Below are 57,671 nucleotides of genomic sequence, written 5' to 3' on the forward strand. Positions count from 1 at the left end.
AGCAGCACCCGCAGCCGCATAACCTCAATCACCAGCCACAAGCTGAAAGGGACACCACCACACCACGATCCACAACCACACATCGAACCGCCACCACCATCGGCGCGCAGCACGCGCCGATGGCGGTAGGCGTGAACCTTCACCGGCCCTCACACCTCGCACCGGCGATCCCCCCGCCATTGATCTGCCGCGAGCCGGCTGCTGGTGTCAAGACTGGACCCTGCGAGCGAGCGCACACGCTGGTATGCGGTCGGTGGGTGTGTTTGCCGGCCACTCCGATGTCCACCTCACCGCACAACCCCAAACCACACTTGACAAACAACATAGAAGCGTCGAAACCTCTCAGCCACAACGACTTTCGATGATGCGCGCCAACATCGGCGATGACACCCGGCAAGTGAGGCGTGTGCACCCTACGGGTGCGCACGCCTCGATGTTCGATAGCATCACAGTTCGGCAAGTGCGCTACCATCAAATGCATTGTGGTACCGGGGTTTCGACACCCTCGTCACTTCGACTCGGCTAGCGCCTCGCTCAGTACGGCGCGCTAGCGCTCCTCGCGGCTCAACCAGCGGATAGGGCCCGTCGTCGGTGGATCCAGGTTGAGCCGGCTCAACCAGCGGGGCGCTCCGCGCGGCGAGTCGAAACAGTGAATCCTCAACCAGCGGGGATGTCGTACCTCGGTGCCATTCTGTACACATGAACGAACAGCCTGGAGCGCGGCCGTGACTACGGCAGCCGGTGGGCCGCGCGGTGTGGCGTCGGCGATTTGGTCATTCGCCGCGCACGCGGTGCCGATCGCGTTGTGCGTGGCGATCCCGTTTCGCGTGGCGTACTGGTTTGGCCTTCTCACCGCAGTGGGCACAGCGGCCCAGGTGGTGGTCTTCCTGTGCTGGGTCGCGTACGTCGCGCATGAGCGTCTCGCACCGTTGTGCGTACGCTGCATCGATGCCGTGCCGGCGGATGCCCCAACTCAGGCGCGACGTCGTCGAAGAACTCTGCGACTGTTTCACTTCACCGTGAGTCCGCCCGGAATAGTGACGTTCGCCGTACTCCTGGTCGGGATGTGGACCTTGTCCGCGTTCCATCCGTCGAACTGGCTGTCGGCGCCGACCGACGTCTGGATGTTCGCGACAGTCTGGTCGGGCTGGGTGCACCACCGCTTGCGGCCGTGGTGTCCGTACTGCGACTGGGAAGACGGCGGGTATGTCGAGGAGTCGCCCGACCCTATCCCGCGCGACTCCACGAGACGCTGACGCTGATGCTCGCGGCCGACGCCGCCGCGGTTACCGCCAGCACCGACGGCCAGGCGCCGATCTTCTTGACGCTGATCAGAACGGCGCCGCGCCTACCCGAGCGCCTCGAACGCCGCCGACAGGTAGGCCGCGGCGCGGTCGGATCCGATGATGCCGGGTGCCATCTTGTTCATCACGTACGAGATGGTGGTCTTCTTCTCGGGGATCATCACGGTCAGCGAACCGCCCCAGCCGCCCCAGAAACAGATCCGTTCGTCGGGGATGTAGGGGAGGGTCTGCGGTTCGGGCAGACCGAAGCCGATGCCCCAGCGCAGTGGCACGGCCAGCACGAGGTCGACGCCGCGGTACTGCTCGTCGAAGATGCGGTCGATGGTCGCCGACGAGAGGGTCAGCGGTCCGACCGAACCCCGCGAGATCAGGGACAGGGTGCCGACCAGCCCGCGTGCGTTGGTGTGACCGTTGAGGGCGCCCATGTCGGCACGGCGCCACGCGACGGTGTTGGCGGCCTCGGCGGTTGCCGCCGGCCCGGTGAACGTCTTCATCATCGGTGAGGCCGGATCGAGACTCTCGAAGTCGATCGGCAGCGGTGGCGGCGGGATGATCTCGGCGATCCGCGCGTCGTCGTCGGGTCCGGCGCCGATCTGCAGGTCGGTCCCCAGCGGACCGGAGATCTCTTCGGCCACAAACGCTTTCAAGTGTTTGCCGGTCACCCGCCGGATGACCTCGCCGAGTAGGTGACCCTGATTCTGTGCGTGATAGCCCGACGCCGTGCCCGGCTCCCACCACGGTGCTTGAGCGGCGAGCCGTGACGTCGAGAGGTCCCAGTCGTACATGTCCTCGACGGCGAACGGCTGATCCCATCCGGATACACCGGATGTGTGCGACATGAGCTGTGCGACGGTGATGTCCTGCTTGCCGTTGGCGGCGAACTCGGGCCAGTAGCGAGCGACGGGGGCGTCGAGGTCGACGAGCCCGCGGTCGACGCAGAGCAGTATCGCGAGTGCGGTGATCTCCTTCGTCGTCGACCAGACGTTGACGATGGTGTCCGATTCCCACGGCAACGTTCTCGCGGCATCACGGTGACCGCCCCAGAGGTCGACTACGGTCTCACCGTCGACATCGATCGCGAGGGCCGCACCGAGCTCCTCGCCGGAGTCGATGGTGGCGGCGAACGTGTCGCGCAGGGCGTCGAAGCGGGCGTCGTTGTGTCCGTTGACAGTCATGGGTCTCCTCATCTGTTCACCATCGACTGCGATGAGATCGCCGACTCAGACTAAGACGCCCGCCCTTCCACCATCGGCGAATCGGGAGCTTGCGTCACGCTGCGCCGACCGGCGCACCAACCACGTCGCGCCGTCAAGGAATGTCACGACTGAAGGGGCGTGGGCAACCCCGCTGTACGGGAGTGCAGTCGGGGTGAGTGGAAGGTGAGTGGAAACTGTCTGCTCACCGCCGCCGGGGTGAATGTTCCCCCGCCGGTGGTGACGGGGCAGAGTGCAATCGGCCACTCGTGACCGGTGCGCCCTCGCGTTCAGCGCAGGTGGGTCCCCAGGATCGACGCCAGCTGGGCGTCGAAGACCAGACGCGGCGCCCCGAAGGTGTCGGCGCCGAATCCGCCGAACACCTCCTGCCCGACCGCGCCGACCAGCCAAGTCCACACGCATAACGCGTAGGCGAACTGCGAGTCGGACAGGTCGAGGTCGAGCTCGTTGCGAATGCGACCGAAGTCGTCGGTCAAGTCGGCGTCGACGTCGTCGTCCGCGGTGAATGCGCCCGCGGCGTTCGCGTCGGCCAGGATGGTGATCAGGGCGATCATCACCCTCGTTCCGGGTTCGCCGGTGCGTTCGGGCGGTGCATCGTACCCGGGCACCGGCGAACCGTAGAGCAGCGCGTACTGCGACGGATGCACCACGGACCACGCTCTGAACGCGTGCGCCAGCACCTCGAGGCGGCGGCGATGGGTGCCGTCCGCGGCGTCGCACAGCGCGGCGTTGACCGCGTCGGCGAGTTCGCCGAAGGCCTCGACGACGAGGCGGGTGAGCAATTCGTCGCGGCTTTCGACGTACCGGTAGACCGCCGACGACACCATGTTCAATTCCCGGGCGATGGCACGCAGGGACAATGCGGCCGCGCCGACGGTGGCGAGCTGTTCGCGGCCCAGGGTCAGGATCTGCGCTTCGATCGCCAGGCGTTTGCGCGCACGGGGAGTCGTCATGTCGATCAGTATCGCACGATTGAGAGCACTGCTCTTGCATTCGCGCGACCAGACGTGCATACTTTAACGAGAGCAGTGCTCACAGTTTGTCCGATGCTTCGACGAAAGGGCCTACCGATGACTACCGGCCACTACCACTCCGCTTCCAGTCCCGTAGAGCGAGGCTTCAATTCGGCCGTTCGCTGGCTCGCCGACCACGGCGTCAACCTCGCGGGGGCGCAGGCACTCACCGTCTACGGCCGCAAGACCGGCAACCCGCAGCGGATTCCGGTCAATCCGATCAGCTTCGACGGCCGGGAATACCTGGTCTCGCCGCGCGGGAACACGCAGTGGGCGCGCAATGCGCGAGTCAATACCACCGCCGAGCTCAAGCGTGGACGCAAGCAGCGCCAGGTGGCGCTGACCGAGGTCTCCGACGCCGACGTGAAGACCGCGGTCATCTCCGACTATCTGCGTCGGTGGGGATGGGAGGTGGGGCGCCTGCTGCCCGACGGCCTCGCGCCAGACTCCGACGAGGCGACGCTGCGGGCGCATCTCGATGACCTTCCGGTCTTCACGGTCACTACCATGGCGGGGTGAGTTTCGACGCCGCCGAGTCCAGCGCGCGGTGGGTGCTGCACCTGGACATGGACGCGTTCTTCGCTTCGGTGGAGGAGTTGACCCGCCCGACGCTCGCCGGCCGTCCGGTCCTCGTCGGCGGCCTCGGTGGTCGCGGCGTGGTCGCGGGGGCGAGCTACGCTGCGCGCGAATTCGGTGCCCGGTCGGCGATGCCGATGCATCAGGCGCGGCGCCTGGTGGGGGCCGGTGCGGTGGTGCTACCACCGCGGGGATCGGTGTACCGGGTGGCCTCCCAGCGGGTGTTCGCCATTGTGCGCGAAGCGATTCCGACCATCGAGATGCTGTCGTTCGACGAGGCGTTCGGTGAACCGGCCGAGTTGGCCGGGGCCGCCGCGGGGGAGGTCGTCGCTTTCGCGGAGCGACTGCGCGCCCAGATCTACCGGCAGACGGGACTGACCGCTTCGGTCGGCTTGGGCAGCGGCAAACAGATCGCGAAGATCGCCTCCGGGATGGCCAAACCCGATGGGGTGATGGCGATCACACCGTCGCAGCAGTTGTCCTTCCTGCACGAACTGCCGGTGCGCAAGCTCTGGGGAATCGGACCGGTGTCGGGAGATCGGTTGGCGCGGTTGGGAATCGACACCATCGGCGACTTCGCGGCGATGTCGCCGGTCGAGGTGTCCTCGGTGCTGGGTGCGACGATCGGGCCCGCCCTGCACGCGTTGGCGCAGGGCGTCGACGACCGGCCCGTCGCCGAGCGGGCGTCGGCCAAGCAGATCAGCTCGGAGACCACACTGGCGCGCGACATCGTCGACCTGCCGTCGCTTCGACGCGAGGTCACCAAGATCGCGGCCGACGCACATCGTCGGCTGCTGTCCGACGGGCGCGGCGCGCGCACCATCGTCGTCAAGCTCAAGCGCTCGGACATGTCGATCCTGACCAGGTCGGCAACCCTGCCCGGAGCGTCGGTCGACGCGGACGTTCTCACCGCCGCGGCGCAGCGCCTCGTCCTCGATCCGATGCAGATCGGACCGATCCGCCTCGTCGGTGTCGGCTTCTCCGGGTTGACCGCGGTGGAACAGTTCTCCCTGGAGTTCGGACTCGGTGATCTCAGCGCGCCGGAAGAGCTGATCGACACCGCGCCGTCGCCCGACGATGCGCCCGACGATGTGGTCGGCGAGCTACTCGCCGACGACGTGGCGCCCGACGATTGGCCGACCGGACTCGATGTGGTCCACCCCGACTACGGGCACGGCTGGGTTCAGGGCAGTGGGCACAGCGTCGTCACGGTGCGGTTCGAGACCCGGGCGACCGGGCCCGGCCGCGCGGTGACCTTCCGTCTGCCGGTCGACGAGTTGAGGCGTGCGGATCCCTTGGACAGTCTGGGCTGGACGTAGTCGGCTCCGACTGCGACGAGTCGGCCTGGCGGACGCGGTTGCCGCCGTCGCGCTTGGCCCGATACATCTGCCGGTCGGCCGAATTCATCAAGGCGTGCACGACGACGACCAGGTCGGACTCGATGCTCGGACCGCCCACGCGTGTCGACGCGCACGCGGCGCCGATGCTCGCGGTGATGCCCCACCGGTTGTCCGCGATCCCGCTGCGGTGGCGTTCGGCGAGGTCGAGGGCGGCGTCGGGGGTGCCGACGAGCACGACCACGAATTCCTCGCCGCCTATTCGGCCGCGCAGTTGCCCCTCGCTGCCGAGCAGCGTCGCGCCCACGTGCCGCAGGACGTCGTCGCCCACCGCATGACCCTCGGTGTCGTTGAGATGTTTGAAATCGTCGAGATCGATCAGCATCACGTTCACGGTGACCACGGCGTCGGTGTCGAACGTGCGGACCAGGCGGTCGAGCGCCTTGTCGAACCCGCGGCGGTTGAGCAGTTGAGTCAGTGAGTCGACGTCGGAGTTCTGCGCGTCGAGCTGCATCACCGGAATCAAGGTGATGAGCAGCAGCGGCAGCAACACCGTGTTGCCGATCAGGCTGACCGTGAGCATGGTCGCGACGATGGGGTCGGTCGCCGCGCCCAGCCGCACGCCCGCCACGACGATCACGACGATGGCTACCGCGACTACCGCGACCAGCGCCCGGGCGCCGTGCAGCGTCGCCACGTAGCCGGCCAGAAATGCGAAGGCACCCGCCCCCGACAGGGCCACCCACGGATTGGACACCGCGAAGGATTGCAGCGTGATCGCGCATCCGATTCCGGCGACGATCCAATACGACTGTCGTTGCGTCGGCCACCGGAGAAGCCAGAACACGCCGATCAGCAGGGTGACGCCATTGCCGATCAGCGACACGGTCCGCGTGACGTCGGAAGCGGGCCCGGAATAGCTGGCCAGCATCGCCAAACCGATGACGGTGAACCCGATCACGGCTACGCCCATCGAGATGCGGGCGAAAGAGTGCAACCGGCGCGCGGCGATGTAGTCGGTCATCGACGCGAATCGGTCGGGTTGGTGCCACAGATGAGCCAGCTGAGTCAGCAGTGACATCGGCACTTCCTCGGGTGGACGGCGCGGTCACCGTGCGCGGCCGAGCACATTCTCGAAAGCAAAGTTTATCGCACGGCGGTGTGCAGTCGCCGGTTGTCGTGCACCGGTCCCGACCTCGCGAAGAACTCGCCGACGGCCCCGCGACCGGCGCCGGAGGACAGCAAACCGAGCAGTGCCATCCGCGCTTGCGGGGCGCGCAACCACGTGGAGAGTATTGCTCCGGCGTCGAGGAGGTCGACGGCGCCGCCGCCCCCGCCGTACACCGCGGTCACCTCGCCGTAGGGCACCCGCGAAGTGACCACGACGGTCACCCCGCGCTGCACCGCCCGTGCGACGGCGGCGGTCACGTCGGGGTGGGTGTTGCCAGAACCGGTGGCGGACAACACGATTGCGGCCGCGTCGAGTGCCGCGGCGTCGACGATGCGGGGATTCACGCCGGGATACAGACTCAGTGACTCCACCCTGGGGACGACGGTGCGGGTCGTCCGCGGCAGCGTCGGTCGGCCCAACTCGGGGTGCACGACGTCGAACGCCGGTACCTCGGAGGTGCTGATCTTGAGCAGTCCGCGCGCGGGCAGCAGCGCCCCGCCCATCGCGACGACGACGCCCCGCCCGCGCGAGTCGGGGTCGGCGGCGCAGGCGAGGGCGCCGGCGAGATTCGCGGGCCCGTCGGCGGTGGGGGAGTCGTCGGTGAATTGGGCACCGGTGAACACCACCGGCCGCGGATCGTCGGCGTACAGGTCGACGAGGAACGCGCTCTCCTCCATGGTGTCGGTGCCGTGCGTCACGACCACGCCGAGCACGGCGTCGTCGGTCAGGGCGCCGGTCACGGCGTCGACGATGCGGAACTGGTCGTCGACGCACATCGCCGAGGAGTCGAGGGACATCAGGTCGACGATGCGCACCGGTGCGGAGCCGATGCCGGCTCGCCCCAGCAGATCGTCGCCGGTCAGGGCGGGTATCGCGCCCGTGGCGCCGCGTCGCGAGGCGACCGTCCCGCCGGTGGTGATCACGACGATGTGCGGCTCCCCGCCGACTGCTGGCATTGCACTAGGTTGGCTGTGGCAATGCTTAACGTCAAGCGTTGGTGCTCTCAGGATCGTTTGGCATAGTGGTAGCTCGTGTTCGCACCGACGGTGGTGCGTCCGGCTTTAGTTCACGACAGTAAGGGACGAGATCTTGAGGTTTGCGAAGTTTGTCGCGGCTGCGGCGGTACTCGGTGCGGTCACCGCGGTGTCCGCGTGCGGTTCCAGTGACTCCAATGACGCCCCACTTCCGTCGACCACGGCATCGAGCGCGACCACGACGTCGTCGACCGCCGCGGCGAGCACCGACGGCATCACCGGAATCAACGACCCCAACAAGCGGCCCACGGTAGCGGTGCTCAACACCATGCTGGAGACGGCGCTGAACCCCAAGGTTCCGGCCAGTGAGCGTCAGCAGCTGGTCCAGGGCTCGGAGAAGGACCCGCAGGCCTTCGCCAAACTGGACAAGGCGGTGGCCGAGAACAAGGGCGTCACCTACAAGATCATTCCGCCGGTGATCCCGGCCGGCCCGAAGAAGGCCACCGTCAAGGTGCGCGTCAAGCTGCCCGACAACCCGGTCACCAACGTCGAGGCCGGCATCGTGTTCGACGGCGGCCGCTGGAAGCTGTCCAATGGCACCGTGTGCGCCCTGATGAGCTCCGGCAACGTGAAGTCGGCGATGTGCCCGTCGACCGCGTCGACCTCGGCGAAGCCGACGAGTTAGTTCTGGCGAAGCCGACGAGCTAGTTCTGGCGAAGCCGACCAGTTAGTTCTGGCGAAGCCGACCGGTTAATTCTGACAGCAACGGCCCCACCCCCTCGGGTGGGGCCGTTGCTGTCTCGCCTGCGCTGATTCGTCCGCTGTGCCCGCGCGTGGCAGGAGATCGGGCAGGTCACCGAGATCATCGGCTCGCGTAGCTGACCGAGAAACCCATCTGCTGCAGCAGCGGCGCGCCGGCGCCGACCAATTCGCGGGCGCCGTTGGTGGTGATCGTCCCCGACGTCGGCAGCGCGCGGCGCAGATCCATCGTCAGCGTGCCGGTGCCGGTCATCGAATAGCGGTTGATGCGCAGCGTCTGGTTGGTGCCGGGGACCGCGAAGACGTCGTTGACGGGTGTCTCGTCGACGGTGACGTCGATGGTCACGGTGTCGCCGGTACGCGAGCGCAGGGTGGACGTGATCGTCTGCGTGGTGGTGGCGGCGCCGGTCAGCGTGCGCACCGAACGCCAGGTCGCGCCGGTGCCGACGGGCGTGATCGGGAATGCGACCGAATGCTGCAGGGTCTGCACCAGCGTCTGTTCGACGGCAGAGCGCGCCTGCGACGACGCGGCGTCGGGTGCGGAGATCCGCAGTGAGACCGGCATGGTGCCCGGCCCGAGGCTCATTCCGACGCGGGCATTGTGCTCGGCCTTGAGCGCGTCGGCCAGCACGACGTCGGGCGACGTCACCGCACCGAGAGACATCTCGACGTCGGTGGGGTCGGTGCATCCGATGCGCGCTGTCAGCGGCATCGTCACGCTCTGCGTCGTCTGACCGCCCGCCCGCGCCTCGCTGGAGGTGGTGGTGATCGTAACCTGTTGTGCCGCAGTGATATCAGGGGACGCGGCGAGGACTTTGCGGTCGGCTGCGCCGGGATCGGTGACCGTCACCGACGCCGGGGTGATCGGCAGCAGACTCACCCCGGCGGCGCCCGACGTCGACGTCGTGGCGCAGGGGCCGTCGTTCGATGCCGACGGAGTGGACGCGGGCTCGCCGCCGCATGCGGTGAGAACGGCGGCCAGAGCGGCCGCACAGCACAGGCCGCGCACGGCGATTCGACGGGTGGGCGGGGCAGACGACACGCCGACAGCCTAGTGCCCCGTGTCGGACGAGTGATTCCGGGCGGGCGTCGGGATCGTTACCCGAATCACTCGTCTGGCCGCGGCGCACACGGCGGAGTTCACCGCGCGGCCCACCGCGTGGCTCACAGTCGGCGGCCGTGGATGATGGAGGGGTGCCAGACTCCGCATCTCCCGACCCGACTCACTCGTCCCCGCAGCGCCGATGGCGGGTCACCGTGACCCTGTTGCTGATCGCCGCGGTGGTCGTCGCAGCCGACATCGCCACCAAAGCGCTGGCCGTGGCATACATCGAGGGTTCCGATCCGATCTACCTGATCGGCGACACCGTCCGGTTGACACTGCTGCGCAACAGCGGCGCGGCGTTCTCGATGGCCACCGGCTACACCTGGGTGCTGACCATCATCGCGCTCGTCGTGGTCGCGGTGATCATCCGATTCTCCTCGCGGCTTCGGTCGGGATGGTGGATGCTCGGGCTCGGGCTCGTCCTGGGCGGCGCGCTGGGCAATCTGATCGACCGGATCTTCCGCTCGCCCGGGCCGCTGCGCGGCTACGTCGTCGACTTCGTCGCGATCGGCTGGTGGCCGGTGTTCAACGTCGCCGACTCCGCGGTCGTATGCGGCGCGATACTGCTCGTGCTGCTGACCATCGTCGGCATCGAATTCGACGGCACGCGCACCGGGTGGGCGGCGCGCGGCGAGTCCGCCGCGGCGACCGACGATCACGTGGAAAAGTCAACTGCGGCAACAGAAGTCGACTCCGACGACGCGGTAGAGACGGACGCGGCAGAGACGGACGCGGCGGCGACGGACGCGGCGGCGACGGACGCGGCGGCGACGGACTCGGCGGCGACGGACTCGGCAGCGAGCGATGCGGCGGAACCGGCGAGCGAGGCGGACAAGGAGCGCAAGAATGCGTGATTCACGAGCCATGCCGGTACCCGACGGCGTCGCCGGAATGCGCGTCGACGCCGGGGTGGCGCGGATCCTGGGACTGTCACGGACGGTCACCGCGCAACTCGCCGAAGACGGCGACATCACCGTCGACGGCGCCGCGGTCGGGAAATCCCACAAACTGGCCGCCGGCGCGTGGCTCGACGTCGTGCTGCCCGCGCCCGAGGAACCGCTGCGCGTGGAGCCGACGCCGGTGGAAGACCTCGAAGTGATCTACCACGACTCCGACATCGTCGTCGTCGACAAACCCGTCGGCGTCGCCGCGCATCCGTCGGTCGGGTGGACCGGTCCGACCGTCATCGGCGCGCTGGCCGCGGCCGGTTTCCGGATCTCGACGTCGGGCGCGCACGAGCGGCAGGGGATCGTCCACCGGCTCGACGTCGGGACGTCGGGAGTGATGGTCGTCGCGGCGTCGGAGCGCGCGTACACGCTGCTCAAGCGGGCGTTCAAGCAGCGCACGGTCGACAAGCGCTACCACGCGCTGGTGCAGGGGCATCTCGACCCGCCGAGCGGAACGATCGACGCCGCGATCGGGCGCCATCCGGGCAACGACTGGCGGTTCGCGGTGATCGCGAACGGTAAACCGAGCGTCACCCACTACGACACCCTGGAGATGTTCGCCGCCGCGTCGCTGCTCGACGTCCACCTCGAGACCGGGCGAACGCACCAGATCCGGGTGCACTTCTCGGCACTGCACCACCCCTGCGCGGGCGACCCGACCTACGGCGCCGACCCGAAGCTGGCCGCCCGGCTCGGCCTCGACCGACAGTGGCTGCATGCCAAGTCGCTGTCGTTCGCCCATCCCGCCGACGGCCGCCAGGTCACCTTCGACAGCGACTACCCGCAGGACCTGCAGCATGCGCTGGACGTCCTGCGGGAGGGCTGAGCACCGACACGCCCGCACGACACGCCGACGCCGACACACTGCGTCCGCGCCACACCTGTCTCTTTCGTCACCGCTCGGCCGTGCGTCTCCGACGTTGTCGGTGGCGGCTACTAAAGTGGTGACGCTAGTGCAGGACCGCAATCGCCGGAGAGGTTAATACCGTGTCTGACTCGTCCGATACCGGAGCATTCGTACACCTGCACAATCACACCGAATACTCGATGCTCGACGGTGCGGCCAAGGTCAATCCGCTGTTCGCCGAGGCCAAACGGCTGGGCATGACGTCGATCGGCATGACCGACCACGGCAACATGTTCGGCGCGAGCGAGTTCTACAACGTCGCGAACAAGCACGACATCAAGCCGATCATCGGCATCGAGGCCTACATCGCGCCCGAGTCGCGATTCAACACCAAGCGCGTGTTGTGGGGCACCCGCGACCAGAAGTCCGACGACGTCTCCGGCAGCGGCGCGTACACCCACATGACGATGGTCGCGGAGAACGCGACCGGCCTGCGTAATCTGTTCAAATTGTCGTCGCGGGCGTCGATCGAGGGCCAGCTCGGCAAATGGTCGCGCATGGACGCCGACATCATCGCCGAACACGCCGAAGGCATCATCGCGACCACCGGCTGCCCCTCCGGCGAGGTGCAGACGCGCCTTCGCCTCGGCCACGATGAAGAAGCGCTCGCCGCCGCCGCGAAGTGGCAGGACATCTTCGGCAAAGAGAATTTCTACCTCGAGCTGATGGAACACGGCATCGAGATCGAGTCGCGGGTGCGCGAGGGTCTGCTGAACATCGGCCGCAAGCTCGGCATCAAACCGATCGTCACCAACGACTGTCACTACGTGACCCGCGAGCACGCGTCGAGCCACGAGGCTCTGCTGTGCGTGCAGACCGGCAAGACCCTCTCCGATCCGACCCGCTTCAAGTTCGACGGCGACGGCTACTACCTGAAGTCGGCCGTCGAGATGCGCGAACTGTGGGACGGCGAAGTGCCCGGCGCCTGCGACAACACCCTCGAAATCGGTGAGCGCGTCGAGTCCTACAAAGACGTGTTCACCCACCGCGATCGGATGCCGATCTTCCCGGTGCCCGAGCCGGAGACCCAGCAGACCTTCCTGCGCAAGGAGGTCCTCAAGGGGCTGGCCGGGCGATTCGCGCCCGAGCCGGTGCCCGCCGACTACACCGCGCGCGCCAACTACGAGCTCGACGTCATCATCCAGATGGGGTTTCCGGCGTACTTCCTCGTCGTCGCCGACCTGATCCGCCACGCGCACGACGTCGGGATCCGCGTCGGACCGGGCCGTGGATCGGCGGCGGGTTCGCTGGTCGCATGGTCGCTGGGCATCACCAACATCGACCCGATTCCGCACGGACTGCTGTTCGAGCGATTCCTCAACCCCGAGCGCGTGTCGATGCCCGACATCGACATCGACTTCGACGATCGTCGTCGCAGCGAGATGATCACTTACGCCAGCGACAAGTGGGGCACCGACAAGGTCGCCCAGGTGATCACCTTCGGAACGATTAAGACCAAGGCGGCGCTGAAGGATTCGGCCCGGGTGCAGTTCGGTCAGCCGGGTTTCGCGATCGCCGACCGGATCACCAAGGCGCTGCCGCCGCCCATCATGGCCAAGGACATCTCCGTGGTGGGCATCACCGATCCCAACCACGAGCGTTACGGCGAGGCGGCCGAGGTCCGCACCCTCATCGAGACCGACCCCGACGTCAAGCGGATCTACGACACCGCACTCGGTCTCGAAGGCCTGATCCGCAACGCCGGCGTGCACGCGTGCGCGGTGATCATGTCTTCCGAACCGCTCACCGACGCCATCCCGGTCTGGAAGCGCGCCCAGGACGGCGCGATCATCACCGGCTGGGACTATCCGTCGTGTGAGGCCATCGGCCTGCTCAAGATGGACTTCCTCGGCCTGCGCAACCTGACCGTCATCAACGACGCGCTCTACAACATCAAGCTCAACCGCGGCATCGAACTCAACATGGACACGTTGCCGATCGACGACGAGACCACCTACGAGCTGCTCGCCCGCGGACAGACGCTGGGCGTGTTCCAGCTCGACGGCGGGCCCATGCGGGAACTGCTCAAACGCATGCAGCCCACCAAATTCGAAGACATCGTCGCCGTCGGCGCGCTCTACCGGCCCGGCCCGATGGGTGTGAACGCCCACAACGACTACGCCGACCGTAAGAACGATCGGCAAGAGGTCCGGCCCATTCACCCCGAGCTGGAAGAACCGCTCGCCGAGATCCTGTCGGAGACCTTCGGTCTGATCGTCTATCAAGAGCAGATCATGCAGATCGCGCAGAAGGTCGCGGGTTACTCGCTCGGCCAGGCCGACCTGCTCCGTCGAGCGATGGGTAAGAAGAAGAAGGAGATCCTCGACGACGCCTACGAGGGTTTCCAGAAGGGAATGCTCGACAACGGCTACTCCCAGCCGGCGATCACCGCACTGTGGGACACCATCCTCCCGTTCGCAGGCTACGCATTCAACAAGTCGCACGCGGCCGCCTACGGACTCGTCTCGTACTGGACCGCCTACCTCAAGGCCAACTATCCGGCCGAGTACATGGCGGGTCTGTTGACCTCGGTCGGCGACGACAAAGACAAAGCTGCCATCTACCTGGCCGACTGCCGCAAGATGGGCATCACCGTGCTCCCGCCGGACGTCAACGAGTCGCAGAACGATTTCGCCGCCGTCGGCAGCGACATCCGATTCGGTCTCGCCGCGGTCCGCAACGTCGGCACCGGTGTCGTCGCCTCGATCATCGCCGCCCGTGAGGAGAAGGGAAAGTTCACCACCTTCTCCGACTACCTCGGCAAGATCGACGTCACCGCGTGCAACAAGAAGGTCACCGAATCGTTGGTCAAGGCGGGTGCCTTCGACTCGCTGTCCCATCCGCGCAAGGGCCTGTTCCTCATCCACGCCGAGGCCGTCGACTCCGTTCTCGGCACCAAGAAGGCCGAAGCGATGGGGCAGTTCGACCTCTTCGGCGACGTCGGGGGAGGCGCCGACGACTCGCTCGCCGAAGTCTTCGCCGTCAAGATCCCCGACGAGGAATGGGAGACTAAACACAAGCTCGCGCTCGAACGCGAGATGCTCGGCCTCTATGTGTCCGGTCACCCGCTCGGCGGGCTCGAGCAGGCCATCGCCACGCAAACCGACACCTCGATCACGTCGCTTCTGGAAGGCGACATCGCCGACGGCGCTCAGATCACCATCGGCGGCATCATCTCCGGCGTCGCCCGGCGCGTCAACAAGAAGGGCGAGCCGTACGCCGTCGTCACCCTCGAAGACCTCGTCGGTGGCGTCGAGGTGTACTTCTTCCCGCGTGCCTTCGCCACCTTCGGCATGGACATCGTCGCCGACAACATCGTGCTCGTGAAGGCGCGCGTCAACAAACGCGACGAAGACTCGATGATGATCAGCGCCAACGACCTCGCCGTCCCCGATCTCGCGCATGTGGGCAAAGACAAGCCGGTCAGTCTCACGCTGTCCGCGCGGCTGTGCACTCCCGATCGGGTCAGCGCGCTCAAGCAGGTGCTGATCCGCCACCCCGGGACCGCGGATGTACACGTGACCCTGGTCAGCGAGCGGAAGTCGACGGTGTTGCGGTTGACGGAGTCGCTGCGAGTGTCGCCCAGTTCGGCGCTGATGGGGGATTTGAAGGCTCTACTGGGCCCCACCTGTATCGGCGGTTGAGGGTGAACGTCGCGTTGTGTTCGTTCTCACCCGTCCCAAAGTTTCGGGTTGCCGAAAACTAGATCGTCGGCCTGCTAAACTCTTCTCACCAGATGGCCTGAGGAGAGTGTTCGACGTGATGACGACCATGGTTGAGATCAATGCACAGCGTCGTGTTTCCCGCGTCGTTCCAGTCGTCTCGGTCGCCGGCGTCGGATGGCCCGTCGACAAGATCGCGCTTGTTCTCGGCACCCTGCTCGCCGTCATGGGGGCGCTCGTCGTCAGCGGCTCCGCGGAGATCGCCAGCTGGGCCGGTATCGTCGTCGGGCTCGGTGCCCTCGTCGCCGTCCGCATCCATTACGCCCTGCGTCAACCGTAGGGCTGCTCGCGTACCCGTTGGGCGTCGTCGACGCCGGTCATGAAACGATTGATCGGTGAATGAAGTGCAAACGACGACGTCAGAACAGGCAATCGGACAAACCGGAGCAGCGATCTCGATCGATGAGATCACCGCAGCGGGAATTCGAATCGCTGACGCCGTCGTTCGCACTCCGCTGGAGTACTCGGCGCGGCTCTCCGGACGTGTTGGCGCGCAAGTCTATTTGAAGCGTGAAGATCTACAGTCGGTCCGTTCCTACAAGATCCGCGGTGCGTACAACGTGATGGCGCAACTGACCGACGACGAGCGTGCTCGCGGCGTCGTCGCGGCGAGCGCCGGAAACCACGCACAGGGCGTCGCCTACGCGTGCCGGGCGATGAACATCCGCGGCCGGATCTACGTACCGACCACCACGCCCAAGCAGAAATGCGACCGGATCCGTTGGCACGGTGGGGAATTCGTGGAACTGATTCGCGTCGGCGACACCTTCGACGCGGCTGCGGCCGCCGCGCAGAACGACGTCATCTCGACCGGCGCGGTCTGGATCCACGCCTTCGACGACCCGCGCACCATCGCCGGGCAGGGCACCATCGCCGCGGAGATCGTCGAGCAGCTCGGCCGCGTGCCCGATTTGATGATCAGCCCGGTCGGCGGTGGGGGATGCATCACCGGCACGACCGCGCTGCTGCGGGGCACCGACTCGGCGGTCCGCATACTCGGTGTGGAACCCACCGGTGCGGTGTCGCTGGCGGCGGCCCTCGTCGCCGGTCACCCGGTCACCCTCGACACCATCGACTCGTTCGTCGACGGCGCCGCGGTCAAACGCATCGGCGCCATCTGTGCCGCCGAGATGGCGGCGGCGGGCGCCACGGTCGCCGAACATCCGCTCTACGCCGGCGACCCGTCGCCGGCGACGGCGATCCTGCCCGCCGGGACGGTGCCGCCGGCCGGCGGCGTGCACATCACACACGTCGACGAGGGCGCTATCTGCTCGGCGATGCTGGAGCTCTACCAGAACGAGGGCATCATCGCCGAGCCGGCCGGCGCGCTCACCACCGCTGCGCTCGCTGAAATCGATGTCGCCGCAATGGATCTGGGGCCGGATGCGACGATCGTCTGCCTGGTTTCCGGCGGTAACAACGACGTTTCGCGCTACGGCGAGATCATCGAGCGTTCCCTCGTGCACCGGGGCCTCAAGCACTACTTCCTGGTGAACTTCCCGCAGGAGCCGGGCGCGCTACGACGCTTCCTCGACGAGGTGCTCGGCCCCGACGACGACGTGACCCTGTTCGAATACGTCAAACGGAACAACCGGGAGATCGGGGCCGCGCTCGTCGGCATCGAACTCGGCGCGCCGGACGGACTGGACCCGCTGCTCGATCGGATGGACCGCTCCCGGCTCAACTGCCAGCGCCTGCATCCGGGGACACCGGAGTACGAGTTCCTGACCTAGTGTCTCGGGCGGGATGCGCGGGGCTCACCCACACCCGCTGGTTGAGCTGGATCGGCGAACTTTACCTCTCCTTCAACACTGCCACGCTGTGCCGCGGCAGGCGCACCGAGTCGGCGCTCAATTCCGGTTCGCCCCAACACAATTCGACGGTGAGTCGACCCGCGTCGACGACGCCGAAGCGGCTCGCGGGAATCGTCACCGCCTCGCGCAATGCGGCCGCGATGCGGAATTGACCGCGGCGCAGGATGATCCAGCCGGTCTCGTCGTCGGAGTGGGTGACCTGTACCGAGCCGAAGCCCGACGCCGACAGATCCTCGTGTGATCGCCGCAATGTCAGCAGCGCGGTGTAGAAGTCCAGCATCCGGCGGTGCGCCGGATCGTCGAGCTCGGACCAGTCGAGTTTCGAGTCGGCGAAGGTCGACGGTGCCTGGGGGTCGGGGATGTCGTCGGAATTCCAGCCGTGCTCGGCGAACTCGGCCTTGCGGCCCGCCGCGGTGGCCGCGCCGAGTTCGGGTTCGGTGTGCGCGGTGAAGAACTGGAACGGCGTCGACGCCGCCCATTCCTCGCCCATGAACAGCATCGGCGTGAACGCCGACAATCCGATCAACGCCGCCTTGATGGCGAGTTGCCCGTCGTCGAGGTAGCTGGTGGGGCGGTCGCCGAGCGCGCGGTTGCCGATCTGATCGTGATTGCAGGTGAAGACGACCAACGCGCTCGCGGGCACGGCATCGACGGGCACCGGCCGGCCGTGGTGGCGGTGCCGGAACGACGAGTAGCTGCCGTCGTGAAAGAAGCCCTGCGTCAACACCTTTGCGAGTCCGCCCAGGGATCCGAAGTCGGCGTAGTAGCCCTGCCGCTCACCGGAGACCGCGGCATGCACCACGTGATGCATGTCGTCGTTCCACTGCGCGGTGAGGCCGTAGCCGCCGAGGTCGCGCGGGGAGATCAGTCGCGGATCATTCAGGTCGGACTCGGCGATCAACGACAACGGCCGCCCGACCTGCTGCTCCAATCGCGCTGTGCGGGTAGCCAGTTCCTCCAACAGATGCACGGCCCGATGATCGACGAGGGCGTGCACGGCGTCGAGACGGAGCGCGTCGATGTGGAATTCGTCGAACCAGCGCAGGGCGTTTCCGACGACGAACTCACGCACCGCATCGGAGTGCGGGCCGTCGAGATTCACCGAATCGCCCCAGGTGTTGCGGCCGCTCGACAGATACGGCCCGAACCGCGGCAGGTAATTGCCCGACGGCCCCAGGTGGTTGTATACGACGTCGAGGCACACCGCGAGCCCGCGACGATGACACTCGACGACGAACTCCACCAGGCCGTCCGGCCCACCGTAGGTCTCATCGACCGCGTACCACCCGACGCCGTCGTAGCCCCAGTTGTGTGCGCCGCCGAACGAATTGACCGGCATCACCTCCACCATGGTGACGCCCAGGCGCACCAGATGGTCGAGATGCTCGACGGCACCCGCGAAAGTGCCCGCCGCACTGAACGTCCCCACGTGCAGCTCGTAGAGCACACTGTCGCCGACGCTGCGACCCGTCCAGTCGGCATCGTCGTAGTCGTCGCGGATCCAGGCCGAGTCGGCGACGCGATGCGCCGAGCCAGGACGGTGCACGCCGTCGGGCAGTCGAGTGGCGCGCGGGTCGGGCAGCGGCGTCGGATCGCCGTCGACGCAGAAGCCGTAGCGTGCGGGCATGGTGTCGCGGTAGGGGGCCGGCACGGCGTCACGAACGGGGTACCACCAGCCGTGTTCGTTCACGCGAGCCATCGGCACCGATACGACGTTCGGCGAGTCGCTGTCGGTGAATGCCTGTACAGTGATCGCCGTCGCATGCGGGGCCCACAGGCGGACGTCGGCGAGAGTAACCGGAGCGCGGAATGTTCTCTCATGTTCGAGCATCCGCCAACGGTAGACCGAGGGGGAAGGGCGTGCGATTTGACGACACGTGTGACCAGAGTCAAAGATAGGCCGACGAGCGATGTATATTACCTAACCATCACGAGTCGCAGGTCCAAGGTGCCACGGCGTGCGCGCCGTCCTCGACCAGCCAGTCGGGGTCACACCGTGTTCGAGTTCTCAATTGCGAGGTAGGGGATTGACCACAGACACCGCGACCCAGGCCGGGGCGGCGCCGCGGGTGAAGACACGCTCCGCGGCGCGCAGATGGTTCGACGATCACATCGTCGCCTCCTTCGACACTTTCGGCCGGCAGCTCGGAATGTTCGTCGAAGTGTTCAAAGTGCTGATCGTCGACATCGTCAAGCGTCGTTTTCCCTATCGGGAGTTCATCCGGCAGTGCGCGTTCATGGCGTCGACGTCGGTGTTTCCGACGTTGCTGGTCGCCATTCCGATCGGCGTAATCGTCTCCATCCAGGTGTCGAACATCGCCGGGCAGATCGGCGCGACGTCGTTCTCCGGCGCCGCGACCGGTCTGGGCGTCATCCGCCAGGGAGCGCCGCTGGTCACCTCGCTGCTGCTGGCCGGCGCGGTGGGATCGGCGATCGCCGCCGACCTCGGCTCGCGAACCATCCGTGAGGAGATCGACGCCATGCGCGTCATGGGCGTCGACCCGATCCAGCGGGAGATCTCGCCCCGCCTGCTCGCGACGATGCTGGTGGCGTTCCTGCTCTGCGGTTTCGTCTGCTTCGTCGGCTTCATCACCGGCTACGTGTTCAACGTCTACTTTCAGGGCGGTACGCCCGGTAGTTATACGGGTACGTTCGCGTCCTTCGCCGGAACGTCGGACCTGATCTTCGCGATGGTCAAAGCGGTGATCTTCGGTGCCATCGTGGCGGTGGTCGCCTGCGACCGCGGCCTCAACACCAAGGGTGGCCCGGCGGGCGTCGCCAACTCGGTCAACGCGGCGGTCGTCAACTCGGTGCTGCTGCTGTTCACCGTCAACGTGATCCTCACTCAGGTGTTCGCACTCGTGATCCCGGCGAAGGTGGTCTAGCGGTCATGACAGCTTCCAGATATACCCCGCCGGCCCTCAAGCCGGTCCAGCTCGCCAAGGACGCGGCGCTGGTCCCGCGCGACGGCCTCGCGCGGATGGGCCATCAGGTCACCTTCCTGGGCAAATCGCTCGGCGCGGTGCCGCTGACGTTCACGCACTACCGCAAAGAGGTGTGGCGCCTGCTCTCCGACGTCGCCTGGGGCAACGGCGCGATCGTCGTCGGCGGCGGCACGGTCGGCGTCATGATCATCCTGGGCATCATGGGCGGCGCGACGGTCGGCATCGAGGGCTACACCGCACTCAACCTGCTCGGCATGGATCCGGTCACCGGTGGTCTGTCGGCGTTCGCGACGACCCGTGAGATCGCCCCGCTGCTCGCCGCGACCGCGTTCACGGCGCAATCGGGGTGCAGATTCACCGCCCAACTCGGGTCGATGCGGATCAACGAGGAGATCGACGCGCTGGAGTCCATCGCGATCCGGCCGATGCCCTACCTGGTCACCACGCGGATGTCGGCGGCCGTGCTCGCCATCATCCCGCTGTACTCGGTGTCGCTGGCCGCCAACTACATCGCCTGCCAGGTCATGTACCAGGTGCAGAGCGGCAAGGGGTCGGGCACCTACCTGCACTACTTCTACGGTTTCATGTCGTCGACCGACATGCTGTTCTCGTTCCTCAAGGTGATCGTCTTCGTGTTGTTGACGACCTTCATCCAGTGCTACTACGGCTTCTTCGCCTCGGGCGGCCCGGAAGGCGTCGGCATCGCGGCCGGCCACGCGATCCGATTGGCCATCATCGTCATCGTGTTCGCGAATCTGGTCATGACGCTGGTGTTCTGGGGCACCTCGCCGGGTATCAGGATCTCGGGTTAGGGGCCACGCGTGAACATCGACACCACGGGCCGCAACCCGTCCATGCTGCAGTACGTCCTGCGCGGCGCCGCATTCCTGGTCGCGCTGATTCTCATCGGCGTGCTCTTGGTGATGCGCTACGAAGGCGTGTTCACCACGGTCACCAAGGTGACCGCTCAACTCAACGACGTCGGCGACGGCCTCATCGCCGACGCCGACGTCCGCTACAACGGCCTCATCGTCGGCGCCGTCAAGTCGATCTCCACCAGCGACCAGACATCGTCGACGGGCACCCGGCTCAAGAACGTCGCGATGGAACTCAATCCCGATCAGGCCGCGGGCATCCCGAGCAACGTGACTGCCCGGACGGTGCCCAGCAACCTGTTCGGCGTGAACTCCGTCGAGCTGATCCAGCCGGCCAACCCGCAGTCGTCGCGGCTCGCCGACGGCGCCGTGGTGCCCGCCGATCAGACGCAGGAGACTCTCGCACTGCAGGATGTACAGAATCAGCTGCGCGACCTGTTCCGCGCCGTTCCGCCGGAGAAACTGGCGAGTGTCCTCGGCACCCTCGCCGACGCCCTACGCGGTGGCGGCACGACGTTCAAGACCTTCTCCGGGGTGCTCAACACCTACTTCGAGCAGATCAACGCGCAGTTCCCGGCCGGTGCACCGTCGGGCTTCGACAATTTCAACAATTCCGTCCTGGGCTTGACCCGCTCTACGCCGCAGCTGCTGAACGCGTTGGGGCGCAGCGTGATTCCCGCGATGACGGTCGCTGAAAAGCAGGCCGACCTCGCCGCGCTGCTGCAGGCGGCGCAAGGCACCCTCGACGAGACGCAGGCACTGTTCGCCGCCAACGGCGACTCGGGCAAGCGGCTGATCCACGACCTCAACCTCACCGTGGGATCGGCTGTCTACGAACCGAATTCGCTGCCCGACGCGCTGGTGGCGCTCAACCGGCTCGCGGCCCGGGTGCTCACCGTGTTCACCGGAACCAACGGCCACGTTCAGCTCAACCTCGGCATCAACTTCGGCGCCTACATGCGCTACACGCGCCAGAACTGCCCGGTCTACAACGGCGGTCCGTACGGCCAGCTGCGCGGCCCCGGCTGCGTCGGCCCGGGAACCGGAACCGGACCGACCAGTTCCGGCCCGCTGCAGATCTACCCGTCGGACGGACTGCAACGGCGCACCGTCGGCGCCGTCACCACCACCAATGACAACAAGACGCTGCAGTCGGCGCTGGGCCGCAAGCCCGGTGCCGCGGACACGCTGATGCTGGGACCGCTGGTGCAGTCGGTCAAGGTCAAGCCGAAGCAAGGAGGAGGCCGATGAGCGCCGAACGCGCCAAGATCCGCAAGGCGGGGATCGGCTTCACGATCTTCGGTGTGGTGGCCCTGCTGCTCACCTACACCATCTGGTCGACGCTGGAACGGTCGGTCTCCGGCTCCACCCGCAACTTCTCGACGCTGTTCCACGACGCTTCCGGGCTCGCCGTCGGCGACGACGTGCGCATGGCGGGGGTCCGGGTCGGCCGCGTCGACGACATCAAACTCGACGGCGGCAAGGCACGAGTCACCTTCGAGGTGGTCGACGACCAGCCGATGTACACCAGCACCGCGGCCGCCATCCGGTACCAGAACCTCATCGGCCAGCGGTATCTCGCGTTGTCGCTGGCGCAGGGCCAACCGTCGGATCCGCTGTCGGCGGGATCGCAGTTGCGCCAGCCCTCCGAAGACTCCTTCGACGTCACCAAGTTGCTCGCCGGTTTTCAGCCGGTCTTCGACACGCTGCAACCCGACCAGGTCAACGCGCTCTCGGAGGGGTTGATCCAGGCATTCCAGGGCAATTCGGTGTCGCTGAGCTACAGCGTCGCGCAGGTCGGCAAGCTCGCCAACGACATGGCCGACCGCGACCTCGTGCTCGGCGGCATCATCGACAATCTCAGCGCCGTGCTGCGCGACCTCGCGACGCAGGGCAACCAGATGGGCACCTTGCTGACCAGCACGGCAACCCTGATCCAGAACCTGAACACCAACTCGGCGACGTTCGGCAAGGCGGTCAGTCAGGTCGGGCAGACCGCCGCGGGATTCGCCGACGTGTTCGCGTCGTCGCGCACGTCGTTGCGCGATGTCGGGTCCGACGCGCGCAAAGCCACCGCGACGCTGATCAGTTCCGGCGCCAAGCTCGACCAGGCGGCCAAGGTGCTGCCGGTGTTCCTCGGACATTTCCCCTTCGTACTCGGTCAGGGAGCGTACTTGAGCATCTACTCGTGCGACCTCGACGTCTCCTTCGGCAATGTCCTGTTGCCGCCGGGACTGTTCAACAAAATCGGTGGTACCAGCCATTCGGTGGTGTGCCGATGAGCAGGCTGCGCAAGAATTTCGACAACAATCGCCGTGTCTGGTACGGGCTGATCGGCACCGTCGTCATCATTCTGCTGCTCGTCGGGGTCGTCGGCTTCTCGTCGCTCGGCATCGGCAAGCAGACCCTGTACGGCGATTTCGAGCAGGCGGGCGGCATCCGCCCGGGCGACAAGGTCCGTGTCGCGGGCATCAACGTCGGCGAGGTCCAGGCGACATCGCTGGAAGGCGACCACGTCAAGATCACCATGCAGGTCGACGACGACGTCGCGGTGACGGCCAACGGATCGGCGGAGATCAAACTGTCGACGCTGCTCGGTCAGCGCTACGTCGACATCTCCCTCGGCGACTCGAAGGATTCGCTCGACGGCGAGCGCATCGCGCACACCTCGGTGCCCTACGACCTGCAGAAGACGATCGAGCAGGGCACCCCGATCATCGCCGGAATCGACTCGACCGAATTCGCGAAGGGGTTGCGGACACTGAACTCGCAGCTCGCGGGCACGCCCGCGGTGATGACGTCGACGCTCGACGGACTCGCCCAGATGTCGCAGATCATCACCAACCGCCGCGACGAGGTGAACCAGCTGGTCAAGGACACCAAGACGGTGACCAGCATCGTCGACGACCGGCAGTTGCAGCTGGCCATCATCGTCGGGCAGGGCCAGCAGCTGGCGGGCAAGATCGTCGCTCGTGAGGCGCTGGTCACCAGACTCCTCGACGGCATCGCCGCGCTGGCCACCCAGGCGAAAGCGGTGGCGGCGGAGAACGCGGATCAGTTCGCGCCGATCCTCGCCAACCTCAACACCATCTCCCAGGGCCTGGAGAAGAACCGCGACAACTTGCGCAAACTACTGGAAATCCTGCCGATCACCGCGCGCGTCACGACCAACGCGATTGGCGACGGTCCGTACGCGAACGGATACCTGCCGTGGGGGCTGTTTCCCGACAACTGGCTGTGCACGGCCCGGGTGGTGGACGGATGCTGATGAAACGTCGAAAGAACTCCCTGCTGCTCGCGGTGGCGTCGCTCGCCGCCGTCGCCGGACTCTCGGGTTGCTCGATGGTGCCCGCGAGCTGGAAGGCCGCCTTCGGGCAGGCCAATGTGATGACCACGTACTTCGAGAGCGTGTCCGGTCTCTACGACGGCAACGACGTCGCCGTGCTCGGTATGCCGGTCGGGCAGGTGACTTCCGTTGAACCGCAAGGTAATCGGGTCAAAGTCACGTTCACCGTCGACAAGAACGTCAAGATCCCCGCCGACGCCACCGCGGCGATCGTGAACACCTCGATCGTCACGACCCGCCACATCGAGTTGTCGCCGACGTACAGCTCGGGGCCGACCCTGGGCGACGGCGGCGTGGTCAAGAACGCCAAGGATCCGGTGGAGATCGGCGAGTTGCTCGATTCGATCGACAAACTCACCTCCGCACTCGGCGGCGACAAGCCGGGCAGCGGACCGGTTGCCGATCTGCTCGACATCCAATACGGCATCACCAAAGACAACGGCGTCCGACTGCGCAAAGCGATCGATCAGCTGGCCAAGACCGGGAAGATCGGAGCCGACAACGGCGACGCCCTCGTCGACATCCTCAAATCGGTGAATGAGCTGACGACGAAGCTCGTCGCCGGTTATCCCAAGATGAAGGCCTTCTCCGACACGATGACCAGCGTCTCGTCGATGCTGCAGGCGCAGTCGCCGGGTCTGCTGGCGACGCTGGCCAACCTCAACCAGATGCTGAAGAACACCACCGAATTCCTGTCGTCGAATGTCGGGACCATCAGCGCCGAGTCGACGCGGATGGCGGCGCTGGCGGCCAACCTGAGCGACTACTCGCGCCAGGTCGTCGAGACGGTCGACCTCGGTCCGCTGCTGTTCCAGAACCTGAGCAACTCGATCTCCGCCGAGCAGGGCGCCTGGCGGGCCCAGGTGCTGCTGGACAAGTCCCTACTCGACAATGAGATGCTGTCGCGCTTCTGCGAGGCGATCAACCTGCAGAAAGACGGATGCCGGACCGGTCAGCTGAAGGATTTCGGCCCCGACCTCGGTGTCTTCTCCGCACTGCTGGAGATGAGCAAATGAGCGTGAAACGCAACGGCCGGCGCGCCGGATTCCTGACCGCGTGCATGACCGCGCTCGCCCTGACGATGTCGGGCTGCAGCCTGCTGCCCAGCCTGACCGTCGAAGACATTCCGCTGCCCGCCCCGGGCGGCATCGGCGATGCGATCACCGTGAACGCCGTCTTCGACAATGCGCTGAACCTTCCGACGCGCGCCAAGGTGAAGCTCAACGGAACCGACGTCGGGCAGGTCTCCGACATCGTCGCCAAGGACTACAAAGCCCACGTGCGCATGGAGGTGTCCAAGTCGATTCAGCTGCCTAACGGCACCGGCGCCGAACTTCGTCAGGCGACGCCGCTCGGCGACGTCTTCGTCGCGCTGCTGGTTCCGAAGGGGACGGCGTCGTCGTACATCGGCGACGGCGGGACGCTCGACGGTCCGCGCACCGCGGCCGCCACCGTGGAGGATCTGCTGGTATCGGCGGCGGCGGTCGTCGACGGCGGGTCGCTGAGTTCGCTGCAGACGATACTCACCGAACTGTCGAACGCGGTGTCCGGCGACAGCACCGAGCTGTCGGGCGCGATCAAGGGCTTCACCACGGCCATCACCCGCTTCAACGCGAACGCCGGCGAAGTGGACCGGGCGATGGCGAACACGCGGACGTTGACCGAACAGCTCGCCGCCGGGCGCAACCAGATGGTGGCCGCCATCGCCAAGTTGCCCGCCGCGATCGACGTCATCAACGGCCAGATGTCGACGCTGCTGACCACCCTGGACAAGACCAACAAGGTGACCGCCGCGACGTCGGACTTCCTGCGGTCGGACAAGCAGGACACCATCGATCTGCTGACCAACCTGTCGACCGCGTTCGCCGGACTGAAGGAGGCGGCGACCGTTCTGGGACCGCTGTCGGACAACCTGGTCAAACTCAACCCGCTGTGGCGCAAGTCGACGCCGGGTGGCGCTGCGGCTGCGTCGGCGAAGGTGTACTGGCTCTCGCCCGGCGTCGGCTTCGATCAGGCGACTCGCCTGCCCGAGCTGCAGGACGTCGACGCCGGTTCGCAGAGTCTCCAGCAGACCTTGACGAGAATCCTGGCGCGCCTGAGCGGAACGAAGGGGTGCTGCGGATGAAGTGGATCCGGAAACACAAGATCATGGTGGGCAACCTCGGCCTGGTGGCCGTGATGTTGGTGGGTTTCGCCTACCTGGGATTCGGCACGCTGCGCTGGCAACCGTTCACCAGTAACTACACGTTGACCATTCACTTCCCGAATTCCGGTGGACTGCAAGGCAATTCCGATGTGACGCTGCGCGGTGCGCGGATCGGCGAGGTCGCGGGAATTCAGGCTACGCCGACGTCGGTCGATGTGAAGGTCCGCATCGACGGCAACACGAAGATCAACCGCAACACGGTGGTCGCGGCCCGCGGGTTGTCGGCGGCTGGTGAGCAGTACGTCGACTTTCAGCCGCCGACCGCGGACGGTCCGTATCTGAACGACGGCGACACGATCAACGTCAATCAGACCAAGGTGACGGTCCCGTTCTCGACGATGCTCGAGTCGACGCTGGGCGTCGTCGATCAGATCGACCCGGTGAAGCTGGCGTCGATCGTCAACGAGTTGGACCTCGCGATCAACCGCGGAGACAACCAGCTCAAGGCACTGCTGGATTCCGGCGGCACCATCTTCGCCGATCTGTACCGCGCGATGCCGGACACGACGTCGTTGATCCAGAACACCGGCACGATCCTCAAGACGACGGCGGGCATTCAGCCCGACCTGGCGACGCTCACGTCGGGGTCGTCGACCTTGGTGAACTCTCTGGTGGCCTCCGACAAGGAGATCCGGACCCTGCTGGGTCAGGCGCCAACGCAGTTGACGAGTCTGACCGGGTCGCTGAACCAGATGCGCGATCCGGTGACAGATCTGGTCAAGCAGTTCCGCGACGTCGCCCACCAGGGGGCATTGCGCGCGCCTGCACTCGCGAACCTGCTGCCCTCGATCCGCGACGGGTCCGTTCAGAGCATGAAGATGTTCCACGACGGTGCATGGTGGGCGTTGGCGTCCCTGTATCCGCGCCCGAGTTGCAATTACGCGGTCACACCGACCCGCCCGACGAAGGTGCTCGAACTTGCGGTGCCGGTCAATCTGTACTGTGTCACGCAGGATAAGAACCAGCAGATCCGCGGATCGGCGAACGCTCCGCGTCCGGCCGGCGACGACACCGCGGGTCCCCCGCCCAACTACGATCCCAACGCGCGCACCGTGCCGCTGGACAAATAGTGCGCTGCGCGTGCCGCTAGTGCGGTCGTGTGCCGCCCGACCCGACGCCGGGCCATTGTGAGACGAGAAAGTACCGATGCCGAGTAATTCTTCCGACGACCCTACCGACCTGACCAGCCACGACGAGCCGACCGACGGCGAGGAGTCGTCCGCGGCGGAGTCCCCGACGTCGGCCGCCAAACCGACGGGTAAGGCGGCGAAAGTCGCCACAGCGAAGAAGGCTGCGGCGCAACCGAAGAAGACTGTCGCGGCAGACGACGCAACTGACGCGTCCGCGTCGAACGGCGACATCTCGCTGACCATCTCCAAGAGCATGCTCAAGAAGGTCGCGGCCGGGGTGCTCGTCGTCGCGTTGATCGCGGTGATCGGTGTCGGGGTGTGGCAGTGGGTCGAGAAGAGTCGGCAGTTGTCGGCGTTCGACGACGTGAAGTCGGCGTCGGAGAAGTACGTCACGGCGCTGATCAGCACTCTCAACACCGATCAGGCGGCGAACTCGAAGGAGATCCTGGGGCCGCTGTCGACCGGTGACCTGCGTGCCCGCCTGGAGAAGGATCGCGCCGACACCGAGAAGAGTGTCACCGACCTGAAGCTCAAGGTGACCGCGAAGATCTACTTCTCCGCGGTCGAGTCGTTCGACAACTCCTCGGCCAAGACGGTCGTGCTCGCCGAGGCGAGCGGCACGAGCGCGCAGGCGCCGTCCGGCGCGTCCAACACGATGGTGCTGCGCCTAGGTCTGCGCCACGAGGACGGCAAGTGGTTGGTGTCGAGCGTCGACGGACTGCCCGGCAACAGTAGCGGCAAGATCGACCCGAGCCAATCCCTGCCTGCAACGACGACGTCGGCGCCGGCGAGCACACCTGCGGGGTAGTGGTGGCTCGCGAGCTCGCTTCGGCAGCGCTTAAAGAGTTGTGTGACGTTGCGTTTCTCTGCCGGTTGAGCGAGCGGAGCGAGTCGAAACCCCACCGGGCGGGTAATGACGAAACCTGCAGCGTCGCAGTGGTTTCGACTCGGCTTCGCCTCGCTCAACCAGCAGGATGACTGAGCGAGGCGCTAGCCGAGTCGAAGTGACGAGCGTGTCGAAACCTCTGTACCACAATGCATTTGATGGTGGCGCACGTGTCGAACTGTGACGGTATCGAATATTGAAGCGTGTGCACCCGTACGGGTGCACACGCGTCACTTGCCGGGTGTCATCGCCGATATTGGCGCGCATCGTCGAAAGTCGTTGTGGCTGAGAGGTTTCGACACGCTCGTCGCTAACGCTCCTCACGGCTCAACCAGCGGAAGGGGTGCCGTCGGCGGATCCAGGCTCGGGAGCGAGGGGTCTGCGCACTTCTGAATCTTGCGCGCGGGATCTCTCGCTTTGGGACCTTGCGCTCGGAGGCCGGCTCCGCTACTTCTTTCGCCGGCTCTTACGGCGCTCGAGCAACGCTACCGGCCCGTCGGCCAGCAGGTCGCTGATCGAGGCTTCACCGGTGTAGCGCTCCTTCGACTCGACGTCAACCCAATCTCCTTCGGGGAGAGGGACTTTCGTGTCGGCACGCACGTCATCGGTGAAGCTGTGGGTGAAGCGGGCGGTCACCACGACGACGTCGGGCACCTCGCGGTCGGGGATGCCACGTCCGAAAGCGACGATCCGGTCACTGCCCGCACCCTCGGCGACGAGCGGCACATAGGTGCTGTCGACGCCGAACGCGTCCGGATGGTCGGCCCGGAGCTTCAGGGCGGCGTGGATCAGCTCCCATTTGGGGTGATCGGTCGATTGCGCGTAGTCCACCGGACGCCGGTTGTCCGGGTCGACGAGCGAATCCTCCCACCACTGGGTGCCCTGGTAGATGTCTGGAACGCCCGGACCCAACAGCGTTATCGCCTTGTGCGCCAAAGCTTCTGCCCGCCAGTGAATATCGACTTCGGCGGCCAGTGCGGACAGTGCGGCAGCGTTGTCGCCGGTGGTGACCTCGTCGATCCACGCGGCGATGGCATCCTCGAATTCGGCGTCGGGCGCTGTCCACGAGGTGTGCAGCGCGCCTTCACGCATCGCCTTGACCGCATAGGCGTGCACCCGCAGGAACCACTGCGGCGTGGGCAGCCCGTCGTCGGGCCAGATGCCGAAGATATTCTGCAACAAGAACAATCCGGTCAGCGCGTCCGGCGGCGGGGTCCGACGATTGATCTCGATGACGGTGCCCATCCAGCGCTGTGGGATCTGCGACAGCATCCGGATCCGCGCACGGACGTCTTCGCCGCGTTTGGTGTCATGCGTGCTCGACGCCGACATCGCGGCAGGCCAGGTGGCCATCCGACGCTGATTGTGCTCGTGGAATTCGGTGACGGTCATCGTCGCGTGCCCGGGGTCGCAGCCCACTTCCTGTGCGGACACGAGGCGGGCGGTGCGGTAGAACAGGCAGTCTTCGACGCTCTTCGCGGTGACCGCGCCGGTGGTCTGGGCCAGCCGCGCGCTCGACTCGCCGATCGACGCCGTGGCATCGGCGATCAGGGTGACCGCGGTCGCCAATTCCGGCCGCCGCGTCGCCAACGACGCCAGGTTGCTCGCGAAATAGCGCAGCAGCCCGGGGTAGTCCTCGCGGTAGAACAACGACGTCGCGATCAGCTCGCCGGTCGCCTCGAACACCGCGCCCGCGGTGAGGCCGAGATCGGGTTCGACGTCGCGGATGGCCCGCACCAACCGGGCGTGCTCGGCGGGGAAGGTCGTGGCGAGCGTCTGGCGCTTGAGGGCGATGGCGGTGTCGTGCAGCCACTGCGCGTCGCCCGTTGCGCCGGTGAACATTTCGTGGAGTTCGGTCAGCTCGACCAGGCCCGCCTCCGACACGAACAGGGCGTCGACGATGCGCAGTTGGTCGTAGCCGGTGGTGCCTTCGACGGGTAGCGTGGCGTCGAGTTCCTCGGTGGGGGCGAGCACCTTCTCGACGTAGATCAGGGCAGCCGGCCCGAGGTCGGTGCGCAACTGCCGCAGGTAGCCGACGGGGTCGGCGAGGCCGTCGGGATGGTCGACGCGGACACCGTCGATGAGTCCCTCGTCGTAGAGGTCGATCACCCACTGATGGGTCGCGTAGTAGACGGCGGCGTTCTCCTGACGGAGACCGGCGAGCTCGTTGACGGCGAAGAAGCGACGGTAGCCGATCAGCCCGCTGTCATGTGGCACGAGTCGATAGTGTTGCGCCGCATGGGCTTGCGTGGTATCGCTGCCCGGTTCGGCGGTTCCCGGCGTGGTCGGGAAGACCTTGTCGTGGTAGACGAGGTTCCCGGCGTCGTCGATCCGCAGCGGCGTGAGGTCCCCGTCGGAGGCGAGGACGGGCAGCGCGATCTTGCCCTGTACCCCGTTGGCGGGGGAGAAGTCGAGGTCGAAGAATTCGGCGAACTCCGAGTACTGGCCGAACCGCAGCACGTCGGTCCACCACGGATTCTGTAGCGGGTCGGCGATGCCCATGTGGTTGGGCACGATGTCGACGATGATGCCCAGACCCTTCTTCCGCGCGGCCTTGCGCAGCGCGCGCAACCCGGTCAGACCGCCGAGCGCCTCGGCCACGACGACGCCGGTTGCGCCGTCGTCGTCGATGCGCGAGGGCACCCAGTCGTAGCCGTGTTGCGATCCGGCCATCGCCGTCGCGATGGGCGACAGGTACAGATGCGAGACTCCGAGCGCCGACAACTGCGGAAGAATCTTGACGACGTCGCCGAACTGGAAGTCGGGGGTCAGTTGAATCCGGTAGGTGGCGACCGGTGGTGCCGTGTGGTCGCCGGACCTGTCCTCTGCGGCCATCACCCTTGCGGCACCCTCTCTTGCCTGCGCAGTACGACAACGCTGCGTGCCGCGACGGTGAGTCGTCCGCCGGCACCAACCGTTACAGTACTGGCTCCGACGGCGTCGGACGTGTCGAGTTCGCCGATCCATTCCGCGCCGTAGTTCTGCGGCGGCATCGTGTAGTCGATCTCGTCGTAGTGGGCGTTGAAGCAGATCAGGAAGGTGTCGTCGGTGACCTTGCGGCCGCGCAGGTCGGGTTCGGCGATGCCGTCGCCGTTGAGGAAGACCGCCAGTGACTTGCCGAAACCGGAGTCCCAGTCGGCGGCGGTCATCTCCTCACCCGCCGGGGTCAGCCACGCGATGTCGACCTCCGGCTCGCCCCAGCGGATCGGGCGGCCTTTGAAGAATCGTCGACGCCGGAACACCGGATGCTCGGTGCGCAACGCGATGACGCGTCGAGTGAAGTCGAGAAGATCTGAATTGCTCTGCGCCAGTGACCAATCCATCCAGGAGATAGGCGAGTCCTGACAGTAGACGTTGTTGTTTCCGCCCTGCGTGCGGCCGAACTCGTCGCCGTGCGCGATCATCGGCGTGCCCTGCGACAGCAGCAGCGTCGTAAGGATGTTGCGCTGCTGGCGAGCGCGCAACGCGAGGATCTCGGGGTCGTCGGTAGGACCTTCGACGCCGCAGTTCCACGAGCGATTGTGCGATTCGCCGTCGCGGTTGTCCTCGCCGTTGGCCATGTTGTGCTTCTCGTTGTACGAGACCAGATCGGCCAGCGGAAAACCGTCGTGCGCGGTCACGAAGTTGATCGACGCAGAGGGGCGCCGCCCGGTGGTGCCGTAGAGATCCGACGACCCGGTCAGTCGCGATGCGAACTCGCCGAGAGTCGCGGGCTCACCGCGCCAGTAGTCGCGCATGGTGTCGCGGTACTTGCCGTTCCACTCCGTCCACAGCGGCGGGAAGTTGCCCACCTGATAGCCGCCCTCGCCGACGTCCCACGGCTCGGCGATCAGTTTGACCTGGCTGACGATCGGATCCTGCTGGACCAGGTCGAAGAAGGCCGACAGTCGGTCGACGTCGTGCAGTTCGCGGGCCAGTGTGGAGGCGAGGTCGAAGCGGAAGCCGTCGACGTGCATCTCGGTGACCCAGTAGCGCAGTGAGTCCATGATCAGCTGCAGCGTGTGCGGGTGGCGGCCGTTGAGGCTGTTACCGGTGCCGGTGTAATCCTTGTAGAGCGCCGGATTGTCTTCTGCCAGACGGTAATACGCGGCATTGTCGATGCCCCGGAAGTTGAGCGTCGGGCCGAGGTGATTTCCTTCGGCGGTGTGGTTGTACACCACATCGAGGATCACTTCGATGCCCTCGGCGTGGAAGGCCCGCACCATCGCCTTGAACTCGGTGACCGCGCTGCTCGGCTGATCCCGCCGCGCGGTGTACTCGTCATGCGGCGCGAGGTAGCCGAAGGTGTTGTAGCCCCAGTAGTTGCGCAGGCCCTGCTCGCGCAGCACGAAGTCCTGCAGGAACTGGTGGACCGGCATCAGTTCGATGGCCGTGACCCCCAGCGACTTGAGGTGGTCGATGATCGCCGGGTGTGCCAGTCCCGCGTAGGTGCCGCGCAATTCCTCGGGGACGTCGGGGTGGGCGGCGGTCATGCCCTTCACGTGGGCCTCGTAGATGATCGTCTCGTTGTACGGACGACGCGGTGCGCGGTCGTTCTGCCAGTCGAAGTACGGGTTGATGACCACCGACAGCATGGTGTGGCCCAGTGAGTCCAGACCGGTGAGGTCGTCGGCGGTCGCCGTCGCAGCCAGTTCCGGCGGCGTCGAGAACAGACTGGGGTGTCCGGCGTCGAATGTGCCGTGAAACGCCTTGCCGTACGGGTCGAGCAGCAGCTTGGTCGGATCGCAGCGGTGACCCGCGGCCGGGTCGAACGGGCCGTACACGCGGAAACCGTACTTCTGGCCCGGCTCGATCCCGAGCAGGTAGGCGTGCCAGCAGTAGCCGTCGACCTCGTCGAGTTCAATGCGCCGTTCGGTGCCGTCGTCGGCGACGAGACACAGTTCCACGCGGGTCGCGACCTCGGAGAACAGCGAGAAGTTGGTGCCCGCGCCGTCGTAGGTGGCGCCCAGCGGGTAGGCGGTGCCCGGCCACCGCTGCACGGCGGCCGCGGCCGTCGTCGGCTCCGGTGTGGGCAGATCCGGCGTCGACGACGTGCCGGACGGAATGTTCACCGCATTTTGCATATGACGACCCTAATGGGAGGGCTCGCAAAGAGCCGGATTCGGGATGGCTGTGTCGGGAGTGTTCGGTGTGTGCTCCGCTACCTCTGACCGGTTCCGCCCGTCCACGGCAGCGCCGCCGCCATCTGTCGGCCGAGTTCGTCGGTGAGACTGCGCACATAGGTGGCGCTCAGGTGATGAAGGTCCTTGTAGACGATGATGTTGCCCGCGATGGCCGGGCAGAAGTCGGCGCTGCAGACTCCGTTGGACATGTCCAGCGGGTGCAGCATCGGCCGTGTCGCGGCCGCGGCGATCGCCGGATCGACCGGATTGAGATGGATCCGGCGATTACTGCCGCAGGAACGGGCGTTGCCGCCACCCGCGATGCAGTTGGGCGTGTCGATCAGTCCCTGAGCGTTGCGCGGCCACGGGGTGTCGCGAATGCCGAGTACCGGAATGCCCGCGGCGGCGAACTCGTCGAAGATGGGCAGGTAGTCGTCGGGCGTCCAGTCGCCGATGCCCTCGTCTTTGGGTCGCGTCGAGTTGGTGAACACGGCGTCGGGTTTGTCGGCAATGACCTTCTTCATGACTCGCATCACCCAGTCGTGGCACTGTGGGTAGGGCACACCGCGCTGTTTGGGGATGAGCTCGGTCGACAGCGGGCAACCCATCTTGAGATAGGTGGTGACCCTGAAGTGGTTGCGTTTGCCGAGGGCGTCGAGCGCGGTGATCCACATCTCGGCGTGCGATCCACCGGCGAGGGCGAGGGTCTTCGTCGCGGTGCGGTCACCGTAGACGCCCACGTGGATGTCGTTGTCCTCGAAGCTGCTCATGTAGCCGTCGGTGGAGGTCATCGGGAAGTCGCGCGCGACGGCGAGCGGCGTCGGCTGCGGGTCGACGTTGGGAACCTTGATCGACGAATCGAGCAGCGCGCGGCCGCCCGGGTAGATGGTCGGGTCGAGGCGGGTGGTGTCGACGACGATGTTGGCGACATGCCGGTCCCACAGTTTGATGGCGACGCCGGTGCCGAGCGACAGCACCACCAGAACCGACGTCACCGCCGCCGTGTAGGAGATGCGGCGCGGGTTGGCGTGCGAGTCGGCGAGTTTGGACCGTCCGCCGCCGCGCAGCGGATCCTCGATGTAACGCTTGGTCAGCCAGGCCAGCGTGGTGGAAACGATCAGCAGGACCGTTCCCTCGATGAAGTTCGCGTGATCCTTGTCGCGCCAGTGCAGATAGAAGATGAGCAGCGGCCAGTGAATCAGATACAGCGAGTAGGCGACCGTCCCCAGCCACACCGCCTGCCTGGTCGCGAGCAACCGGTTGACCGGCGCCTGCGCGGCCTGGCCCGCGGCGTCGGGGATCGACATCCCCGACCAGATCAGCAGCAGCGTGGCGCCGACCGGGACGAGCGCGAGGGGGCCCGGATACTGCTGCACACCCATGATCAACCAGCCCGACGACACGATCATCGTCAGCGCGATCACACCCACGACGTTGCGCAGCCAGACGGGTGCGCGCCAGCGCGGCATCCAGATCGCGAGCAGACCACCCGCTAGCGGCTCCCAGGTGCGCGAGAGGGTGTCGTAGTAGTTCCACTGCTGGTTGACGCCCATGCGCATATGCGCCCAGTAGAACGAGAACGCCGCGACGACGAGCACGCCCGCGGCGACGATCGAGGTGATCACCTTGCGGTCCCCGACGACCGGCCAGCGCACGGCGACCAGTTTGATCAGCCAGGCGACGGTCAGTGCGATCAGCAGCGTCGCGACGAAGAACTGTCCCTGCACCGACATCGACCACATGTGCTGCAGGGGACTGTTCGCGGAGCTCGCCGCCAGGTAGTCCTGGGAATTGAAGGCCAGATACCAGTTCTGGTAGTAGAGCGCACTCGCGATCACCTCGCGGCCGATGTTGACCCACCGGGTCTGCGGCATCAGCAGCACGGTCAGCACCGACACCGCGATCAGCACGGTGAACAGGGCCGGCAGGAGCCGTCGGAGCAGGCGTTTGAGCCGTGGCCACGGGTTGATCGTGGCGCCGAAGCCGATCATCTCGGACTGGCTCGCGATCGCGTGCTTGAGCAGCGAACCGATGAAGAAGTAACCCGACAGCGTCAGGAACACGTCGACGCCACCGGAGACCCGACCGAACCAGATGTGGAAGCAGGCCACCAGCATGATCGCGACGCCGCGCAGGCCGTCGAGGTCGGTGCGGTAGGCAGAGGCCTCCGACGCCGACGGCGACGGTTTGTTCAGCTCAGCGCGGGTGGGGGCAGCCAAAACGGGCATTCTCCTCGGCGGTCGCGGGCAGGTCGATCGGTTGGTCAATCTACCCGCATCGGCTGACAAAACCGATTCGGTGCACGGCGCGGCGCCGGCCGAAGATCCCGAAACAGCCGGTGCCGGCCGGCGGATTTCGGGCATTCGGTGCTGTCGTCAGTGCGCGCCCACCGCGGTCGACGCGCGGTGGCGCGCGCCGTCGACGACGACCCGCAGCGCGGCGTCGAACTCGCCGGCGAAATCGCGTCCGGACGGTTCGGCGACGCCGAGGCGCTCCATCTGGATGCGGGTCTGCTCCTCGATCGTCAATCCGATGGTGAGCTGGCAGACGGCGGTGGTGACCGCCTGCGCGTCGTCGGCGTCGAGGCCGCCGATCAGCGCCACCCCGCGGATCTGGTCGGCGACGGTCATCTGCGACAGGCCGCTGGCCCAGCTGGATGAGACGAGTTCGGCGGAGTCGGTCACCGACAACAGTGCCTCGCGCAGCGACGTCGCCAGCGAGGTGAGCTGATCGTCCCAGGTCAGCGAACTGTCGGGGGTGCCGATGACGGCCAGTATGTCGTCGCCGAGCGCGGCGAGCAAGGTCTGCTTGTTGGGGAAGTGCCAGTAGAGGGCGTTGGGGCGCACACCGAGGTCGGTCGCGAGCCTGCGCATCGACAGATCGCCGAGGCTCGTTCGGTTCAGTAGTGCGCGGGCGGCGTCGAGCACGTCACGTCGGGTGTTGGCCACGAGGACAGTGTACCTGTACGGTGTACAGGAGCCTGTACGCCGTACAGGTGTGCCGTCTCACTATACCGACAGGATGTGACTCCCCGTGACCGACATCGCATCCGTCGACGCCGCGCACCTGTGGCATCCCTACGGTGCGATGCCCGCGGAGTCCGCTCCGCTCATCGTCCGCGAGGCGGCCGGGGTGCGCCTGATCCTCGACGACGGCACCGAACTCGTCGACGGCATGAGCTCCTGGTGGGCCGCCATCCACGGCTACCGCAATCGGGTGCTCGACGCCGCGGCCACCGCGCAGCTCGGCAAGATGAGTCACGTGATGTTCGGCGGGCTGACCCACGAGCCGGCCGCGCGGCTGGCCGAGTTGCTGGTGCAGATCACCCCCGACGGCCTCGACAAGGTGTTCCTCTGCGATTCGGGGTCGGTCTCGGTCGAAGTCGCGATCAAAATGGCACTGCAGTACCAGCGCAGCCTCGCGCCGCGTCGAACCAAACTGCTGACCTGGCGCGGCGGCTACCACGGCGACACCTTCGCGCCGATGAGCGTATGCGACCCCGAGGGCGGCATGCATTCGCTGTGGACCGACGTGCTGACTCCGCAGATCTTCGTCTCGCCGCCGCCCGTCGACTTCGACGCCGCCTACGTCGCCGAACTCGACGACGCCGTCGCCGCGCACTCCGACGAACTGGCCGCGGTCATCGTCGAACCCGTCGTCCAGGGCGCGGGCGGCATGCGCTTCCACGACCCCCGCTATCTGACCGAGCTGCGGCGCATCTGCGACGCGCACGGCGTGCTGCTCATCTTCGACGAGATCGCCACCGGCTTCGGCCGCACCGGCGAGCTCTTCGCCGCCGACCACGTGGGCGTCGTCCCCGACATCATGTGCGTCGGCAAGGCGCTGACCGGCGGCTACCTGACTCTCGCAGCGGCACTGTGCACCTCGACGGTGGCACGGGTGATCAGTGCGGGGGAGGCAGGCGGGCTGATGCACGGCCCGACGTTCATGGGCAATCCGCTGGCCTGTGCGATCGCCGTCGCCTCCACCGAGCTGCTGCTGTCGGGGCCGTGGCGCGAACGCGTCGCGGCCATCGGTGCCGGCCTGCGCGACGGCCTGACGCCGCTGGCGTCGCTGCCCGGCGTCGCCGACGTGCGGGTCCTCGGCGCGATCGGCGTCGTGCAGCTCGACGCCCCGGTCGACATCGCCGTCGCCACCCGGGCCGCCGTCGACGCCGGCGTGTGGCTTCGACCCTTCCGCGACCTCGTCTACGTGATGCCGCCGTTCGTGTGCACCGACGACGACGTCGCCGTCATCTGCGCGGGTGTCCGGGCGGCGGTCACCGCCGCGGCGTCGGCCGCTCGCGCACTACAGGAGGTCAGCGCATGACTATCGCACCATCGATCGCCGCGGAGTCCGAGGCGGCTGTCGCGGATTCGACTGTCACACCTCCGACCGTCGACCCGCTGGCGTGGCTCGCCGACGCCGCGGCGGTCCGCGCCGACGCCGGGTTGCACCGCGAACTACTCGTGCGCCAAGCGGATTCGCCCGCGATCAACCTCGCGTCGAACGACTATCTCGGGCTGTCGGGACATCCGGACGTGATCGCCGCGGCACAACGTGCGGCCGCGCGGTTCGGTGCGGGTTCGACGGCATCGCGACTCGTCGTCGGGACCACCGCCGCACACGACGAGTTCGAACGTGACATCGCCGACTTCCTCGGTTGGCCCGCGGCGCTGTGCTTCTCCTCCGGCTACCTCGCCAACGTCGGGGCGATCACCGCGCTCGTCGGACGCGGCGACCTGATCGTGAGCGACGCCGGAACACATGCGTCGCTGATCGACGGTTGTCGGCTGTCTCGCGCGCAGGTGGTCGTGGTCGGTCGCGGCGACGTCGACGCGGTAGCGGAAGCCTTACGCACCAACGCTTTCCGCCGCGCGTTGGTGGTCACCGACTCGGTGTACAGCATCGACGGCGAACCCGCCCCCGTCGCTGGGCTCTACGCGGCCGCGCACGCCGCCGGTGCCGCGTTGCTGGTCGACGAGGCGCACGCGCTGGGGGTCCGCGGACCGGGCGGGCGGGGGCTGGTCGCCGAACTGGGACTCGCCGGTGCCCCGGGTCTGATCGTCACCACCGTCATGTCGAAATCGCTTGGCGCACAGGGCGGAGTGGTCGCGTCGTCGACACTGGTCCGCGAGCACCTGATCGACTGTGCCCGGCCGTTCATCTTCGACACCGGGCTCAACCCCGCGGCCGTCGGCGCGGCCCATGCCGCGCTCGGCATCCTGCGGGCGAATCCCGAACTGCCGCAGCGTCTGCGCACCGCTGCCGCGCGACTGGCCGCCAAGTGCGGCGGCCACGAACCGGCCGCGGCGGTGGTGTCACTGATCATCGGCGACCCGCACCAGGCCGTCGCCATCGCCGCGGGATGTCGGGCCGAGGGCGTGCTGGTCGGTTGCTTCCGGCCGCCGTCGGTGCCCGCGGGAACGTCGCGGCTGCGTCTCACCGCGCGCGCCGACCTCGACGACGCCACCGTCGACCACGTCGCCGACGTCGTCAATCGCGTTCGGGCGCAGGTGATGTCCGCATGAGCGCGTCGACGATGGTGGTCACCGGGACCTCGACCGACGTCGGCAAGACGATCGCGACCGCAGCCCTCGCCGCGACGGCCCGCGCGGCGGGCCGCAGCGTCGCCGTCTGCAAACCCGCACAGACCGGCGTCGGGGCGGGCGAACCGGGCGATCTCGCCGACGTGACCCGCCTGGCCGGACCGCTGACCACCGCGGAATGCGCGCGCTACCCCGAACCGCTGGCCCCCGACACCGCCGCGCGTCGAGCCGGACTGCCCTTCCTGGACCGAGCCGTCGTGGCCGCTGCCGTCGACGAGCTCGGTGCCGCACACGACGTCGTGCTGGTCGAGGGTGCGGGCGGCGTGCTGGTACGCCTGGCCCCCGACTACACGCTCCTCGACGTCGCCGCCGACGTGGCGGCCCCGGTGTACATCGTCGTCGCGCCCGGGCTCGGTACCCTCAACCACACCGAGCTCACCGTCGAGGCGATCCGCCGTCGTGGCCTCACCCCGGCCGGGCTGATCATCGGATCGTGGCCCGACGCCCCCGACCTGGCGATGACCTGTAACCGCGACGACCTGCCGGCCCTGACCGGCGTACCCGTCGTCGGGGTGATTCCCGCCGGCGTCGGCGCGCTGTCCCGCGCGGACTTCTGCGCGCGCGCCCCCGATTGGTTCGATCCCTCGATCTTCAGCCCGCACGACACTTTTCACCCCCAACAAGGAGTACTCACGTGACCCAGGCATCCGTCGACGCCCCCGTCGAGACGATCCCCGCCCCCGTCGAGACGATCCCGGCCGACGACATCCTCGCGATCGCCCGCGAGCAGGTGCTCGAACGCGGCGTCGGGCTCAGCAAGGAACAGACCCTACAGGTGCTGCAACTGTCCGACGATCGGCTGACCGAACTGCTCGCGCTGGCCCACGACGTGCGGATGAAGTGGAACGGCCCGGAGGTGGAGGTCGAGGGCATCATCTCGCTCAAGACCGGCGGCTGCCCGGAGGACTGCCACTTCTGCTCGCAGTCGGGACTCTTCGAGTCGCCCGTGCGCAGCGCCTGGATCGACATTCCGTCGCTCGTCGAAGCCGCCAAGCAGACCGCGAAGACCGGCGCAACCGAATTCTGCATCGTCGCCGCCGTCCGCGGTCCCGACAAGCGGCTGATGAGCCAGGTCGCCGCGGGCATCGAGGCGATCCGCAACGAGGTCGACATCCAGATCGCCTGCAGCCTCGGCATGCTCACCCAGGAGCAGGTCGACCAGCTCAAAGACATGGGCGTGCACCGCTACAACCACAACTTGGAAACCGCGAAGTCGCACTTCACCAACGTCGTCACCACCCACACCTGGGAAGAGCGCTTCGAGACGCTGCGGATGGTTCGCGAAGCGGGCATGGAGGTCTGCTGCGGCGGCATCCTCGGCATGGGCGAGTCCCTCGAACAGCGCGCCGAGTTCGCCGCCGACCTCGCCGCCCTCGAGCCCGACGAGGTGCCGCTGAACTTCCTCAACCCGCGTCCGGGCACACCGTTCGGTGACCTGGAAGTTCTGCCCGCGGCGGAGGCACTCAAGGCGGTCGCGGCCTTCCGGCTCGCGCTGCCGCGCACCATTCTGCGCTTCGCCGGCGGCCGCGAGATCACCCTGGGCGACCTCGGCGCCAAGCAGGGCATCCTCGGCGGCATCAACGCGGTCATCGTCGGCAACTACCTGACCACACTGGGCCGCCCGGCCGAGGCGGACCTCGATCTGCTGGTAGACCTGTCGATGCCGATCAAGGCGCTCAACTCCAGCATCTGATCCGCGAGCTGCGGTTCGCACCTGATCTGGCCCAGCGTGAAAGGACGTGCGGCGATGACCCCCACGAACACCGAGGTGACGGTACCCGGACCGCTCGCCGAGCCGCACCGATTCGGGGTGTACACCGGCATCGAGATCGACCTGCAGAGCGACGACGCCATCCCGACGACGGCGAAGCTCGGCCTGGAACCGCCGCGATTCTGCGGGCAGTGCGGTCGCCGGATGGTAGTTCAGGTGCGGCCCGACGGTTGGCGGGCCCGCTGCTCACGCCACGGCGAGGTCGACTCGGTGGAGCTGTATCACCGATGACGTCGTCGACGCCGGCAGGCGGTTCGCGGCGGACCGCTGGACTCATTGTGCTCGGCGGTGCGGTCGTGCTCGGCGCGATCGTCGGCGTCGGGTGGGCGCTCGCGGCTCCGGCGCCGCAGGGGCAGGTGCTCGCCGACGGATCGGCGGTCGTTCCCGGCGCGCAGATCGGCCGCTACTTCGACGGTGTCGGGGTGTTCTCGATGCTGATGGTTGCCGTCGGGGCCGTCGTCGGGTTTGTCGCATGGTTCGGCGCGCGCTCGTGGCGCGGGCCGGAAGGCGCGCTGCTCGCGATCGGGTCGGCGCTGGCCGGCGGCGCAGTGGCAATGGCCACCGGTACGTGGGTTTTCGATCTGCGCACCCCCGCGATCGCCGGCTTGCACGCTGGCGACGTATTCGCCGTGGCCCCGAATATCTGGCTCGACGCCGATACGCCCGGAGCGGTGAGCGCGCCGGGACTGCTGTTGGTGATCGCACCGTTTCTGACGGCATTCGTCTATCTGTGCGCGGTATTGCTCAGCCGCAGCTCGGATCTGGGCCGTGGCGATCTGTCGGACGAATCGGTCGCCGCGGGGCCCGCGCCGGCGCAGTAGCGTCGTGCCTCACATGGGCCGGTCCGGCGCACGTGCAGGATGCGCGAGGTGAAAGACGGCGCGGGGTGAAAGAATCGGTGCCATGTCTGTGGGCGACGCGGCCGAGTTCGCGCAGCGGGAAGTCGACAGAGTGCGCGACGATCCGCACGGGCGTCTCCGGTCGCTGCGACGTCTGTACGAGACGGCAGATCCGGCGTCGCCCCGATTGCCGTACCGGCGCGCCGCGACATCGTTCATGAAGTGGCAGTTGCGGCGTGGACTGCTGGCCCCGACATCGAGCACGATTCCGGGGAGCCCGTGGTGGCGGGCAGTCAACGAGCGACTGCTGCACGATGGCTGGGAGGCGGCGGCGTTGGCGCGCGGAATTCCCGGGACGCCGTCGTCGGCCGCGGTCGAATTGTCGATGCGATTCATCGCCGAGCCCACGGCGAGCAATTGGTACCGTGCCCACAACGCCAGCATCGTCTCCGCCTATCAGGACAATCGAGCATTGGCGGGGCGGGAGAGCCGCTCCGAACGCTTCTTCATCAATCTGGTGCTGATGAGGGTGCTCTACGCCCACGCATTGGTGTCCGCGCCACGGTTGGCCCTGTCGTGGCTCGCCCCGCTCGCTCCCGTCCTGGGCGACCCGCGGCTCGGGATGACCGGAATGTTCCTGTCGATCTCGCGGGTACTGCCCGCCCGGTACCCACTGTGCGACGACGTCGAGATCTACGTCGCCGACGAGCACGGCTTCGGGAGACTGCTCGACGTCGGCGTGATAGGTCCTCGGCTGCCCGAACTGTATGCGTGGTCCGCGGCCGAACTGGAGCAGTCACAGCTGAGCGGATGGCTCGCCGGATCGATTCCGACCTACGTGTGGCCGGAGACCGACCGCGCGGTGTGGGACCCGCACCCGGGCACGCTCGCGGCCGGCGCACGCCGCATACTGGCGCCACGCGGACGGTCGACGCCGTAAGAGGGGCGTGTCATGCCCGATCGTCGTGTGCGTCGGTGGACCCGACTTCGCCGCAGATGAGTTTCGATCACACGAGTAGTGCACTACTCGTGTATTTCCGCTTTCGCGCGCGCACTCTTGAGGTATGTCCGAGAATCCGGAACGTCACATCGAGCTGCGACTGGCCGTGGTCTGCTACGGCGGTGTGGCACTGGCCATCTACATGCACGGGGTGACGAAGGAACTGCACAAGCTGGTCGAGGCCTCGCGACAGGTGGAGAAGGGCGGGCCCAATGAGTTCGACGCCGACGACACCGCGCGGGCATACTACGACGTGCTGGCCGCCTACCGCGACCAGGGGACACCGCTGCGAGTGGTGATCGACGTGATCAGCGGGACATCGGCCGGGGGGATCAACGGCGTCGTGCTGGGCAAGGCCATCGCCCGCGGCGCCGATCAGCAGAAACTGCGCGACCTGTGGCTGAACGACGCCGATCTGCGAAAGTTGTTGCGGCCCAACCTTCATATCGGCTTGTGGCCGGGCGTGGCGGTGTCGTTGGCGTGGCAGTTGATCAATGTGCGGCGTCGAACGTCGCCGTTGTCGGGTGCCTTCCTGGCGAGGAAGCTCTACGACGCGCTGCGGTCGATGGACGACGGGGCCGGCGACAGTCTGCTCATCGACAACGACTCGCTCGACCTGTATGTCACCACCACCGACCTGACCGGCGCGGACCGCCCGATGTCCGACGGCGCGGGCGGAATCAGCCAGCGCTCAACCGATTTCGCCCGCGCGATCAAGTTCAGCGCCACCGCGGGTCCCGGCGAGTTCGGCGCGGACTGGACCCCGGCGCTGACCTTCGCCGCGCGCGCCACGTCGTCGTTTCCCGGTGCGTTCGCGCCGGTGAGCCTGCGCAGCATCGCCGACGAAGTGGACTTCGCCGAGCAACACGTCGTGTTCGATCCCACCACGGTCCACTTCACCACCGACTATCGCGAGACGAGCGTCGACGCCGTCGACGTGTGGTTCGTCGACGGCGGACTCCTCGACAATGCGCCCTTCGACCACGCCGTCGCGGCGATCGCTCGTAAACCCGCAGAATCGCAGGTGGTGCGTCGGCTCGGGTACATCGAGCCCGATCCGGGGATCGCACTGCTGGCTCCCGCCCGCGCGAACACGCCGACCGCCCCGGCCGCCGCGCCGCGGTGGGTCAACGGTGTCTTCAAGGCGATCATCGGAGCGAAGGGATCGCACTCGTTCCTGCCCGACCTGATCGAGATCCGCGAGATGAACAACGAGATCCAACAGATCGGGGCGATCATCGAGGCGCAGGAAGGGCTGGTCCGGGACAAGCTCGTCGAACTCGGACTACAGGTCGGAACCGATCTGCTGACCGTCCAGAACGAGGACAGCGGTACCTCGGTGGAGTTCCGGGGAGCGTCGGCGACTCCCACCAAGATCGATGGCAGTCCCGTCACCGCTGCGACTGCGACGGTAGGAGTGCCCGCGGCCGTCGCCGAATTCGCGGACAAGACCAACGCATCGGTTCCCGCGTGGATCGGCGTCGGATACCCGACCTACGTACGCCTCAAGGCGACGTCGGCGGTCGACTACCTCTCCTCGGCGATCGGCGGGCGAGTCGGCTATGTGGACGGATCGAATGCTGCCGACTTCCTCCAGACGACGCTGCGCGAGTGGCTCAAGACTTCACCGGATTGGTCCCCGACGACGCCGAGCGGACTGGCCGCCCTACTCAAGAACCTGGACATGCCCTACCGCGAGCGCCGCCTGCAGTTCGTGCTGATGGCGATCAACGATCTGTACGCCGATCCCGCTCAACCGGTGCGGGCGACCGAGCTCGACGATCTCAAGGGCGAAGCGTGGCGCGCGTTCTCCGAGATCAGGCAGGTGACCGTCGATGCCGTAGGAAAACTCCACGATCAGAATTTGTTCGATTTCCTTCCCGAGCCGACGTCGGACCCCAAATCATTTCCCATTCCTGATCGATTCGCCGCCGAAAACAGCGCGAAATTCGCCGCCATCGTCAGCCAATTCTGCACCATCATCGGCGGCGGCCCCGGACACTACAGCAACGTTCTCTGGAATAGATATGTGCCGAAGACCGCGCACTGGCCGACGACGGCCCGGCAGACGCTGTTGACCCGCTATCTCGGTTTTCCGCTATGGGACGCGACGATCTATCCGAGCACGGCGCTGTCGAATCTTCCCATGTACTCGCCACTGAAGGTCGAGGCGTTCTCGCCGGAGGCCGCCCGCGCACTGCGGCCCGCACCGGGCACGCAGAAGTTGCAGGGCGCGGGATTCTTTCATTTCGGCGGCTTCCTGAAGCGCGCGTGGCGCGAGAACGACTATCTGTGGGGGCGGCTGGATACCGTCGAGCGCATCCTCGCCATCGTCGACGACGCGGCAGCCGAGGACGCCCAGAACCATCCGAGCATCGTGGCGATGCCGACCGATCCGGCGCAGCGGATCTCGCTGTCGCTGAAGGCCGGTCTCGGTGCGGTTCTCCGATCGGAGTCCGGACTGACGAAAGTCCGTCGATTACGCGAGCTTCTCACCGCGCAGATCGACGGGGATGGCAGATCGACGGGCCCGAATAATGCGAAATAACGGGCGGTAGGGAATAACGGGCGGCAGGCAATAACGGACGACTTCGGAATCGGTGAAGGACGTGAGCGCACGGCGTCGAGCATTGGTAAAATCGGCCACTATGACCCGGACGTGGCCGGTAGTTGAACGGACGTCAGAAATCGGGACCATCCGCGCAGCGCTGGACACCAACAGCACGGTCGGGGGAGTGGTCCTCATCGGCGACGCCGGGGTCGGCAAGACCACCCTCGCCCGACGCGTCACGACTTCGCTGCAGACCGATGTGCGCTGGGTCGCGGGCACCGAGTCGGCGCGCAGCATTCCGTTGGGCGTCTTCGCCCACCTCGTCGGGTCGGCGACCTCGCGCGACCCGGTGAACTTCCTCTCCGCCGCACGGGAATCGCTTCTGGCGCAAGGGCATATCATCATCGGCGTCGACGACGCCCATCTCCTCGACCACCTGTCGGCGACGCTGCTGCATCAACTCGCCATCGACCGCGCGGTGCACATCGTCGCCACCGTGCGCAGCGGCGAGTCCGTCCCGGACGCCGTGACCGCACTGTGGAAGGACGGCCACCTCGTCCACCTCGATCTGGAACCGTTCACCAAGGAACAGAGCGTGAGCTTCGTCGAGTCGGTGATCGGCGGACGCCTGGAAGGACTGTCGGCCGACATGATGTGGCAGGCATCCGGCGGCAACGCGCTGTTCCTGCGGCACCTCGTCGAGGGGGCACTCGAATCGGGGACGCTCACCCAGACCCGCGACGTGTGGCAGTTGCGTGGACGTGCGGCGATCACCTCGGAGTTGGCGTCGCTGCTGGAGAGCCGCATCGACCAGCTCTCCGACGACGTGCTCGGCGCGCTGCGCTACCTCACCTTCTGTGAGCCGCTCGAATTCGACATCCTCGCCGAGTTCGCCGGCGACGACGCCCTCGACGAGGCCGAGCAACGCGGCCTGATCCGGATCGTCGAGGACGACGATCGCCTCAGCGTGCACTTCAATCACCCGTTGTTCGGCGAGGTGGTCCGACGCCGCGTCGGCGTGGCCGCGTCGCGGCGCCTGCGCGGAAAACTGGTGCGCGCCATGGCCGCCCGCACTCAGACCTCGGCGCCGGAGCGGATCAGACTCGCGGAGTTGACTCTCGACAGCGACCAACCCGCCGACCTCGGGCTGCTGCGCGCCGCGGCCAACGACGCCGTCGGGCTCGCCGACGTCCCGCTCGCCGAACGCTTCGCCCGGGCCGCCGTCCGCAACGGCGGCGGGCTCGCCGAGGCGGAGGTCCTGGCGCGGGTGCTGCTGTGGCAGGGCCAGCCGCGCGAGACCGACGACGTACTCAACGGTTTCGACCCGGATGCCCTCGACGAGGGAGAACACCTGCGGTGGGGGCTGGTCAAGGTCGCCAACACCTTCTTCGCCCTCGGGGACGCCGCGGCCGCCGACGCCGAGCTGGCGAAAGTATTCGCACGAGTGGAGACCCCGATTCTGCGTCAGATCGCCGACGCGGTGGCGGCAGCGCTCGCCGTCCACGAGAACCGGCTGGCCGACGGGCTGGCGATCGCTGAGAAGGTGCTCGCCGATCGCGCCGCCCTGCCCTGGGCGGTGGAGTGGGCGTCGTATGCGGCGGGGTTGGCGCTCGGCCTCGGCGGCAAGGGCACTCGGGTCGCCGATATCGCCGTACGTGCGCACTCGGTCGAGGAGCACACCGACGGATTGCTGCGTTTCCCGGTGTGGCACGGCGAGGTGCAGGCTCTGACGCTGATCGGAGAATTCGACAAGGCACTGCGCCGCGCCGAGGAGACCACCGAGTTCTCCTCGGTCGGACAGTATCTCGCGTGGGGACTCACCAACTCCCTGCACGGAACGGTCGCGGTGGCGCAGGGACGGTTCGTCGACGCGGTGACCAGGCTGGAGGAGACGCTCGCGGCACTGGCGACCGGCGCCGGGGCATCGTGGAGCTGCCCCGCGCGCACGGCGCTGATCATGGCGTATGCCGCGCTGGGTTACGTCGACAAGGCGACCGCCGCCGTCCGCGCCTACGAGGAGATCACCGGCGACCACGTCGCGGTGTACCTGCCGCAGTTCGAGGTGGCGCGCGCCTGGGTGGCCGCGGCCGAGGGCGCCATCGTCGACGCCGTGGACGTCGCGGACCGCGCTGCCGCACAAGCACGCATGAGTGGGCAGTTCGGCGTCGAAGCCGAGGCCCTTCATGCCGCCGCCCGCTTCGGTGAGGGTGCGGTTGCGCCGCGCCTGGCCGAACTCGCCGGGCAACTCGACGGATCCCTCGTGCCGATCTATGCGCGGCACGCGAAGGCGCTCGCCGACGCCGATGCGGCCGGATTGGCTTCGGCGGCAGGCGAATTCGCCGACGTCGGGGCCATCCTGTCGGCCGCCGACGCCGCGGCGCAGGCTTCGGTCGTCTTCGCGGCCGCGGGCAACAAACGCGACGCCGTTCGGCTCGGCGCCGACGCCGACCGATTCGCCAGCCGCTGCGGCGGCGTGCGCACCCCCGCACTGGCCCTGGCGTCGAACCCGCTGCCGCTGACCGCGCGGGAACGCGAGGTCGCGAACTTGGTGGCGGCGGGACTGTCGAACAAGGAGATCGCCGAGCGCCTGGTGGTGTCGGTGCGCACCGTCGAAGGCCACCTTTACCGGGCGTGCACCAAGCTCGATGTCACCGACCGGGCCGAGGTGGCCGCGGTGGTGAACCGAGCGCGGTGAGCGCTAGTAGTGAGCTGATCAATCCAACGGGAGGCGCCCACCCGCTGGTTGAGCCGGGCCCGACGAGCGAAGCGAGACGCGCCCGTGTCGAAACCAAGGTGAGTCGAATTAACAACTGTCACAAGGCATTTGGATTCGTTGGCATCGTCGTCTTGCGAGGTTTCGACACGGGACTCCGCTTGCGCTCCGTCCCGGCTCAACCAGCGGGTGAGGGACGTTTCGGCGTTAGTCAGCACCGTCCTAGTTGCGCCTACTGCGCAGCCAACTGATCGGCGATGGTCCCGCATGCACGCAGGGTGTCGATCAGTTTGGTGGAGTCCTGAGCCGTCGGCCAGCTCGACAACTTCGCGACCACGGTCCGCGCCGCCGGATGCACGTAGATCAACTGTCCGTGAATGCCGAGACACAGCAGGATCTTCGCCTCGCCGCGTCGGACGAACCAGAACTGGTTGCGATACCAGCCGCCGGGCAGCACCGGCTCGTTCGACGTCCGGGCGAACGCGTCGCGGACGTCGTCGCCGGGATTGAACGACTCGTCGATCCACCGCGTCGGCACCACCTGGCGGCCGTCGATGGCGCCGTCGTTGCACAGCATCGTGCCGAAGCGGGCCAGATCGCGCAGCGTCGCGCAGATCCCGCCGTCGTGCATCGCCACACCGTGGGCGTCGACGGTCACGAACGCGTCGTCGGAGGCGCCCATCGGCTTCCAGACGAGGTCGGAGATCAACTGCTGGGTCGACGTCCCGGTGGCCCGCTCGATGATCCAGCCGAGCATGTCGGTGTCGATCGAGCGGTACACGAAGTCGCCGTCGTGCGGTCCGCTGCTGCCCAGCGTCGTGATGTAGCTGTACAGGCCGTCGGGGTCGTCGTCGAGCAGCGGCGCCCAACCGGCGGACCGTTCGACGACGCGCACCTCGGCGTCGGGGTTGGTGTACTCCTCGCTGAACGCGACGCCGGTGCGCATGTCGAGGACGTTGCGGACCGTTGCGCCCGCGTAGCCGCCCGAGGCGACCTCGGGGACGTAGTCGACGACCGGGCGGTCGATGTCGAGGACACCCTGCTCGCGCAGCACACCGGCGGTGGCGCCGAGGATCGACTTCGACACCGACATCACGAGATGGTGCACCAGCGGCGACAGTTCGCCGGGGTACTCCTCGTGTACGACGGCACCGTCGTGCACGACCATCAGGCCGTCGGTGTACACGCCGGCGAACACGTCGGCGATCGACGCGGGGCCGCTCAAGGTCTCCACGGTGGCGGACAGGTCGAGTGGTGTCGACGATGCGGGCAGCGGCGGACCACCTGCTCCGATGATCGGTGTGGTCGGCATCAGTTCGTCGATGTGCTGGAACGACCAGCGCACGTTTTCGGCATCCTGCCAGTTCGACAGGTCGACGTCGGTCCGTGCGACGGGACTGGACACGTGTTTGCTCCTCAGTGATTCTTCTCGGTTGGTTTCTTCGCGGTTTGGTCGGTCGGGCGTGCCCGCGGTGCGAGCACGTGTTCTACGATCGTCTGTCGTGATGAGTTCCGGTGACGCATTCGGTGTGAATGCAGCGAATTGGCAGACGCCGCCTCATCATCGGTGGGCGTTCTGGCATCTCGAGCATTTCCTTCCGACCCGCACCATCGCCCGCGCGACGGCGCCTCGTGTGCTGCGCGACGGCGACCGCTCGCCCGAGCTGCTGGCGACGGTGATCACCGACTCCGACGGCCTGCCGCGGACGGTCGGCGAGGTCTTGCACAACACCACCGACACCGACGGTTACGTCATCGTCCACGACGACACCGTGATCGCCGAATGGTATCGCGAGCCCGGCGCGCGCGAGGGCAAGCATGCGCTGATGTCGGTCACGAAGTCGTTCGTCGGGGTGGTCGCCGGAATTCTCGTCGGGCGCGGGCTGCTCGACATGGGCCGGCCGGTCACCGACTACGTTCCCGAACTCGCGGCGAGCGGTTACGCGGGGGTCCGCGTGCGCGACGTCGCCGACATGCGCAGCGGAGTGTCGTTCCGCGAGGACTACCACGACCCGACGTCGGACATCGCCGTGATGGCCGACTGGCTGGGCTGGCAGACGCCGGCCGGAGCGATCGCGCCGGGCGGGTTGTACGGCTTCCTGCGCAACGTCGGGCCGGGTACCGGCCCCGGGGGTCAGTTCGTCTACCGGTCGGCCGATACGGACGTCTTGGGCTGGGTGTGCGAGCGCGCGGCGGGCGTGCCGATGGACGTGCTGATCGGCGACCTCGTGTGGCGCCCGATGGGTGCGGCCTCGGACGCGGTGATGCTGTGCGACGTTCACGGGGTGCCGCTGCACGACGGCGGGCTGGCGGTCACCGCGCGCGACCTCGCACGCTTCGGGCTGCTCCTCGCGGACGGCGGGATGCGGCGAGATCTGCTCGCGCACAGCATGACTGACGACGAAGTGCACGTGATCCCTCCTGATTTCATGCGTGCGACCTGGACGGTCGACGCGGATGTGCGTGATGCGTTCGCCACGACTCGGACCGAGGAGGCGATGCCGGGCGGGTGGTACCGCAACCAGTTCTGGCTGCGGCCCGACGCGCGCGGCGCCGACATCATCCTCGGTCTGGGCATATTCGGGCAGATGTTGTTCGTCGATCGGACGACGGGCTGTGTCGCAGTGAAATTCTCCAGCTGGCAGACGGCTCAGAGTCCGCGCCAGCTGGAGTCGGCATTTCGTGCGTTCGGCGCGATCAGCGCCGCGGTGGGTCCCGCTATTTCACCGCGTCGACGTTTATCACCGCCGGGGCCGTCGGTACCGCTTCTGTGACGTAGTTACGGCGGATGCCGTCGATGTAGCGACGGCACCGGGGGGTCAGGTCGCCTGCGGACTGCATGCGCCCCTTGGTGACGAGGATGCCGAGGTCGGCGCCCTTGAACAGGTAGTCGCCCTGACCGTAGACGCGCAGGAAGAAGGCTTCGTCCTCACCCGCGAGGTCGTGCCAGTCCTGGCTGATCCGCTGGAAGCGGAACTGCCCGTCGTCGTCGAGTCGCCAGGTACCCGTGCGCGGGGCGGCCAGAATACGTTCGATGGCGTCGTTGGGTTCCTTCATGATCAACTGCGACCACGCGTCGACCGCCGCGAGATCCCGCCAGCGGGTGTTGATCTCCTCGACGCTGATCGTGTAGTCGACGTCCATGTACTCCAGGAGGTGGAACAGGAACAGCGGAACGTCGGCGTAGGCGCCCGCGGTGACGTTCGTCATCGACGACGCGCCCGAGATACGCGGGTTCAATTCGCCGAGGTACACCTCGTCGGTGTCGGTGTCGATCAGGACGTCGATCTCCAGGAAGCCCAGGTAGCCCTCCTGCGCCAGACGGTCACCCATCTTGCGGACGCTCTCGACGGCAGACTCGCGGTGGGCGTCGGACAGCGCCTCGGGGAACAGGTCGTTGCCGCACCAGCCACCCTTGTACGGGGTCAGTTCCTTGTAGCCGGTGAGATCGGTCATGAACGGTCCGACGATGGTGCCGTGCCGGGTGATGCACGCCTCGACGGCGAGCGCCTTGTTGTTGATCCGCTTCATCACCTTGAGCTCTTGGCCGATGATGTCCTCGGCGTTGGAGTCCCAGTCGGCCTCGGCCTTGATGAAGAACGTGGTCTTGCCGGAGTCGCCGTAGGGCGTCTGCACGACGAGGTCGGTGCCGAGGTGGTTGGCCTCGGCGAGTTCCATGAGCTCGGCGAAGGTGTCGGCGGTGCCCAGGACGTTGGGCACCGAGTGCGCACCGGCCTCGTTGCCGAGTTGGGTGGTGACGATCTTCGAGTCGAGACGGTTGCGCAGTTCATGGGACGGCAGGATCAGGTCGTAGCCGCGCTCACGGCAGATCTCCTCGGTCTCCTCGTCGAAGAACACCATCGCGACCTTCGGGCGCCCGCCGCGGCGTCGAAGATACTGCTGCACCTCCGGGTCGCGAAGCAGGTAGTTGTTGATCTCCTCGGACGACTCGAACTCCACCGGCGGCTTGTTGACCGGCGAGAAGACTCGCGGGTGCTGCCCGTCCCAGGAGTCGTAGTAGGCGATGTAGTGGAAGTTGCGGACCCACCGGTCGAGACCGAGGAGGTTGAACGACGTCGGGCCGACGAAGTAGATCGGATCCTCGTTGGTGCGGAAGAAGGTCCGGATCTCCGCGATGCCGTTGAGATGGCGGCGATTGCCCGTGTTGCCGGCGATGGGTGAGGCCGGCGTCATCTCAGTCGACGACGCGTCCGTGGCAGGTGCGGTGGTGTTCTCGGTCATCGTTGTCCCTTCGGTTCGAATGGTGCGCCGTATCAGCACAACCAGCGCTGCAACCGTCACCGTGACTGCGACGACTACGCGCACTGCTCTGTGATCCACGTAATGAAGATATGTAGTCGCTCTGCGGGCTGAACATCGACGAAATGTCGAAGGTTGGTGTCGGTATTTGCCAGTTCGTCGTGGTGCACGGGACGGGGCCGGCAGGCCGGTGCGGTTCAGTGTGGTTGTTCTTATTAAGTGGGACAACAGGTTTCGCGTCTGCGTCGGGGTGCGGAGGCAGGGTTCGGTGCGGGTTTACATTCCGTCGGCGGATTTGTGCGTTCGGGTGGGGCAGCGGGAGCGAGGTGTCGTTGTCCCGGGGGCGTCGACGTCGCACTGCGGTGGTCGTCTCGCGCTGCGGTAACTGATTTGGGATTACGGTGGCGGGAAGGTGTTAGCGCAGTGTTGAGTCGGGAAGCGAAGCCCACCCCTCTGCCGGTTGAGCCGGGCCGGGGCGTTAGCGAGGACCACCCCTCTGCCGGTTGAGCCGGGCCGAAGCGTTAGCGAAGGCCCGTGTCGAAACCACGTAAGCCGACGACGCCATCGCACCAAACACGCAGCGGCAGTTGGTAACTCATCTCACCATGGTTTCAACTCGGCCGCGGCTAGCGCTTACTTTGACTCGCTGCGCTCGCTCAGCACGCCGCGTCGGGCCGGGCTCAACTAGCGGATGGGGCCTGCCCGCGATGGACCAGGTTCAACTCCGGCTCAGCCAGGCTCAATCAGCGGGGGGCGCCGCGACTCGGCTGTCTCCTGGCCGAAATCAACGAGTTCGACGTTCGCAACTCGCGACTCCTCCGCCTCCTGTCATCGGAAGCACGGCGTCGACCATGAATTCCGTTGTGCGCAAGTCGCTTTCGGGCCAAGGTGCGACTCTCACAACGGCGGCCGCAGGGTTGCGAACTCGTCGGTCACCCGCAGCTCGGCGTCGACGAACCGGTAGAGCGCGGGCGGTCGCCCGCCACCGCGGCCGTTGCGGCGGACTGTTCCGGTGGCCGCGATGACCCCGCGCCGCGACAGGATGCGCAGCAGGTTGGTGGTGTCGACCGGGTAGCCGAGGGCGGCGCCGTAGATCTCCGACAGCTCCGACATCGGGAACTCGGCGGGCGCCAGCGCGAAGGCGATGTTCGTGTAGGAGAGCTTCGCCGCGAGTCGATGCCGCGCGGCGTCGACGATCTTCGCGTGGTCGAATGCCAATGGCGGCAATGAGTTCACGTCGTGCCAGGCGGCGGCGCTCGGCGTGGCCGGCGGGGCATCGCTGGGAACCAAGCCGAGGTAGGTCGATGCGATGGTGCGCGATCCGGCGACGCGGTGCGGGTCGGAGAACACGGCGAGTTGCTCCAGGTGTCGCACCGAGCGTTCGTCGGTCTGGGCGATGAGGAGGTGGCGAACGGTATCGGAGAGCTTCTCGTCGGCGTCGATTCCGCCGCCGGGCAGCGACCAGGCGTCGTCGATTCGGCGCAGTAGGACCCGCAGGGTGGAGGTGTCGGCGCACTCGTCGGTGGGGCCGATCTGGAACACCGCGCTGAGCACTTCGACGACTGTGGGAACCGGCATGGCGTCGAGTGTAGGGCGCCCGGTCAGGCGTGATCTGGAACACGGGGAATGGACAGGAATGTGTCCGGTGTTACTATGACGATAGTTTTCGACCGACAGTCGAAAATTGACGATCGCGCCAGCCCGCGCAGTCGACGAAGGAGAACACCATGAGCATCACCACTGACGCGCCCACCGGCGTCGGCATCGACGATGTGACGATCATCGACGCCCCCGGCGGCTACACCGGCGTGGAACCCACGCAAGAGTGGGCCGACGAGGTGCGGCGCCTCGCCGAGAAGCGCAACGCGACCATTCTCGCGCACAATTACCAGCTTCCGGCCATCCAGGACATCGCCCACCACGTGGGGGATTCACTGGCCCTCTCGCGCATCGCGGCCGAGGTCGACTCCGACGAAATCGTCTTTTGCGGCGTGCATTTCATGGCCGAGACAGCGAAGATCCTCAGCCCCGGCAAGCGCGTGATGATCCCCGACGAGCGGGCCGGCTGCTCGCTCGCCGACTCGATCACCGCCGACGAACTGCGCGCATGGAAGGCGGAGTATCCCGACGCCGTGGTGGTCTCGTATGTCAACACCACCGCCGAGGTGAAGGGGCTGACCGACATCTGCTGCACGTCGTCGAACGCCGTCGACGTCGTCGCATCCATCGACCCCGACCGCGAGGTCCTGTTCCTGCCCGACCAGTTCCTCGGCGCGCACGTGAAGCGCCAGACGGGTCGCGACAACATTCACATCTGGGCGGGCGAATGCCATGTGCACGCCGGCATCAACGGTGACGAACTGGCCGACCAGGCGGCCTCGCACCCCGACGCCGACCTGTTCATCCACCCCGAATGTGGTTGCGCCACTTCGGCTCTGTACCTCGCAGGCGAGGGCGCGGTGCCCGCCGACAAGGTGAAGATCCTCTCCACCGGGGGCATGCTCGACGCCGCGCGGTCGACCGGTGCCAAGCAGGTGCTGGTGGCCACCGAGATCGGCATGCTGCACCAGCTGCGCAAGGCAGCGCCCGGCGTCGACTTCCAGGCCGTCAACGACCGCGCGTCGTGCCCGTACATGAAGATGATCACCCCCGCCGCGCTGCTGCGCTGCCTGCGCGAGGGCCGTGACGAGGTGGACGTCGCACCGGACGTCGCCGAGCGGGCGCGCGCCAGCGTGCAGCGGATGATCGAGATCGGGAATCCCGGTTCCGGTGAGTGAGCAACCGGGAACGTCGGCCTCTCTGCCGGTTGATCAGCGGCCAGCTTCTCCGCCGGTTGAGCAGGGGTCAGCTTCTCTGCCGGGTGAGCAGGGGTCAACTTCTCTGCCGGTTGAGCAGCAGCCAGCTTCTCTGCCGGTTGAGCAGGGGTCAGCTTCTCTGCCGGGTGAGCAGGGGTCAGCCTCTCCGCCGGTTGAGCGAGCGCAGCGAGTCGAAACCCCCGTCACCGACGAGACCCGTGCCCTGATCCGACTCGCCCTCGACGAGGATCTTCGCTACGGCCCCGACATCACGTCCATCGCGACGGTCCCCGACGACCTCGTCACGACGGCGGTCATCGCTTCTCGGCAGCACGGTGTGATCGCCGGGCTGCCAGTGGTGCTGGCCGTCTTCGACGAGGTGATCGGGCGCGACGGCTACACGGTGGTGTCGTCGGTCGACGACGGAACGACCGTCGAGCCGGGCGACGTGGTACTCGAGGTCACCGCGACGCCCCGCTCATTGCTGACCGCTGAGCGCACTGCCCTCAACTTGCTGTGTCACCTGTCGGGGATCGCGACGGCGACGGCGGCGTGGGTCGCCGAGGTCGAGGGGACCGGGACAGCGATCCGCGACTCACGCAAGACGCTGCCGGGGCTGCGCCTGCTGCAGAAGTACGCGGTGCGCGCGGGTGGCGGCGTCAACCATCGGATGGGCCTCGGCGACGAGGCGTTGATCAAGGACAACCACGTCGCGGCGGCCGGGTCGGTGTCGGCGGCGCTGCGGGCGGTCCGCGCGGCGGCGCCCGGGCTGCCCGTCGAGGTCGAGGTCGATTCGTTGGAGCAGTTCGACGAGGTACTCGCCCTCGACCCCGAGCTGGTGCTGCTCGACAACTTTCCGCTGTGGCAGACGCAGATCGCGGTCCAGCGTCGAAATGCGAAGTCGCCCGATACGAAATTGGAGTCGTCGGGCGGATTGACCCTCGACGTCGCGCGCGACTACGCCAAAACCGGCGTCGATTATCTCGCGGTCGGCGCGTTGACGCACTCGGTGACGGTGCTGGATCTGGGCCTCGACATCCCCGTCTAGTGGCGTGTCGTGCCTAATGGTATTGATATCTTGCGCGCACCGTGCTTCGCCGCATCCTGCTGGTTGAGCGAGGCGAAACCGAGTCGAAACCACTGTGACGCTGCGGGTTTCGTTGTTGCCCGGCCGGCGGGGGTTTCGACTCGCTTCGCTCGCTCAACCGGCAGAGGAACGCAACGTCGTACAACTCTTTAAGTGCGACACACCACTAGTCCCAACCTGGTCCCCCTCAGCGGAGCGGACACGAGACACGGGGAGTATCCGTCGCGCTGAGGGGACCGGTTTGTGGCTAAGGATCGTCGATCGCACCGGCATTTCCGGACGGCAATTCTTTCGACGTGCCCACGACCGCAGCGATTGGGGACCGCGAGGTCGATGCGACCTCGACGTCGTCGGGTTGCGCGAGAGCAGCGTCCTGCGGAACCCAATCACGCCCGGTACCGGGTGCGACAGGGGAGCCTACGACAGCCGTACCTGTCGACGAACAGGTCATTACACAACTGAGCTCACGATCGAGTTCCCGAGCCGCTTGCGCCTTCACGGTCGGCCAGTCGTCGCCGACATCCTCGGTGTTTGTGCTCATCGCCGGCAAGTCGTGGACGGCGGCATGTCGCTCGTCGACGTCGGACGGATACGCCGAGTCGATCGCGGACCGGATGACCGCGGCGACGCTGCGTCCCGATCGTTTCGCCTCGGCCGCTACTCGGTCGTACTGGCGTTGATCGAGGAGCAACTGAAGCCTGCGCTCAAGCACCGCGTCGGCCGATTCGAATTGCGTTCGACGCAACGCATATCCTTGGAGGGTCTGTGTTCACTCACCCAACCTCAGGAGATGCGATGCTGTCGCGCACTGACCTCCGAGGCAGTACACCCACGCTCGCGCAATTGCGGCGTGCACTGCCCCGCGGAGGTACCGATGTCAATTCCGTGCTGCCCACGGTGACGCCGGTCGTGGAGGACATCGCCGCCCATGGGTCCTCCGCCGCGCTCGACTACGGCGAGAAGTTCGATCACGTCCGCCCGACGTCGGTGCGGGTGCCCGCAGACGTCGTCGCCGCCGCGCTGGACAACCTCGCCCCCGACGTCGCCGATGCCCTACGCGAATCCATCTCCCGTGCCCGCAAAGTGCACGCTGACCAGCGACGCAGCACCACGCGCACCCAGGTCGTGCCCGGCGGTGCGGTCAGCGAGAAGTGGATCCCGGTCCGCCGCGTCGGCCTGTACGTGCCGGGCGGCAACGCCGTCTACCCGTCGAGTGTCGTCATGAACGTCGTGCCCGCCCAAGAGGCCGGCGTCGCCTCCCTCGTCGTCGCCTCGCCGCCGCAGGCCGCGTTCGGCGGCTGGCCGCACCCGACGATCCTCGCCGCCTGCGCACTGCTCGGCGTCGACGAAGTGTGGGCCGTAGGCGGCGCCCAGGGCATCGCGCTGCTCGCCTACGGCGGCGAAGACACCGACGGTTCGACGCTGGACCCGGTCGATCTGATCACCGGACCCGGCAACATCTTCGTCACCGCCGCCAAGCGTCTGGTGCGCAGCGTCGTCGGCATCGATTCCGAGGCCGGCCCCACCGAGATCGCCATCCTCGCCGACGATTCCGCCGATCCCGCGCACGTCGCCGCCGACCTCATCAGCCAGGCCGAGCACGATGTCATCGCCGCATCGGTCCTCGTCACCGACAGTGCCGCCTTCGCCGACGCCGTCGACGCCGAAGTCGAGAAGCAGTCGGCGGTCACCAAACACACCGAACGCGTCAAC

The 57,671-nt window shown here is 67.0% G+C and carries 45 protein-coding genes (1 of these 45 running past the window's edge); 31 read left to right on the forward strand and 14 right to left on the reverse strand.

From position 1 onward, the window contains the following. Positions 1-725 precede the first annotated feature (725 nt). A complete protein-coding gene (locus HH308_RS23490) occupies positions 726-1,256 on the forward strand; it encodes a hypothetical protein (protein WP_170196692.1) in 531 nt (176 codons plus the stop codon). Between the two features lie 92 nt (positions 1,257-1,348). On the opposite strand, the gene HH308_RS23495 is transcribed toward HH308_RS23490, so the two are convergent. Together HH308_RS23495 and HH308_RS23500 are read right to left on the reverse strand one after the other, a co-directional pair. After that, entirely contained in the window at positions 1,349-2,479 is a 1,131-nt protein-coding gene (locus tag HH308_RS23495; RefSeq protein WP_170196693.1) for a serine hydrolase domain-containing protein, read from the reverse strand. Positions 2,480-2,787: 308 nt separating this feature from the next. Next, complete coding sequence (locus HH308_RS23500; protein ID WP_170196694.1) at positions 2,788-3,471, reverse strand: TetR/AcrR family transcriptional regulator; 684 nt, start codon at positions 3,469-3,471, stop codon at positions 2,788-2,790. 117 nt (positions 3,472-3,588) lie between these two features. Between HH308_RS23500 and HH308_RS23505 the strand changes: the two genes are divergently transcribed. Next, positions 3,589-4,050 (forward strand): nitroreductase/quinone reductase family protein, encoded by a 462-nt coding sequence (locus tag HH308_RS23505; RefSeq protein WP_170196695.1) that lies wholly within the window; start codon positions 3,589-3,591, stop codon positions 4,048-4,050. A 47-nt stretch (positions 4,051-4,097) separates the two neighbouring features. Next, positions 4,098-5,426, forward strand: coding sequence for a DNA polymerase IV (locus HH308_RS23510; RefSeq protein ID WP_211188778.1), 1,329 nt, complete (start codon positions 4,098-4,100; stop codon positions 5,424-5,426). Here HH308_RS23510 and HH308_RS23515 read toward each other — a convergent pair. Further along, positions 5,314-6,525: a GGDEF domain-containing protein gene (locus HH308_RS23515; protein WP_170196697.1), complete on the reverse strand. Its 1,212-nt coding sequence runs from the start codon at positions 6,523-6,525 to the stop codon at positions 5,314-5,316. The genes HH308_RS23510 and HH308_RS23515 overlap by 113 nt on opposite strands. A gap of 65 nt (positions 6,526-6,590) precedes the next feature. Then, a complete protein-coding gene (locus tag HH308_RS23520; RefSeq protein WP_170196698.1) occupies positions 6,591-7,571 on the reverse strand; it encodes an asparaginase in 981 nt (326 codons plus the stop codon). Positions 7,572-7,704: 133 nt separating this feature from the next. On the opposite strand from HH308_RS23520, the gene HH308_RS23525 reads away from it, so the two are divergent. After that, on the forward strand, positions 7,705-8,274 hold the full coding sequence (locus HH308_RS23525; RefSeq protein ID WP_170196699.1) for a WKL family lipoprotein: 570 nt from the start codon (positions 7,705-7,707) through the stop codon (positions 8,272-8,274). 177 nt (positions 8,275-8,451) lie between these two features. Here HH308_RS23525 and HH308_RS23530 read toward each other — a convergent pair whose 3' ends face one another. After that, positions 8,452-9,390, reverse strand: coding sequence for a hypothetical protein (locus HH308_RS23530; protein ID WP_312870825.1), 939 nt, complete (start codon positions 9,388-9,390; stop codon positions 8,452-8,454). A gap of 152 nt (positions 9,391-9,542) precedes the next feature. Between HH308_RS23530 and lspA the strand changes: the two genes are divergently transcribed. From lspA to ilvA, 5 genes are all read left to right on the forward strand, one after another. After that, positions 9,543-10,307, forward strand: coding sequence for a signal peptidase II (gene lspA, locus HH308_RS23535; RefSeq protein WP_312870826.1), 765 nt, complete (start codon positions 9,543-9,545; stop codon positions 10,305-10,307). Further along, positions 10,300-11,226, forward strand: a complete 927-nt coding sequence (locus tag HH308_RS23540; protein ID WP_170196701.1) for an RluA family pseudouridine synthase — start codon at positions 10,300-10,302, stop codon at positions 11,224-11,226. Before lspA ends, HH308_RS23540 begins: the two co-directional genes overlap by 8 nt. A gap of 161 nt (positions 11,227-11,387) precedes the next feature. Further along, a complete protein-coding gene (gene dnaE / locus HH308_RS23545; RefSeq protein ID WP_170196702.1) occupies positions 11,388-14,951 on the forward strand; it encodes a DNA polymerase III subunit alpha in 3,564 nt (1,187 codons plus the stop codon). A 118-nt stretch (positions 14,952-15,069) separates the two neighbouring features. Beyond that, the gene (locus HH308_RS23550) at positions 15,070-15,309 is read left to right on the forward strand and encodes a hypothetical protein (protein ID WP_170196703.1); all 240 of its coding nucleotides are present in this window, start codon (positions 15,070-15,072) and stop codon (positions 15,307-15,309) included. A 55-nt stretch (positions 15,310-15,364) separates the two neighbouring features. Next, the gene (ilvA, locus tag HH308_RS23555) at positions 15,365-16,762 is read left to right on the forward strand and encodes a threonine ammonia-lyase IlvA (RefSeq protein ID WP_376767261.1); all 1,398 of its coding nucleotides are present in this window, start codon (positions 15,365-15,367) and stop codon (positions 16,760-16,762) included. 61 nt (positions 16,763-16,823) lie between these two features. Here ilvA and treZ read toward each other — a convergent pair whose 3' ends face one another. Next, entirely contained in the window at positions 16,824-18,674 is a 1,851-nt protein-coding gene (treZ, locus tag HH308_RS23560) for a malto-oligosyltrehalose trehalohydrolase (RefSeq protein ID WP_170196704.1), read from the reverse strand. A gap of 238 nt (positions 18,675-18,912) precedes the next feature. Between treZ and HH308_RS23565 the strand changes: the two genes are divergently transcribed. The 9 genes from HH308_RS23565 to HH308_RS23605 all read left to right on the forward strand — a co-directional run bounded on the left by HH308_RS23565 (position 18,913) and on the right by HH308_RS23605 (position 28,153). Next, positions 18,913-19,728, forward strand: coding sequence for an MlaE family ABC transporter permease (locus tag HH308_RS23565; protein WP_170196756.1), 816 nt, complete (start codon positions 18,913-18,915; stop codon positions 19,726-19,728). Positions 19,729-19,733: 5 nt separating this feature from the next. After that, positions 19,734-20,600, forward strand: a complete 867-nt coding sequence (locus tag HH308_RS23570; protein WP_170196705.1) for an MlaE family ABC transporter permease — start codon at positions 19,734-19,736, stop codon at positions 20,598-20,600. Between the two features lie 9 nt (positions 20,601-20,609). Beyond that, positions 20,610-21,914 (forward strand): MCE family protein, encoded by a 1,305-nt coding sequence (locus HH308_RS23575; RefSeq protein WP_170196706.1) that lies wholly within the window; start codon positions 20,610-20,612, stop codon positions 21,912-21,914. Continuing rightward, positions 21,911-22,945, forward strand: coding sequence for an MCE family protein (locus HH308_RS23580; protein ID WP_170196707.1), 1,035 nt, complete (start codon positions 21,911-21,913; stop codon positions 22,943-22,945). Before HH308_RS23575 ends, HH308_RS23580 begins: the two co-directional genes overlap by 4 nt. After that, the gene (locus HH308_RS23585; RefSeq protein WP_170196708.1) at positions 22,942-23,931 is read left to right on the forward strand and encodes an MCE family protein; all 990 of its coding nucleotides are present in this window, start codon (positions 22,942-22,944) and stop codon (positions 23,929-23,931) included. Before HH308_RS23580 ends, HH308_RS23585 begins: the two co-directional genes overlap by 4 nt. Beyond that, positions 23,925-25,025 carry an MCE family protein gene (locus HH308_RS23590; RefSeq protein ID WP_170196709.1) on the forward strand — a complete coding sequence of 367 codons (1,101 nt, stop codon included), beginning with the start codon at positions 23,925-23,927 and terminating at the stop codon, positions 25,023-25,025. The genes HH308_RS23585 and HH308_RS23590 overlap by 7 nt, the downstream gene beginning before the upstream one ends. Continuing rightward, positions 25,022-26,134 carry an MlaD family protein gene (locus HH308_RS23595; protein WP_211188776.1) on the forward strand — a complete coding sequence of 371 codons (1,113 nt, stop codon included), beginning with the start codon at positions 25,022-25,024 and terminating at the stop codon, positions 26,132-26,134. Before HH308_RS23590 ends, HH308_RS23595 begins: the two co-directional genes overlap by 4 nt. Then, complete coding sequence (locus tag HH308_RS23600; RefSeq protein WP_170196711.1) at positions 26,131-27,285, forward strand: MlaD family protein; 1,155 nt, start codon at positions 26,131-26,133, stop codon at positions 27,283-27,285. The genes HH308_RS23595 and HH308_RS23600 overlap by 4 nt, the downstream gene beginning before the upstream one ends. A gap of 76 nt (positions 27,286-27,361) precedes the next feature. Then, positions 27,362-28,153, forward strand: coding sequence for an Rv1363c family protein (locus tag HH308_RS23605; protein WP_170196712.1), 792 nt, complete (start codon positions 27,362-27,364; stop codon positions 28,151-28,153). A 525-nt stretch (positions 28,154-28,678) separates the two neighbouring features. Here HH308_RS23605 and treY read toward each other — a convergent pair. The 4 genes from treY to HH308_RS23625 form a co-directional block, all read right to left on the reverse strand. Beyond that, positions 28,679-31,066 (reverse strand): malto-oligosyltrehalose synthase, encoded by a 2,388-nt coding sequence (treY, locus tag HH308_RS23610; RefSeq protein ID WP_170196713.1) that lies wholly within the window; start codon positions 31,064-31,066, stop codon positions 28,679-28,681. Next, on the reverse strand, positions 31,066-33,294 hold the full coding sequence (gene glgX, locus HH308_RS23615) for a glycogen debranching protein GlgX (protein ID WP_170196714.1): 2,229 nt from the start codon (positions 33,292-33,294) through the stop codon (positions 31,066-31,068). The genes treY and glgX overlap by 1 nt, the downstream gene beginning before the upstream one ends. A gap of 77 nt (positions 33,295-33,371) precedes the next feature. After that, entirely contained in the window at positions 33,372-35,561 is a 2,190-nt protein-coding gene (locus HH308_RS23620) for an acyltransferase family protein (RefSeq protein WP_170196715.1), read from the reverse strand. 147 nt (positions 35,562-35,708) lie between these two features. Next, entirely contained in the window at positions 35,709-36,281 is a 573-nt protein-coding gene (locus tag HH308_RS23625; RefSeq protein ID WP_170196716.1) for a TetR family transcriptional regulator, read from the reverse strand. An 85-nt stretch (positions 36,282-36,366) separates the two neighbouring features. Here HH308_RS23625 and HH308_RS23630 point away from each other — a divergent pair, with 85 nt between their 5' ends. The 9 genes from HH308_RS23630 to HH308_RS23670 all read left to right on the forward strand — a co-directional run bounded on the left by HH308_RS23630 (position 36,367) and on the right by HH308_RS23670 (position 47,798). Further along, positions 36,367-37,662 (forward strand): adenosylmethionine--8-amino-7-oxononanoate transaminase, encoded by a 1,296-nt coding sequence (locus tag HH308_RS23630; RefSeq protein WP_170196717.1) that lies wholly within the window; start codon positions 36,367-36,369, stop codon positions 37,660-37,662. Beyond that, complete coding sequence (locus HH308_RS23635) at positions 37,659-38,864, forward strand: 8-amino-7-oxononanoate synthase (protein WP_170196718.1); 1,206 nt, start codon at positions 37,659-37,661, stop codon at positions 38,862-38,864. Before HH308_RS23630 ends, HH308_RS23635 begins: the two co-directional genes overlap by 4 nt. After that, complete coding sequence (bioD, locus tag HH308_RS23640) at positions 38,861-39,580, forward strand: dethiobiotin synthase (RefSeq protein WP_170196719.1); 720 nt, start codon at positions 38,861-38,863, stop codon at positions 39,578-39,580. Before HH308_RS23635 ends, bioD begins: the two co-directional genes overlap by 4 nt. Further along, positions 39,577-40,635, forward strand: coding sequence for a biotin synthase BioB (bioB, locus tag HH308_RS23645; protein ID WP_376767262.1), 1,059 nt, complete (start codon positions 39,577-39,579; stop codon positions 40,633-40,635). The genes bioD and bioB overlap by 4 nt, the downstream gene beginning before the upstream one ends. A gap of 54 nt (positions 40,636-40,689) precedes the next feature. Continuing rightward, positions 40,690-40,944: a biotin synthase auxiliary protein BsaP gene (bsaP, locus tag HH308_RS23650; protein WP_170196720.1), complete on the forward strand. Its 255-nt coding sequence runs from the start codon at positions 40,690-40,692 to the stop codon at positions 40,942-40,944. Beyond that, positions 40,941-41,534 (forward strand): DUF2567 domain-containing protein, encoded by a 594-nt coding sequence (locus HH308_RS23655; protein ID WP_170196721.1) that lies wholly within the window; start codon positions 40,941-40,943, stop codon positions 41,532-41,534. The genes bsaP and HH308_RS23655 overlap by 4 nt, the downstream gene beginning before the upstream one ends. Positions 41,535-41,616: 82 nt before the next feature. Further along, positions 41,617-42,492 carry a hypothetical protein gene (locus HH308_RS23660; RefSeq protein ID WP_170196722.1) on the forward strand — a complete coding sequence of 292 codons (876 nt, stop codon included), beginning with the start codon at positions 41,617-41,619 and terminating at the stop codon, positions 42,490-42,492. A 124-nt stretch (positions 42,493-42,616) separates the two neighbouring features. After that, positions 42,617-45,100 carry a patatin-like protein gene (locus HH308_RS23665; protein ID WP_170196723.1) on the forward strand — a complete coding sequence of 828 codons (2,484 nt, stop codon included), beginning with the start codon at positions 42,617-42,619 and terminating at the stop codon, positions 45,098-45,100. Between the two features lie 100 nt (positions 45,101-45,200). After that, positions 45,201-47,798, forward strand: a complete 2,598-nt coding sequence (locus tag HH308_RS23670) for a helix-turn-helix transcriptional regulator (RefSeq protein ID WP_170196724.1) — start codon at positions 45,201-45,203, stop codon at positions 47,796-47,798. Between the two features lie 250 nt (positions 47,799-48,048). On the opposite strand, the gene HH308_RS23675 is transcribed toward HH308_RS23670, so the two are convergent. Continuing rightward, positions 48,049-49,221: a serine hydrolase domain-containing protein gene (locus tag HH308_RS23675; RefSeq protein ID WP_211188777.1), complete on the reverse strand. Its 1,173-nt coding sequence runs from the start codon at positions 49,219-49,221 to the stop codon at positions 48,049-48,051. Positions 49,222-49,321: 100 nt separating this feature from the next. Here HH308_RS23675 and HH308_RS23680 point away from each other — a divergent pair, with 100 nt between their 5' ends. Continuing rightward, positions 49,322-50,590, forward strand: a complete 1,269-nt coding sequence (locus HH308_RS23680) for a serine hydrolase domain-containing protein (protein ID WP_170196725.1) — start codon at positions 49,322-49,324, stop codon at positions 50,588-50,590. On the opposite strand, the gene HH308_RS23685 is transcribed toward HH308_RS23680, so the two are convergent. Next, complete coding sequence (locus tag HH308_RS23685) at positions 50,535-52,010, reverse strand: biotin carboxylase (protein WP_211188784.1); 1,476 nt, start codon at positions 52,008-52,010, stop codon at positions 50,535-50,537. The two genes, HH308_RS23680 and HH308_RS23685, sit on opposite strands and share 56 nt — an antisense overlap. Before the next feature lie 963 nt (positions 52,011-52,973). Then, positions 52,974-53,654, reverse strand: coding sequence for an NUDIX hydrolase (locus tag HH308_RS23690; protein WP_170196727.1), 681 nt, complete (start codon positions 53,652-53,654; stop codon positions 52,974-52,976). Between the two features lie 149 nt (positions 53,655-53,803). Here HH308_RS23690 and nadA point away from each other — a divergent pair, with 149 nt between their 5' ends. Then, positions 53,804-54,853, forward strand: coding sequence for a quinolinate synthase NadA (gene nadA / locus HH308_RS23695; RefSeq protein ID WP_170196728.1), 1,050 nt, complete (start codon positions 53,804-53,806; stop codon positions 54,851-54,853). Positions 54,854-55,094: 241 nt separating this feature from the next. After that, on the forward strand, positions 55,095-55,919 hold the full coding sequence (gene nadC, locus HH308_RS23700; RefSeq protein ID WP_246284798.1) for a carboxylating nicotinate-nucleotide diphosphorylase: 825 nt from the start codon (positions 55,095-55,097) through the stop codon (positions 55,917-55,919). Between the two features lie 286 nt (positions 55,920-56,205). Here the strand turns inward: nadC and HH308_RS23705 are convergent, their stop codons facing one another. Beyond that, on the reverse strand, positions 56,206-56,703 hold the full coding sequence (locus tag HH308_RS23705) for a hypothetical protein (protein WP_170196729.1): 498 nt from the start codon (positions 56,701-56,703) through the stop codon (positions 56,206-56,208). 50 nt (positions 56,704-56,753) lie between these two features. Between HH308_RS23705 and hisD the strand changes: the two genes are divergently transcribed. Beyond that, a protein-coding gene (gene hisD / locus HH308_RS23710; RefSeq protein ID WP_170196730.1) for a histidinol dehydrogenase crosses the window boundary here: on the forward strand, positions 56,754-57,671 show its 5' portion. The gene runs 414 nt beyond the window's last position; 918 of the gene's 1,332 nt are visible here — the first part of the coding sequence; the start codon lies at positions 56,754-56,756; its stop codon lies off the right edge, out of view.

The sequence above is a fragment of the Gordonia asplenii genome, assembly GCF_012933505.1.
Taxonomy (GTDB): Bacteria; Actinomycetota; Actinomycetes; order Mycobacteriales; family Mycobacteriaceae; genus Gordonia; species Gordonia asplenii.

Coding starts and splice junctions, on each gene's coding strand:
- HH308_RS23655 (WP_170196721.1), top strand. CDS start 40,941: ATGACGTCGTCGACGCCGGCAGGCGGTTCGCGGCGGACCGCTGGACTC.
- HH308_RS23540 (WP_170196701.1), top strand. CDS start 10,300: ATGCGTGATTCACGAGCCATGCCGGTACCCGACGGCGTCGCCGGAATG.
- HH308_RS23585 (WP_170196708.1), top strand. CDS start 22,942: ATGAGCAGGCTGCGCAAGAATTTCGACAACAATCGCCGTGTCTGGTAC.
- HH308_RS23580 (WP_170196707.1), top strand. CDS start 21,911: ATGAGCGCCGAACGCGCCAAGATCCGCAAGGCGGGGATCGGCTTCACG.
- treY (WP_170196713.1), bottom strand. CDS start 31,066: ATGGCCGCAGAGGACAGGTCCGGCGACCACACGGCACCACCGGTCGCC.
- HH308_RS23620 (WP_170196715.1), bottom strand. CDS start 35,561: ATGCCCGTTTTGGCTGCCCCCACCCGCGCTGAGCTGAACAAACCGTCG.
- HH308_RS23590 (WP_170196709.1), top strand. CDS start 23,925: ATGCTGATGAAACGTCGAAAGAACTCCCTGCTGCTCGCGGTGGCGTCG.
- HH308_RS23635 (WP_170196718.1), top strand. CDS start 37,659: ATGACTATCGCACCATCGATCGCCGCGGAGTCCGAGGCGGCTGTCGCG.
- bioD (WP_170196719.1), top strand. CDS start 38,861: ATGAGCGCGTCGACGATGGTGGTCACCGGGACCTCGACCGACGTCGGC.
- HH308_RS23670 (WP_170196724.1), top strand. CDS start 45,201: ATGACCCGGACGTGGCCGGTAGTTGAACGGACGTCAGAAATCGGGACC.
- HH308_RS23690 (WP_170196727.1), bottom strand. CDS start 53,654: ATGCCGGTTCCCACAGTCGTCGAAGTGCTCAGCGCGGTGTTCCAGATC.
- HH308_RS23505 (WP_170196695.1), top strand. CDS start 3,589: ATGACTACCGGCCACTACCACTCCGCTTCCAGTCCCGTAGAGCGAGGC.
- HH308_RS23605 (WP_170196712.1), top strand. CDS start 27,362: ATGCCGAGTAATTCTTCCGACGACCCTACCGACCTGACCAGCCACGAC.
- HH308_RS23665 (WP_170196723.1), top strand. CDS start 42,617: ATGTCCGAGAATCCGGAACGTCACATCGAGCTGCGACTGGCCGTGGTC.
- HH308_RS23660 (WP_170196722.1), top strand. CDS start 41,617: ATGTCTGTGGGCGACGCGGCCGAGTTCGCGCAGCGGGAAGTCGACAGA.
- HH308_RS23550 (WP_170196703.1), top strand. CDS start 15,070: ATGACGACCATGGTTGAGATCAATGCACAGCGTCGTGTTTCCCGCGTC.
- HH308_RS23680 (WP_170196725.1), top strand. CDS start 49,322: ATGAGTTCCGGTGACGCATTCGGTGTGAATGCAGCGAATTGGCAGACG.
- HH308_RS23510 (WP_211188778.1), top strand. CDS start 4,098: ATGGACGCGTTCTTCGCTTCGGTGGAGGAGTTGACCCGCCCGACGCTC.
- HH308_RS23685 (WP_211188784.1), bottom strand. CDS start 52,010: ATGACGCCGGCCTCACCCATCGCCGGCAACACGGGCAATCGCCGCCAT.
- HH308_RS23495 (WP_170196693.1), bottom strand. CDS start 2,479: ATGACTGTCAACGGACACAACGACGCCCGCTTCGACGCCCTGCGCGAC.
- glgX (WP_170196714.1), bottom strand. CDS start 33,294: ATGCAAAATGCGGTGAACATTCCGTCCGGCACGTCGTCGACGCCGGAT.
- bsaP (WP_170196720.1), top strand. CDS start 40,690: ATGACCCCCACGAACACCGAGGTGACGGTACCCGGACCGCTCGCCGAG.
- HH308_RS23600 (WP_170196711.1), top strand. CDS start 26,131: ATGAAGTGGATCCGGAAACACAAGATCATGGTGGGCAACCTCGGCCTG.
- HH308_RS23520 (WP_170196698.1), bottom strand. CDS start 7,571: ATGCCAGCAGTCGGCGGGGAGCCGCACATCGTCGTGATCACCACCGGC.
- nadA (WP_170196728.1), top strand. CDS start 53,804: ATGAGCATCACCACTGACGCGCCCACCGGCGTCGGCATCGACGATGTG.
- HH308_RS23570 (WP_170196705.1), top strand. CDS start 19,734: ATGACAGCTTCCAGATATACCCCGCCGGCCCTCAAGCCGGTCCAGCTC.
- HH308_RS23500 (WP_170196694.1), bottom strand. CDS start 3,471: ATGACGACTCCCCGTGCGCGCAAACGCCTGGCGATCGAAGCGCAGATC.
- treZ (WP_170196704.1), bottom strand. CDS start 18,674: ATGCTCGAACATGAGAGAACATTCCGCGCTCCGGTTACTCTCGCCGAC.
- HH308_RS23515 (WP_170196697.1), bottom strand. CDS start 6,525: ATGTCACTGCTGACTCAGCTGGCTCATCTGTGGCACCAACCCGACCGA.
- HH308_RS23595 (WP_211188776.1), top strand. CDS start 25,022: ATGAGCGTGAAACGCAACGGCCGGCGCGCCGGATTCCTGACCGCGTGC.